The 57,671-nt window shown below is 53.5% G+C and carries 48 protein-coding genes and 2 tRNA genes; 26 read left to right on the top strand and 24 right to left on the bottom strand.

Annotation, left to right across the window (positions count from 1 at the left end; genetic code table 11):
• The first annotated feature begins 271 nt into the window (after nucleotides 1-271).
• The 3 genes from mutL to Q4G72_RS14000 are packed head-to-tail and all read left to right on the top strand — an operon-like array spanning nucleotide 272 to nucleotide 3,988.
• Complete coding sequence (gene mutL / locus Q4G72_RS14010; RefSeq protein ID WP_303312052.1) at nucleotides 272-2,248, top strand: DNA mismatch repair endonuclease MutL; 1,977 nt, start codon at nucleotides 272-274, stop codon at nucleotides 2,246-2,248.
• 29 nt (nucleotides 2,249-2,277) lie between these two features.
• Nucleotides 2,278-3,063, top strand: a complete 786-nt coding sequence (locus tag Q4G72_RS14005) for a rhomboid family intramembrane serine protease (RefSeq protein WP_303312051.1) — start codon at nucleotides 2,278-2,280, stop codon at nucleotides 3,061-3,063.
• Between the two features lie 25 nt (nucleotides 3,064-3,088).
• Entirely contained in the window at nucleotides 3,089-3,988 is a 900-nt protein-coding gene (locus Q4G72_RS14000) for a rhomboid family intramembrane serine protease (RefSeq protein WP_303312050.1), read from the top strand.
• A gap of 107 nt (nucleotides 3,989-4,095) precedes the next feature.
• On the opposite strand, the gene mdh is transcribed toward Q4G72_RS14000, so the two are convergent.
• Complete coding sequence (gene mdh / locus Q4G72_RS13995) at nucleotides 4,096-5,037, bottom strand: malate dehydrogenase (RefSeq protein ID WP_303312049.1); 942 nt, start codon at nucleotides 5,035-5,037, stop codon at nucleotides 4,096-4,098.
• Nucleotides 5,038-5,130: 93 nt separating this feature from the next.
• Entirely contained in the window at nucleotides 5,131-6,462 is a 1,332-nt protein-coding gene (gene tilS, locus Q4G72_RS13990) for a tRNA lysidine(34) synthetase TilS (protein WP_303312048.1), read from the bottom strand.
• Nucleotides 6,463-6,554: 92 nt separating this feature from the next.
• Here tilS and Q4G72_RS13985 point away from each other — a divergent pair, with 92 nt between their 5' ends.
• The 8 genes from Q4G72_RS13985 to Q4G72_RS13950 all read left to right on the top strand — a co-directional run bounded on the left by Q4G72_RS13985 (nucleotide 6,555) and on the right by Q4G72_RS13950 (nucleotide 14,575).
• Nucleotides 6,555-8,345, top strand: coding sequence for an OstA-like protein (locus Q4G72_RS13985; protein ID WP_303312047.1), 1,791 nt, complete (start codon nucleotides 6,555-6,557; stop codon nucleotides 8,343-8,345).
• A gap of 56 nt (nucleotides 8,346-8,401) precedes the next feature.
• Nucleotides 8,402-9,229, top strand: a complete 828-nt coding sequence (locus tag Q4G72_RS13980; RefSeq protein ID WP_303312046.1) for an outer membrane protein assembly factor BamD — start codon at nucleotides 8,402-8,404, stop codon at nucleotides 9,227-9,229.
• A 70-nt stretch (nucleotides 9,230-9,299) separates the two neighbouring features.
• The gene (locus Q4G72_RS13975; RefSeq protein WP_044512384.1) at nucleotides 9,300-9,629 is read left to right on the top strand and encodes a DNA-directed RNA polymerase subunit omega; all 330 of its coding nucleotides are present in this window, start codon (nucleotides 9,300-9,302) and stop codon (nucleotides 9,627-9,629) included.
• 25 nt (nucleotides 9,630-9,654) lie between these two features.
• A complete protein-coding gene (locus Q4G72_RS13970) occupies nucleotides 9,655-10,209 on the top strand; it encodes a flavoprotein (protein ID WP_502213684.1) in 555 nt (184 codons plus the stop codon).
• Between the two features lie 106 nt (nucleotides 10,210-10,315).
• Complete coding sequence (locus Q4G72_RS13965; RefSeq protein ID WP_303312045.1) at nucleotides 10,316-10,966, top strand: phosphopantothenoylcysteine decarboxylase domain-containing protein; 651 nt, start codon at nucleotides 10,316-10,318, stop codon at nucleotides 10,964-10,966.
• Entirely contained in the window at nucleotides 10,959-11,870 is a 912-nt protein-coding gene (gene porD / locus Q4G72_RS13960) for a type IX secretion system protein PorD (protein WP_303312044.1), read from the top strand. The genes Q4G72_RS13965 and porD overlap by 8 nt, the downstream gene beginning before the upstream one ends.
• Nucleotides 11,871-11,993: 123 nt before the next feature.
• Entirely contained in the window at nucleotides 11,994-13,667 is a 1,674-nt protein-coding gene (gene recN / locus Q4G72_RS13955) for a DNA repair protein RecN (protein ID WP_303312043.1), read from the top strand.
• 86 nt (nucleotides 13,668-13,753) lie between these two features.
• Complete coding sequence (locus tag Q4G72_RS13950; RefSeq protein WP_303312042.1) at nucleotides 13,754-14,575, top strand: enoyl-ACP reductase FabI; 822 nt, start codon at nucleotides 13,754-13,756, stop codon at nucleotides 14,573-14,575.
• 134 nt (nucleotides 14,576-14,709) lie between these two features.
• Here the strand turns inward: Q4G72_RS13950 and Q4G72_RS13945 are convergent, their stop codons facing one another.
• Both Q4G72_RS13945 and Q4G72_RS13940 read right to left on the bottom strand, forming a co-directional pair.
• Nucleotides 14,710-15,219 carry a GNAT family N-acetyltransferase gene (locus Q4G72_RS13945; RefSeq protein WP_303312041.1) on the bottom strand — a complete coding sequence of 170 codons (510 nt, stop codon included), beginning with the start codon at nucleotides 15,217-15,219 and terminating at the stop codon, nucleotides 14,710-14,712.
• Between the two features lie 39 nt (nucleotides 15,220-15,258).
• A complete protein-coding gene (locus tag Q4G72_RS13940) occupies nucleotides 15,259-15,549 on the bottom strand; it encodes a hypothetical protein (RefSeq protein WP_303312040.1) in 291 nt (96 codons plus the stop codon).
• Nucleotides 15,550-15,794: 245 nt separating this feature from the next.
• Between Q4G72_RS13940 and Q4G72_RS13935 the strand changes: the two genes are divergently transcribed.
• Nucleotides 15,795-17,861, top strand: coding sequence for a tetratricopeptide repeat-containing sensor histidine kinase (locus Q4G72_RS13935; RefSeq protein ID WP_303312039.1), 2,067 nt, complete (start codon nucleotides 15,795-15,797; stop codon nucleotides 17,859-17,861).
• A 64-nt stretch (nucleotides 17,862-17,925) separates the two neighbouring features.
• On the opposite strand, the gene Q4G72_RS13930 is transcribed toward Q4G72_RS13935, so the two are convergent.
• From Q4G72_RS13930 to Q4G72_RS13895, 8 genes are all read right to left on the bottom strand, one after another.
• Nucleotides 17,926-18,651: a hypothetical protein gene (locus tag Q4G72_RS13930; RefSeq protein ID WP_303312038.1), complete on the bottom strand. Its 726-nt coding sequence runs from the start codon at nucleotides 18,649-18,651 to the stop codon at nucleotides 17,926-17,928.
• Between the two features lie 154 nt (nucleotides 18,652-18,805).
• Entirely contained in the window at nucleotides 18,806-20,617 is a 1,812-nt protein-coding gene (locus Q4G72_RS13925) for an ABC transporter ATP-binding protein (protein WP_303312037.1), read from the bottom strand.
• A 241-nt stretch (nucleotides 20,618-20,858) separates the two neighbouring features.
• Nucleotides 20,859-22,256 carry a RagB/SusD family nutrient uptake outer membrane protein gene (locus Q4G72_RS13920; protein ID WP_303312036.1) on the bottom strand — a complete coding sequence of 466 codons (1,398 nt, stop codon included), beginning with the start codon at nucleotides 22,254-22,256 and terminating at the stop codon, nucleotides 20,859-20,861.
• A 25-nt stretch (nucleotides 22,257-22,281) separates the two neighbouring features.
• On the bottom strand, nucleotides 22,282-25,491 hold the full coding sequence (locus Q4G72_RS13915) for a SusC/RagA family TonB-linked outer membrane protein (protein ID WP_303312035.1): 3,210 nt from the start codon (nucleotides 25,489-25,491) through the stop codon (nucleotides 22,282-22,284).
• Nucleotides 25,492-26,148: 657 nt separating this feature from the next.
• On the bottom strand, nucleotides 26,149-26,766 hold the full coding sequence (locus Q4G72_RS13910; RefSeq protein WP_303312034.1) for a hypothetical protein: 618 nt from the start codon (nucleotides 26,764-26,766) through the stop codon (nucleotides 26,149-26,151).
• A gap of 18 nt (nucleotides 26,767-26,784) precedes the next feature.
• Entirely contained in the window at nucleotides 26,785-27,648 is an 864-nt protein-coding gene (locus Q4G72_RS13905) for a dienelactone hydrolase family protein (RefSeq protein ID WP_303312033.1), read from the bottom strand.
• Nucleotides 27,649-27,693: 45 nt separating this feature from the next.
• Complete coding sequence (locus tag Q4G72_RS13900) at nucleotides 27,694-28,065, bottom strand: cupin domain-containing protein (RefSeq protein WP_303312032.1); 372 nt, start codon at nucleotides 28,063-28,065, stop codon at nucleotides 27,694-27,696.
• 11 nt (nucleotides 28,066-28,076) lie between these two features.
• A complete protein-coding gene (locus Q4G72_RS13895) occupies nucleotides 28,077-28,319 on the bottom strand; it encodes a Kazal-type serine protease inhibitor family protein (RefSeq protein WP_303312031.1) in 243 nt (80 codons plus the stop codon).
• A 238-nt stretch (nucleotides 28,320-28,557) separates the two neighbouring features.
• On the opposite strand from Q4G72_RS13895, the gene Q4G72_RS17910 reads away from it, so the two are divergent.
• A complete protein-coding gene (locus Q4G72_RS17910; protein ID WP_368409004.1) occupies nucleotides 28,558-28,992 on the top strand; it encodes a YtxH domain-containing protein in 435 nt (144 codons plus the stop codon).
• Nucleotides 28,993-29,153: 161 nt separating this feature from the next.
• Nucleotides 29,154-29,504, top strand: a complete 351-nt coding sequence (locus tag Q4G72_RS13880; RefSeq protein WP_303312030.1) for a YtxH domain-containing protein — start codon at nucleotides 29,154-29,156, stop codon at nucleotides 29,502-29,504.
• Between the two features lie 567 nt (nucleotides 29,505-30,071).
• On the opposite strand, the gene lysS is transcribed toward Q4G72_RS13880, so the two are convergent.
• From lysS to Q4G72_RS13850, 6 genes are all read right to left on the bottom strand, one after another.
• Complete coding sequence (gene lysS, locus Q4G72_RS13875) at nucleotides 30,072-31,631, bottom strand: lysine--tRNA ligase (protein ID WP_303312029.1); 1,560 nt, start codon at nucleotides 31,629-31,631, stop codon at nucleotides 30,072-30,074.
• Nucleotides 31,632-31,839: 208 nt separating this feature from the next.
• Entirely contained in the window at nucleotides 31,840-32,880 is a 1,041-nt protein-coding gene (locus tag Q4G72_RS13870; protein ID WP_303312028.1) for a hypothetical protein, read from the bottom strand.
• Between the two features lie 230 nt (nucleotides 32,881-33,110).
• Nucleotides 33,111-35,225, bottom strand: a complete 2,115-nt coding sequence (locus tag Q4G72_RS13865) for a carboxy terminal-processing peptidase (protein ID WP_303312027.1) — start codon at nucleotides 35,223-35,225, stop codon at nucleotides 33,111-33,113.
• Nucleotides 35,226-35,475: 250 nt separating this feature from the next.
• On the bottom strand, nucleotides 35,476-36,282 hold the full coding sequence (locus Q4G72_RS17950; protein ID WP_502213683.1) for a hypothetical protein: 807 nt from the start codon (nucleotides 36,280-36,282) through the stop codon (nucleotides 35,476-35,478).
• 173 nt (nucleotides 36,283-36,455) lie between these two features.
• On the bottom strand, nucleotides 36,456-36,824 hold the full coding sequence (locus tag Q4G72_RS13855) for a hypothetical protein (protein ID WP_303312026.1): 369 nt from the start codon (nucleotides 36,822-36,824) through the stop codon (nucleotides 36,456-36,458).
• Nucleotides 36,825-36,936: 112 nt separating this feature from the next.
• Nucleotides 36,937-38,130, bottom strand: a complete 1,194-nt coding sequence (locus Q4G72_RS13850; RefSeq protein WP_303312025.1) for a proline dehydrogenase family protein — start codon at nucleotides 38,128-38,130, stop codon at nucleotides 36,937-36,939.
• A 166-nt stretch (nucleotides 38,131-38,296) separates the two neighbouring features.
• Between Q4G72_RS13850 and Q4G72_RS13845 the strand changes: the two genes are divergently transcribed.
• The 3 genes from Q4G72_RS13845 (at nucleotide 38,297) to Q4G72_RS13835 (ending at nucleotide 41,748) form a co-directional block, all read left to right on the top strand.
• Nucleotides 38,297-39,394 (top strand): chorismate mutase, encoded by a 1,098-nt coding sequence (locus Q4G72_RS13845; RefSeq protein ID WP_303312024.1) that lies wholly within the window; start codon nucleotides 38,297-38,299, stop codon nucleotides 39,392-39,394.
• 69 nt (nucleotides 39,395-39,463) lie between these two features.
• Nucleotides 39,464-40,507 carry a 3-dehydroquinate synthase gene (gene aroB, locus Q4G72_RS13840; RefSeq protein ID WP_303312023.1) on the top strand — a complete coding sequence of 348 codons (1,044 nt, stop codon included), beginning with the start codon at nucleotides 39,464-39,466 and terminating at the stop codon, nucleotides 40,505-40,507.
• Nucleotides 40,504-41,748, top strand: a complete 1,245-nt coding sequence (locus Q4G72_RS13835; protein ID WP_303312022.1) for a 3-phosphoshikimate 1-carboxyvinyltransferase — start codon at nucleotides 40,504-40,506, stop codon at nucleotides 41,746-41,748. The genes aroB and Q4G72_RS13835 overlap by 4 nt, the downstream gene beginning before the upstream one ends.
• 23 nt (nucleotides 41,749-41,771) lie before the next feature.
• Here the strand turns inward: Q4G72_RS13835 and Q4G72_RS13830 are convergent, their stop codons facing one another.
• From Q4G72_RS13830 to Q4G72_RS13810, 5 genes are all read right to left on the bottom strand, one after another.
• Nucleotides 41,772-42,578, bottom strand: coding sequence for a helical backbone metal receptor (locus Q4G72_RS13830; protein ID WP_303312021.1), 807 nt, complete (start codon nucleotides 42,576-42,578; stop codon nucleotides 41,772-41,774).
• A 124-nt stretch (nucleotides 42,579-42,702) separates the two neighbouring features.
• Nucleotides 42,703-43,773, bottom strand: a complete 1,071-nt coding sequence (locus Q4G72_RS13825) for a M42 family metallopeptidase (RefSeq protein ID WP_303312020.1) — start codon at nucleotides 43,771-43,773, stop codon at nucleotides 42,703-42,705.
• A gap of 72 nt (nucleotides 43,774-43,845) precedes the next feature.
• Entirely contained in the window at nucleotides 43,846-45,411 is a 1,566-nt protein-coding gene (locus Q4G72_RS13820; protein ID WP_303312019.1) for an acyl-CoA carboxylase subunit beta, read from the bottom strand.
• Nucleotides 45,412-45,559: 148 nt separating this feature from the next.
• Nucleotides 45,560-48,160 (bottom strand): ATP-dependent Clp protease ATP-binding subunit, encoded by a 2,601-nt coding sequence (locus Q4G72_RS13815; protein WP_303312018.1) that lies wholly within the window; start codon nucleotides 48,158-48,160, stop codon nucleotides 45,560-45,562.
• 129 nt (nucleotides 48,161-48,289) lie between these two features.
• Nucleotides 48,290-48,910 carry a WbqC family protein gene (locus Q4G72_RS13810; protein WP_303312017.1) on the bottom strand — a complete coding sequence of 207 codons (621 nt, stop codon included), beginning with the start codon at nucleotides 48,908-48,910 and terminating at the stop codon, nucleotides 48,290-48,292.
• A gap of 107 nt (nucleotides 48,911-49,017) precedes the next feature.
• Here Q4G72_RS13810 and Q4G72_RS13805 point away from each other — a divergent pair, with 107 nt between their 5' ends.
• Together Q4G72_RS13805 and Q4G72_RS13800 are read left to right on the top strand one after the other, a co-directional pair.
• Complete coding sequence (locus tag Q4G72_RS13805; RefSeq protein WP_303312016.1) at nucleotides 49,018-49,890, top strand: hypothetical protein; 873 nt, start codon at nucleotides 49,018-49,020, stop codon at nucleotides 49,888-49,890.
• Nucleotides 49,887-50,795, top strand: a complete 909-nt coding sequence (locus Q4G72_RS13800; protein ID WP_303312015.1) for a lysophospholipid acyltransferase family protein — start codon at nucleotides 49,887-49,889, stop codon at nucleotides 50,793-50,795. Before Q4G72_RS13805 ends, Q4G72_RS13800 begins: the two co-directional genes overlap by 4 nt.
• Nucleotides 50,796-50,888: 93 nt before the next feature.
• On the opposite strand, the gene Q4G72_RS13795 is transcribed toward Q4G72_RS13800, so the two are convergent.
• Nucleotides 50,889-51,518: an L-threonylcarbamoyladenylate synthase gene (locus tag Q4G72_RS13795; RefSeq protein WP_303312014.1), complete on the bottom strand. Its 630-nt coding sequence runs from the start codon at nucleotides 51,516-51,518 to the stop codon at nucleotides 50,889-50,891.
• 295 nt (nucleotides 51,519-51,813) lie between these two features.
• On the opposite strand from Q4G72_RS13795, the gene mltG reads away from it, so the two are divergent.
• The 7 genes from mltG to Q4G72_RS13760 all read left to right on the top strand — a co-directional run bounded on the left by mltG (nucleotide 51,814) and on the right by Q4G72_RS13760 (nucleotide 56,875).
• Nucleotides 51,814-52,890 (top strand): endolytic transglycosylase MltG, encoded by a 1,077-nt coding sequence (gene mltG / locus Q4G72_RS13790; protein WP_303312013.1) that lies wholly within the window; start codon nucleotides 51,814-51,816, stop codon nucleotides 52,888-52,890.
• A gap of 53 nt (nucleotides 52,891-52,943) precedes the next feature.
• Entirely contained in the window at nucleotides 52,944-53,465 is a 522-nt protein-coding gene (locus Q4G72_RS13785; protein WP_303312012.1) for an acyl-CoA thioesterase, read from the top strand.
• A gap of 52 nt (nucleotides 53,466-53,517) precedes the next feature.
• Nucleotides 53,518-54,480: a YihY/virulence factor BrkB family protein gene (locus Q4G72_RS13780; protein WP_303312011.1), complete on the top strand. Its 963-nt coding sequence runs from the start codon at nucleotides 53,518-53,520 to the stop codon at nucleotides 54,478-54,480.
• Nucleotides 54,481-54,580: 100 nt separating this feature from the next.
• Nucleotides 54,581-54,670 (top strand) — tRNA-Ser (locus Q4G72_RS13775).
• A gap of 52 nt (nucleotides 54,671-54,722) precedes the next feature.
• Nucleotides 54,723-54,807, top strand: a tRNA-Ser gene (locus tag Q4G72_RS13770).
• Between the two features lie 1,368 nt (nucleotides 54,808-56,175).
• The gene (locus tag Q4G72_RS13765; protein ID WP_303312010.1) at nucleotides 56,176-56,511 is read left to right on the top strand and encodes a hypothetical protein; all 336 of its coding nucleotides are present in this window, start codon (nucleotides 56,176-56,178) and stop codon (nucleotides 56,509-56,511) included.
• Between the two features lie 109 nt (nucleotides 56,512-56,620).
• A complete protein-coding gene (locus tag Q4G72_RS13760) occupies nucleotides 56,621-56,875 on the top strand; it encodes a hypothetical protein (protein ID WP_303312009.1) in 255 nt (84 codons plus the stop codon).
• Nucleotides 56,876-57,671: the final 796 nt, after the last annotated feature.

The following is a 57,671-nucleotide window of genomic DNA, read 5'->3' as shown; positions in this document are numbered from 1 at the left end:
GCGTAAAATTGAATCCGAGCGGAAATAGCCCTACTTTTGCCAGCTCTGAAAAGTTCCGTGGGGGCGAGCTGTTGCCGCATTACACGCCTGAATGCAGGCCCCTTTCCACTCACTTCTCAATGCACCGATGCGGGCATCCGACCGATGCCCCACGGGCAATTGCTGACCACAAACTTACGGATTATTTCCCGAGGCTGGACGTGTAGAATATCGTGCCAGTTGAATTTTTTTCGGATAACCCGCTCATTATCAAGTCTAGCTTTTTCCTGTTATGGCCGATATCATCCAGTTGCTGCCCGAATATTTGGCCAACCAGATAGCCGCCGGTGAGGTAGTACAGCGCCCGGCGTCCGTAGTAAAAGAACTGCTGGAAAATGCCGTGGATGCCAACGCCTCCCAAGTGCAGCTTATTGTAAAGGAAGCCGGTAAACAGCTGGTGCAGGTAGTGGATAATGGCACGGGCATGTCGGCTACGGATGCGCGCATGAGCCTGGAGCGGCACGCCACCAGCAAGATTCGCACTACCGATGATCTGTTCCGCATCCGCACCCTTGGTTTTCGGGGGGAAGCGCTGGCCTCTATTGCCGCCGTGGCCCAGGTAGAGCTGCGCACCAAGCAGCGGGAGCAGGACACTGGCACGCTGCTCCTGATTGAAGGTTCGCAGATAACCAGCCAGCAGCCCGTGGCCTGCCCCGATGGGACCAGCATCAGCGTAAAGAACCTGTTTTTTAACGTGCCGGCCCGCCGCAACTTCCTGAAGAGCAATGCGGTAGAAATGCGGCATATCCTGGATGAGTTCCAGCACGTGGCCCTGGCTAACCCGCACATTGGCTTCTCGCTTTACCAAAACGACCTGGAGGTTTTTAACCTGCCGGCCGGCAAGCTCAGCCAGCGCATTGTGGCTTTGCTGGGCAATGGCTACAAGGAGCAGCTGGCGCAGGTAGAGGAAGTAACCCCGTTTCTGGCCGTAAAGGGCTACATCGGCAAGCCGGAATCGGCTAAGAAAAGCCGGGGCGACCAGTTCTTCTTCGTCAATAACCGCTTTATCCGCTCGGCCTACCTCAACCACGCCGTGCTGACGGCCTATGAGGGTTTATTGCCCAAAGACACGCACCCGTTTTACGTGCTGTTCCTGGAGCTGGACCCCAAGGCCATTGACATTAACGTGCACCCCACCAAAACGGAAATCAAGTTTGAGGACGAGAAAACCGTGTACGCCATTGTGCGGGCGGCCGTCAAGCAAAGCCTGGGTCTGCACAACATGGCACCGTCCCTGGATTTTGATGGCAACGTGAACTTCGCGCCCATTCAGCCTTTGCGCCTGTCGCCGGACGCGAAAAATCCCTTCGATTCCAACAACGACTTCCAGCCCGACGCCCTGGCCAACGCTGCTTCGCGCGCTGCGGCACCTGGTTCCCCGGGAACTGGTCGTACCAGCAGCCAGGAGGCAACCGATGCTTACGCCCGCCAGCTGCCGCCCCGGCCTACCGAGCAGGCCAAGCGGGAGTTGGAGCAGTTTTATAAGTCATTGGGGCAAATTAGTGTGCCCGATGTAGAGCATGAGGCCACAGCTGTAGGGGTTCCGGTACCATCGGCCGCGGCTTTAGTGGAAAGCCAGCCCGAGCTATTGCCCGAGCCCTCCCCAGCACTACCGCTACCCGAACCGCCCGTTAATCCGGGAAACAAGGTGATACAGCTGCATCAGCAATACTTGCTGGTACCCGTGAAGTCGGGAATAATGCTGATTGACCAGATAGCGGCGCGGGAGCGGATTTTGTTTGAGCAGTATGCCCAGCAGCTGGAGCGCGAAAACGCCACCTCGCAAACCTTGCTCTTCCCGCGTACCATTACCTTCTCGCCCCAGGATTTTGCCGTGCTCAGCGAGCTGACGGAGGAACTGCAGGCCCTGGGTTTCCGCTATTCTGAGTTTGGCCGCTACACCATTGCGGTGGAAGGCATTCCGGCGGATGTGCCGGCCAGCGACGAGAAAGAGTTGCTGGAAGGAATTATTGAGCAGTTTCGCACCCACTCCGGCACAGTACGGCTGGACCAGCGCGAGCAGATGGCCCGCGCCATGGCTCGCCGCGTAGCCGCCAAAGCCAGCAATGCCCGCCTCTCAGAAGTGGAAATGAATGCGCTGGTTGACCGGCTCTTTGCCTGCCAGGTGCCTAACTACACGCCTGATGGCCGCCACACGCTGGTGCTGCTGGAACTTGGCCAACTCCAGGACCTTTTCCGTAAAGCCTGACATTTCACTACTCCGCTACTGCTGCGCTCATGCTCAACCTGACCCCTACGGTTCGTACGCTGCTTTTTATCAACATCGGTGTCTTCATCTTGCAGACTCAGCTAGCGAGTAAGATGAATTTTCTGGCGCTGTTTCCGGTGGAGTCAGTCTATTTCAAACCTTGGCAGTTTGTAACCTATATGTTTATGCACGGCGGTTTGGGCCATATATTCTCCAATATGTTCGGTCTGATTTCCTTTGGCCCCCTGTTGGAGCAGCGGTGGGGCGGTAATCGGTTCCTGACTTTCTGGCTGATCTGTGGCATTGGGGCTGGCGCCCTGTATTCAGGGGTACGGTATTACGAACTGAATGACATGCGGCAAGGAATTGAGCTGTTTAAGGCCGAGCCTACGGATGTGCATTTGCAGGATTTTGTGCAGAAAAACATGAAAGAGTACGAGGATGCGTTTGCGCCCGTAGTGCGGCAACTGCATGCTACTCCCAGTGACCAGCAACTGATTCAAAGCGCTACCACTTCCATGGAGAACTGGTATGACCGGGGCGTAAACTCACCCATGCTGGGCGCTTCCGGCGCATTATTCGGGATACTTTTTGCGTTTGCTTATCTGTTCCCCAACACGGAACTGATGCTGCTTTTCTTTCCTTTTCCCATCAAAGCCAAATACTTTGTCTTTTTGTATGGGTTGTATGAGCTATATAGCGGCGTATACCGCACCCCCGGCGACAACGTAGCCCATTTTGCCCACTTAGGTGGTATGCTCATCGGCTTTGTTCTGCTGATGATCTGGCAGCGCAGTCGTACCAAAATGTATTGATACCGATTCCGATTCCCACCCGTCCATGAGTATTATTCACGACATCCGAACAGCCTTTAGCCGCCGCGATAATGCGCTGAATCAGCTGTTGTTAATAAACGTGCTGGTCTTTGCGGTGCTGGTAGTGCTGGGCGCTATTCTGCACCTGAGCAGCGGCGATGCGCTGTACGCTCGCCTGGTGCGGCTGGTGGAAATTCCCTCCGACCTGCCTTCTCTGGCCTGGCGCCCCTGGACCATTATTACCTATGCTTTTGCGCACGTAGGCTTTCTACATATTCTCTTCAATATGCTTAACCTGTACTGGTTTGGTTCTCTGGTGCGCGAGTACCTTGGCGACCGAAAGCTGGTGAGCATTTATATCCTGGGTGCTCTAGCCGGGGCCCTGCTCTTTTTGCTAAGCTTTAACCTGGTGCCCGTATTGCGCGAGCAGCTGGGGATTCCTATGCTGGGTGCTTCGGCTGCCGTTACGGCCATCATTGTGGCTGCTGCTACGTTGCTACCTGATTACACCTTCAATCTGATTCTGCTGGGCCCTGTCCGCATCAAATACATTGCGGCCGTAGTGGTCCTGATTTCCCTGGCCGGCATCAACAGCAACAACCCCGGCGGCGAAATTGCCCACATTGGCGGCGCTATCCTCGGCTATCTGTACATCAAGCAGCTGCAGCGCGGCCGCGACCTGGGCCGCCCCGTGCAAGCCGTAGGCGACTGGCTGGGCAGCCTGCTCAGCGGCCGGCCCCGCCTGCGCGTGACGCACCGCAACCGCGCCGAAGAAGCTGCCACGGTAGTCGCCACCAAAAAGGCCGGGCCCCGCAAACCCGAGCAGGACGAAATAGACATCATTCTGGACAAGATTTCGCGCTCCGGCTATGAGAGCCTATCCAAGGATGAAAAGCAGAAGCTGTTCCGGGCTAGCCAGAAATAAGAATTCCAGATTTAGCTCCGGCAAAGAAAAGAATAGTTTACAGGAGCCCACAAAAGAGCCCCGCCAGAAAACTGGCGGGGCTCTTTTATTTATGGCGTTAAGCCTGCTTAAGCAGTAGCCTTGCTCATGTTGTCCAAGGCGTCCATTACCTCTTTCACGTGGCCGCGTGAGGTTTCCAGCATGGCTTTTTCTTCGTCGTTGAGCTGCAGCTCAATAACTCTCTCGATGCCGTTTTTGCCCAGGATAACCGGAGCGCCCAGGTATACACCGTTGATTCCGTATTCGCCCTGCAACTCGATGCACACGGGGAATACACGGCGCTGGTCGCGCACAATGGCTTCTACCATTTGGGCAGCTGCCGCACCAGGAGCATACCAGGCAGAAGTGCCCATCAGTTTCACCAGCTCACCGCCACCTACGGCCGTGCGCTGTACAATGGCGTCTAGCTCTTCCTTGCTGATAAGCTCGGTTACAGGGATACCGCCCACCGTGGTGTAGCGGGGCAGGGGCACCATGGTGTCGCCGTGGCCACCCATGAGGACGGCCTGAATGTCTTTGGGGCTTACGTTGAGGGCCTCAGCCAGGAACGCGCGGTAGCGTGCGGTATCCAGGATGCCGGCCATGCCAAACACCTTCTCGCGGGGCAGGCCCGAAGTGAGGTGTGCCTGGTAGGTCATCACGTCCAGCGGGTTGGAAACCACAATGATGATGGCATTGGGCGAGTATTTCACTACCTGCTCGGTTACCGTTTTCACGATGCCGGCGTTGGTCGAAATCAGGTCGTCGCGGCTCATGCCGGGCTTGCGGGGCAGGCCGGAGGTAATAACCACCACGTCGGAGTTGGCGGTGCGGCTGTAGTCGTTAGTGACGCCTACGGTGCGGGAATCGTACCCGATGATGGGCGCTTTCTGCCAGATGTCGAGGGCTTTACCTTCAGCGAAGCCTTCTTTAATGTCAACCAGAACAATTTCGTTGGCAATTTCGCGGGTGGCAAGAACATCGGCGCAGGTTGCGCCCACGTTGCCAGCCCCAACTACGGTAACTTTCATCGGGTGATGGGTTGGGTGTGAGAATTTATTCGCGGCCGTAAAGCTAAGCGAAAACGGGTTTCGGGCGGCGGGTTTTTGCGAAAGTTCGCTTGGCTACATTCGCTTCACTATTAGCACCCGCTCAGTTTCCTCGGTCACCTTAAACCGGTCATCGGGCCGGAAGCCAATAACCCAGGCAATTTTCCCGTCGCCGGAAACCAGTACCTGCACGTTGTCTTTCAGGTTGAGGGGCACTTTCTGGTCAATCAGAAAGTCGGAGAGCTTCTTCTTGCCTTTCATGCCGATGGGCATAAACCAGTCTCCTTCCTGCCAGGTACGCACAATGAGCGGAAAGTGCAGCTTGTCGGCATCCAGCGCGGCCACGGCTTTGCCCTTCGGAATCTCGAAGCCTTCCGGTACCTCCAGCATCTCCAGCCGCAGGTGCAGGCCGTCTATCTTAAGAACCTCCTGCCCGGCGGCAATCTGGTGGGTGCCAAACTTCGACAGGTTTTTGGGCGTGATAACCAGCTGTTCCCGGTCCTTCACCAGCCGGTGCGACGGAGACTCAAAGCGGCGGCCGGGCTCAGCGTTAAATGCCGCTACAATTTCCTTCACCACGGGGTAGGTAAAGCCGAAGGGGCGCAGCAGCTCCTGCAGCACCAGCGCCGTGGCGGCCGTCTTTTGCAAGGTGGCAATGTTGAGGTAAGTAGCTTCGGGCTCGGTGCGCTGGGCGTGGTGGGCAGTTTCTTCCACATAGCGCCGCAGAATTTCCTCAGCCCCGCCCACGCGCTCGGCGGTAAACTGTAGGGTTTGGTCGAGGTTGGGGTTGATGTCGCGCAGTACGGGCAGCACCTCATGGCGGAGGCGGTTGCGCTGGTACACGGGGCTGTCGTTGGAGGCGTCTTCGCGCCAGATCAGGCGCTGCTCCACCAGGTAATCGAACAGCTCCTCTTTGCCAATGGCCAGGAGCGGCCGCACGAGGTAGCCGTTTTTGGGCCGGATACCGTGCAGGCCTGCCAAGCCGGTGCCGTGCGTGAGGTTCAGGAGCATGGTTTCGGCGGCGTCGCGCTGGTGGTGGGCGGTGGCAATGTACTGGAAGCCCTGGGTCTGGCGGATCTGCTCAAACCAGGCGTAGCGCAGAGCCCGGGCGGCCATTTGGGTGGAAATACCTTCCTGCTGAGCAAACGCCTTCGTCTGGAAGAACTCCACGAAGTAGGGCACCTCGTACTTCTTGGCCAGCTTGCGCACAAACTGCTCGTCGGCGTCGGCCTCGTCGCCGCGCAGGCCGAAGTGGCAGTGCGCAATGGCGAATTGTACGCCCAGGCGGTGCAGCACATCGGCCAGCACCACGGAGTCCTGGCCGCCGCTCACAGCTACCAGCAGCTGGTCGGTAATGGGGGAGAAGAGGTTATTTTCTTCGATATACTGAAGGATGCGGTCGAGCATGGGAGGGTACTTTTACCTTTGGGAAGGCATAAATTGTATCAGAACTACAAAGATGGCCGTTAGCAGCGGGGCTTCTGTACCTTTGCGCCGAAATGTCGTCTCTAAAGCACTTTTTTCTCTTCTGCTGCCTGTTGCTCCCGGCTATTGGCTGGGCACAGCAAACGCCTGCCCGCAAACCCGCTACACCGGCCAAAGGCCAGCGCATTGAGCTGCTGCCCGGCACCCAGGAATTGATTGGGGGCGAGTTTAACGGGGTGGAAATCCGCAAGCTGATTGGCAACGTGAGCTTTAAGCAGGGCGACACGTTTATGTACTGCGACTCGGCCTACCAGTACACCGACCGCAACTCCATTGAGGCGTTCAGCAACGTGCGCATTGTGCAGAACGACACGCTCACCATTACCGGCGACCGGGCCACCTACGACGGCGACGCCCGCAAGGCGCGCATGACCGGCAACGTGGTGATGCGCGACCCGCGCATGACGCTAACGGCACCTGTGCTGGACTATGACCTGAACAGCAAGCTGGCCTACTACAGCGGCGGCGGCCACCTCACCGACCCTGAAAATACGCTGGACAGTCGCCGCGGCTACTACAATACTCAAACCAAGGTATTCAGCTTTAAGAGCAGCGTACAGGTTAAAACCAAAGATTACACCATTAACAGCGATACGCTGCAGTACAACACGGTTTCTAAAATCGTGTACTTCTTCAGCCCCACGCGCATCAAAGGGCAGCAAGGCTCGCTGTACGCGGAAAACGGCTACTATAACACTGCCACGCGGGTGTCAAACTTTAAGAGCAACGCCAAAATTGAAACCCGGGACTATCTGCTGGGCGGCGATAATCTGTATTACGATGAAAGCCAGCAGTACGGGCTGGCCACAGGCCGGGTATCCATGGTCTCGAAGAAGGACAACATCACCATTCGCGGCGACGTGGGCCGGTACTGGCGTGCGCTGGGCCGGGCCAAGGTGTACGGCAATGCCGTGATGCGCAACATTGCCGACCGGGACACGCTGTACCTGGCCGCCGATACGCTCATGAGTGTGGACAGCCGAAACCCCGCCAAGCCCGGCGGCGTGGTGTATGCCTACAAAAAGGTGCGCATTTTCCGGCCCGACCTGCAGGGGCGCTGCGACTCGCTCACCTATGACCGGGCCGATTCGGTTATTTACCTCAACCGCACCCCCGTATTGTGGAGCGGCACCAACCAGCTCACCGCCGACAGCATGGAGCTGCGTCTGCGCCGCCAGAAAATAGACCAGATGCGCCTGTATGCCAACTCGTTTATTGCCGGCAAAGACACGCTGCTGAACTACAACCAGGTGAAGGGCCGCAACATGGTGGGCTACTTCCAGGGAAATAAATTAAAAAAAGTTGATGTGCTTGGCAACGCGGAGAGCCTCTACTTTGCTCTTGAGGGTGATACCAGCCTAACGGGCATGAACAAAGCGGTAAGTGCTAACATGGCCCTGCGCTTTTCCCCTGACAATAAATTACAGACCATCAGCTTTCTTACGAACCCCGATGCCAGCTTTATTCCGCCGCATGAGCTGAAAGATGAGGACAGGCAACTGGCAGGGTTCAAATGGCGGGAAAAAGAGCGGCCCACCCGCCGCGGCACTTTGGGTAAGCATTTCGCGCCGCCCGTGAAAGCAAAGCCCAAACCCAAACGAAAAACCACTACCTCCGCAAAAACCCGAACAACTACCAAGGCAAAAGCCAAGCCTGCGGCGGCTCCTAAAAAGGCTACTTCGTCCCCAGCCAAGCCTGTCAAGAAAGCCATGACACCTCAGCCAAAACCTTCCACCGTAGCGCCTGCACCTAAGAAAGCATTAGTGCGGCCGGTGGATATCCTGCGCCGGAAGCCGCTGAAATAGCTCCCGAGGGCCATATCTTTGATTCGGCTCCGTAATCCGTTACCTTTGCGCCCCTTATGCTCTTGATTCGTCCCCTTGTATTTGTTCTATTGTTCGGCAGCTTGCTGCTCGGCTCGTGTACCGGCTATCAAAAGCTGCTCAAGAGCGACGATGTGAACAAAAAATATAATGCCGCTCTGCAGTATTACGACAAGGGCGACTATGCCCGGGCCGGTACGCTGCTGGAAGAGCTTTTACCCCTGTTGAAAGGCCGCCCAGAGTCAGAAAAAGCGGAGTATTACTTTGCTAATACTAACTTCCAGGAACGCAACTACGTGCTCAGCGCGTACTACTTCAAGCAGTTCTACGAAACGTACCCTACCTCGGCCCTGGCAGAGGAAGCTACGTTTATGTACGCCAAGTCCCTGTTCCGCGACTCGCCGGAATACGAGCTGGACCAGACCAATACCTACACGGCCATTGAGTCCTTGCAGGATTTTCTGAACCAGTATCCGGAAAGCAAGTTTCGGCCCGACGCCGAAAACATGTCGAAGGAGCTGCAGACTAAACTGGAAACCAAATCCTTTGCCGGTGCTAAACTGTATTATCAGCTGCGCTACAACCAGGCAGCCGTTATTGCCTTTACTACGTTTCAACAGCAATTTCCTGCTTCTGCCTACAATGAGGAAGCGGCTTATCTAAAAGTGGCTGCCCAGTATGAGTTTGCCAAGGAAAGCGTAGAAGAAAAGCAGCGGGAACGGTATCTGGAGGTTATTGCGTTCTACCAGAATCTGCTGGACACCTATCCGCAAAGCAAAAACCTGAAGGCGGCCGAAACCATGTACAATGACTCCCGCGAGCAGCTGGCTAAGTTGAAACCAGAAGACGCCGCCGCTTCGAAATAATTTTTTTGTTGGCTGATCTGCCTATTTTGCCAGGGCGTAGCCTACCATTTGTAACACAGCTTCTCATTATATGAAAACTCCGAACAGCGTATCTGCCTCTATCGTGACCCGCAACATGTCGGATCTGGCCGCAGACACCGGCAACGTATACGAGTCTCTTGCCATCATCTCGAAGCGTGCCAACCAGATTTCCGTGAAGCTGAAAGAAGAGCTGAACAGCAAGCTGGCTGAGTTTGCTACCACGGTGGATAACCTGGAAGAAGTATTCGAAAACCGCGAGCAAATCGAAATTTCGAAGCACTACGAGCGTTTGCCCAAACCTACCAACCTGGCTATTGAAGAGTTCCTGGAAGGTAAGATTCACTACCGCACGCCAAGCGCTGAGGAAAGCGGCGAGTAATTCATTCTTCTGCTGATACCCGCTGATGTCGCTGCAAGGTCGTCGTATTCTGTTGGGTGTGTGTGGAAGTATTGCTGCGTATAAAGCTGCTGCTTTAGTGCGGCTCCTGGTAAAGGCCGGGGCTGAGGTGCAAGTCATTCTGACTCCCTCGGCCTCGGCCTTTGTTACGCCCCTTACGCTCAGCACACTCTCCAAAAAGCCGGTGCTCACGGGCTTCCTGAAAAACGAAGCCACCGGCGAGTGGCACAACCACGTGGCCCTGGGTCTGTGGGCTGATGCTTACCTCATAGCACCCGCCAGCGCCAACACGCTGGCACAATTGGCGCACGGCCATTGCCCTACCCTGCTGGCCGCCGTGTACCTCTCGGCCCGCTGCCCGGTGTTCCTCGCCCCGGCCATGGACCTGGATATGTATCAGCACCCGGCCACGCAGGAGAACCTGGTTCGTCTGCGCTCCTTCGGCAACCATATTTTCGACTCCCCAGCCGGCGAACTGGCCAGCGGGCTGGAAGGCCCTGGCCGCATGCTGGAGCCGGAGGAGATTGTGCGGGAATTGGAGGAATCCCTTAATCCATCATAACGTGTCATGCTGAGCTTGTCGAAGCATCTCGCCCGCTTCGTTGCAGTGGTATACCACACTAGCGAGATGCTTCGACTGCGCTCAGCATGACAGCCTTTTTCATTTGATGCGCGTCCTCATCACCGCCGGCCCTACCTACGAGCCCCTCGACCCGGTCCGGTTTATCGGCAACCATAGCACCGGCAAAATGGGCTACGCCCTAGCCGAAGCCTTTGCCGCCGAAGGCGCGGACGTTACGCTTATCAGCGGCCCCACCAACCTGCCCGACCCCGGCCACGCGCGCATCCACACCCAACGTGTAGAAACCGCCGACCAGATGTACGCCGCCGCCGCGGCTGAAGCGCCTACGGCCGATATATGGGTATTTGCCGCTGCCGTAGCCGACTACAAGCCGCGCCACGTGGCTGAAAATAAAATCAAGAAAGCCGGCGACACGCTCACGCTGGAGCTGGTTAAGAATATTGACATTGCTGCCACGCTGGGCAAGACCAAGCGGCCCGAACAATTTTCAGTAGGTTTTGCGTTAGAAACCAACAACGAGGAAGACAACGCCCGCGACAAGCTGCGCCGCAAGAACTTTGATATGGTGGTGCTGAACTCCCTGCGCGATGCCGGGGCTGGTTTCCGGCACGATACCAACAAAGTGACGCTGCTAACAGCTGATGGGCAAATGTCTATCTTTGAATTGAAGCCCAAAGCGGCTGTAGCCCACGATATTGTGGCTGCCGTTCTTGCCCGTATTCCGCGCCATGCCTAAATCTCTGCTGCTTTTCCTGTTGATGTGGTGCTGCACTGCTATGGTAGCTACAGCGCAGGAGCTCAATTGCGAAGTGCGCGTTAGTACAGAAAACGTCACTATTGCCGACCGGCAGCTGGTGTCGCAGATGGAGAAGGACATCAGCCAGTTCCTGAACAAGCGGCGCTGGACCAATGACACGTACCGGCCAGAGGAGCGCATCAACTGTAAGCTCTTCATTGGAATTCAGGCCATTCCGCAAACAGGCACTTACCAGGCCACGGCTCGCATTGTCAGTTCGCGGCCGGTATATGGCACGGGCTATGAAACCAACCTGCTGACCTTTGCGGACAAAGGCTGGGTGTTTACCTATTCCCCACAGAACCCGCTGGACTACTCAGAAACGTCCTTTGTTTCCAACCTCTCGTCGCTGCTGAGCTTTTATGCCTATATCATCATTGGTATGGACCACGACAGCTTCGCCCGTATGGGTGGCTCGCCTTATTATGACGTAGCCCGGCAGATTATGGCCAATGCGGCTGCTCAAACTCTGGAAAACGACAAAGGCTGGAAAGACGGAGAGTCGCGCAACCGCTACTGGCTGTTGAACAACCTGCAGGACCCACAGCTGGAAGCCTGTCGTACGGCCCTGTATGCCTACTACCGGCAGGGGTTGGATGTATTTATTGAGAAGCCGAAAGAAGCCCGCATCAGTATGGTAAGTGCCTTGCAGGGCATCCAGCAGGCCGCCCAGCGCCGTCCTGGTACATTGCTTATCCGGGCTTTCTTTGATGCCAAGGCCGATGAAATTGCCAACGTTTTCCGCACCAGCCAGGAGCAGGAACAGAAGGCAACAGTGGTAACGATGCTGACCGAAGTTGATCCGACCAACTCAGCCAAGTATCAGTCGATTCTACAGCGGTAGAATAAAAAATTTAGCAACTAACTAATTGAGTTAGTAGATTTGTGGTTAGCAGGCTACACTCTGACGAGTGCTGGCGGATTGGAAAGTGCTAACCACGGGTCAGGAGCCCGTTTTGCGCGGATTATGCTCGTTGATCTTCGAATTCAGAATTACGCTCTTATTGAGCAATTGGAGCTGCGGCCCTCGGCCCTGCTCAACATTATTACCGGCGAAACCGGCGCGGGCAAATCTATTATGCTCGGTGCCATTGGGCTTTTGCTCGGTAACCGCGCCGACTCACGCCTGCTCTTCAACACGGAGCGTAAGTGCGTAATTGAAGGCCAGTTCGATATTTCCAGCTACCAGCTGCAGGATATTTTTGAGTCCGAAGACCTCGATTACGATACCCAGTGTATTCTGCGCCGGGAAATTAGTCCGGCCGGTAAGTCCAGGGCATTTGTAAATGATACGCCCGTAACGCTGGAAACCCTGCGGCACATTGGCGCCAACCTGATGGACATTCACTCCCAGCACGACACGCTGCTGCTAGGGGATGCCGTGTTTCAGCTAAACCTGCTGGACCTGTATGCCGGCCTGGTACCTACCCGGGCCCAATACAGCAGCGCCTACCGCCAGTACCGCAAGCTGGAAGCCGACCTTAAGGACCTGGAAAGCCAGGTGGCGCAGGCCAACAAAGAGCTGGACTACCATAGCTTTTTGCTGAACGAGCTGGAAGAGGCCCGCCTCGATAACGAAGACCAGGAAGCCCAAGAGCAGGAAATCAAGCAGCTGGAGCACGCCGAGGAAATCAAGGTGAAGCTCAGCCATGCCTACCAGTCCCTATCAGAAAGCGAGTATTGCGCCACTGGCAGCATGAAAGAAGCGGCTACGCTGCTGGGCCAGATTGCCGGCTACGCCGATGCCTTCAAAGAGCTAAAGCAGCGCCTCGACAGCTGCCTGATTGAGCTGCACGATATTGCCGATGAGGTAGAAGCCGCCGAGCGCCGCACCGAAGCCGACCCCAAGCGCCTCGATGAGCTGCAGGGCCGCCTCACGGTGCTCTATAACCTGCAGCGCAAGCATCAGGTTCGTGATATGGAAGGCTTGCTGGAAGTGCGGGAAGAGCTACGCCAGAAGGTAAGCTCCGTGCTTAATTTGGACAAAGAAATTTCCCGCCTGCGTAAGGATACCGATGGCGCGCTGGCCACAGTCACGCGCCAGGCCACGCGGCTTTCCGATGCCCGGCAAAAGGCATTCCCGCTGTTTGAGCTGGAGCTGTCTGCCCTGCTGGCGGACCTGGGGATGCCGCACGCGCGTATTGTAGTGCAGCACCACACTGGCCAGCCCGGTCCCAGCGGTACCGATGTGGTGAGCATACTATTCACGGCCAACAAAGGTGCCCAGCCCCAAACCCTGAGCAAAGCGGCTTCGGGTGGGGAATTCTCGCGCCTGATGCTGTGCATCAAATATATGCTGGCCGATAAAACTGCGCTGCCCACGATAGTATTCGATGAAATTGACACGGGTATTTCCGGGGAAATAGCGGTGAAAGTGGGCCGAATGATGCAGCAAATGGCGCAGAAGCACCAACTGGTGGCTATTTCGCATCTGCCGCAAATGGCCGCCGCCGGCGATAGGCACTACTTTGTGTACAAAGAAGACCGCGCCGACCGCACCGTGAGCCGCATACGCCAGCTGAACACGGAGGAACGCATCCGCGAAATTGCACAGATGATTTCGGGGGCTAACCCCAGTGAGCATGCCTTCCAGAGTGCCCGCGAATTGCTGGCCATGCGCGGCGAAGTCATGATGGGATAGGGAAGGGAATGGTTGAATTGCTAAATTGCCCTGTCGTTGCGTTTGTAGCAAGGACGGTTGCTTAGCCACTCCCTCATTTCAATAGCATGTCCAATAACCTACTCGCTGGTAAGGTCGGCATCATTTCGGGTGCCCTGAACGAAGAATCAATTGCCTGGAAAGTAGCCCTGAAGGCCCACGCCGAAGGTGCCCGCTTTGTGCTGACTAACGCCCCGCTGGCTATGCGCATGGGCGAAATCAACAAGCTTTCCGAGCAGTGCAACGCGCCCATCATTCCGGCCGATGCCACTTCCATGGAAGACCTGGAAAAGCTGTTCACCGGCACCCAGGAACACTTCGGTGGTAAGATTGACTTTGTGCTGCACAGCATTGGCATGAGCGCCAATATTCGCAAAGGCAAGCACTACGGTGAGTTGAACTACGAGTGGTTCCAGAAGACGCTGGACGTATCGGCCCTGTCGCTGCACAAAATGCTGGCGGTAGCTGAAAAGCAGGATGCCTTCAATGAGTGGGGCTCCGTGGTAGCGCTGTCTTACATTGCGGCCCAGCGCGCTTTCCTCGATTACACGGATATGTCGCAGGCGAAAGCGGTGCTGGAAAGCATTGCCCGCAGCTACGGCCAGCGCCTGGGTAAGCTCAAAAAGGTGCGTGTGAACACCGTTTCACAGTCGCCCACCAAGACCACGGCCGGCACCGGCATCAGCGGTTTTGATGCCTTCTATGAGTACGCCAACAAAATGGCTCCGCTGGGCAACGCTCCGGCCGAAGCCTGCGCCGACTACTGCATCAGCCTGTTCTCGGACCTGACGCGCTACGTAACCATGCAGAACCTCATGCACGACGGCGGCTTCAGCACCACCGGCATTTCTGAAGAAATTGTAGAGGCTATTATGGCTTCGAAGTCGTAATTCGACTTTCCTAACCCGAAAACGAAAAAGCCCCAGCCGATAATGGCCGGGGCTTTTTTATGTGCATCTACAAATAATTTTCTGCCAAAACCATAAGTATAGTCTGAATATCAATGCCGCATTCTTACTGCAAACTACCCTGGCTTAGCGGTAGTAAAAAGTAACAAATCTTCGTCTGCAAGATGAATAGACTGCTCAAAATGTAACCCGATTTTTTCCAATAGACGTATGGAGCGCTCATTTTCCGGCTCTGTTATAGCAAGCAGAAGAGGTAATCGTAGAGAATTCAGGGCAAAATGGGCTACGGCAGTTGCGGCTTCGAAGGCATAGCCTTGTCCCATATAAGCCGGTAGAAACGCAAAGCCAATATCTGTTTCCGATAACATGGCGCGCTTTACCAGACCACAAATGCCAATAGGGGTGCCCGTAGATTTAAGTCGGGTGCTATAGAAACCAAAGCCATGTTGCTCGTAGCTGGGTATCAGCACCGTTTCCAGGTAGTGACGTGCATCGGCCAGGGAGCGAATGTTCCGGTCGCCAATGAACTGAAGCCAGCCAGGGGTATTCATCAGCTCCAGGAGGAAGGCAGCATTCCCGGTGGAAAACTCATGCAGCGTTAGACGCTCCGTTTCGAGAATAAGCATAATGAAAAGGGGCGTAGGAAGGGAAAGGATTGGTCCGCGCTAACGAATGATATTCAGTGTAATAAGTGAAATTGTAGCGAAAATAATCAGCAGCCCGCCCAGGAAAATCAGATCAGCCAGCCGCTCAAAGGTACTGGTCCGGCCACTGCCCCGCATCGATAAAAACGATAGGATACAGCTCGTAATAAAAAAGAGTGTGGCTACGGACGTCAGCTCATCAATAATAGAAGCATCGGAAAGCTTATTGACTTTCAGCGAGGTGAGCACGATGAAACACAGGCCCATCAGGTTGGCTGAAGTATTCAGGATGTGCGGTGAGTTATTTTTCATAGGGCGCTCTAAACCAGGTTAATTACCGATTAAGCTTCGGAATAAGATTATATAGCTCAGCAGGAAGGAGGAAAGTAATGGAGTAGCTTTTTTTTGCTTTTTATTGATACATTAGCCGGTAAGATTAAAATGATATAAGTAAAAGAATATATTTATAGCTGCTTGCCTTGTTCCGGTCATGTTGCTACTGCCTATATAAGAATAGATTTAAGACATATGGTCCGATTCTCGGGTAAGTTGTGGGTATGAAACAGGCCTTGGTGGGCTTTGCCTTGCTGCTGTTGCTCGCGCTGCCAGGCCGGGCACAAAGCCCGGAAACGGCAGCAATAAAGAAAGCTCTTAGTCAAGCCACCACCGATACCAGCCGGGTCTTACTTCTGGCTGATTTAAGCGCAACGTACCGGTACTCGCACTTCGATTCAGTATTGAGATATGCGCGGGACGGTTTACAACTGGCGCAACGCATTGGCTACCTCAAAGGTGAAGGCCGCTGCCTTTCGCGCATTGGTATTATTCTGAGTGAGCGGGGCAACCTGCCGCAGGCCCTGCGCACCAACTTAGATGCCCTGCGCCTGGCAGAAAAAAGCCACGACCGGGAAGCTATTGCCCGTATCCTGAATCAGACCGGGCTGCTTTACCAGGCCCTCGATGACTTCCGGCCTGCCTTACAGTACTACTTTCAGTCCCGGGCTATTTACGAGGGACAGCAGGTAGGGGGGTATTCGCAACGAATTAGTGTGCTCACCAATATTGGCTCTACCTATGTTGGCACCGGCCAGCTCGATTCGGCAGCCTATTTCCTGCAGCAAGCATATGCGCTTACCCTGCAGTCTCAAAACAAGGGATACAATTGTTGGGGGAATCCATTGCCCTACGTGCTGCGGGAAATGGGTTTGCTGGAGGCCGCCCGCAAGCACCCCGACAAGGCGTTGGCCTTTTACCGACGCAGTGCGCATGCTTCCATCCCCGAAAATGACCTGCGCAGCCTTTCCCGGGCCTATCAGTATATAGCAGAGCTGTATGCTATGCAGCATCAGGCAGATTCCAGTGTGTATTATGCCCGGAAAGCCCTGAAAGTTGGGTTGACATTGCCGTTTGTTATTGGCATTGTGCGGAACAGCGGACTGCTATCCAAGGCCTTCCAGGCGCGTCAGCAGACTGACAGCGCCCTGAAATATATGCGCATCATGGTAACAGCTGAGGACAGCCTGTACAACCCACAGCGGATTAAACGGCTGGATGCCATTGGGTTTGCCGAGCAGCGGCGGCTGCGTCAGCTAGAGGCTGAGCGTACACAATTTGAAGCCCGTACCCGCCTATATGCCCTGATGGCCGGCTTAGCCGTGCTTATTTTAATTGTGCTGCTGCAGTGGAGGAGCAATTATTTACAGCGCCAAGCCAACAGCCGGCTGCATCGGCTGCACGCCCAGGTAACCCGGCAAAAAGAGGAGCTGACAACCCAGCGCGACCTGCTGGCCAATATGCTGCAAGAACTTAAAACGACGCAAAGTCAATTGGTACTGCGGGAGAAAATGGCCTCACTAGGCGAGCTGATGGCAGGCGTGGCCCACGAAATTCAGCAACCTGCCAAGATTATTAAGGACCTGGCGGGTGTCAGCGTGGGGTTGTGTCAGGAAATGCGCGTAGAACTGCCCGAAGGCATTTACATTACCGCCGAGCAGGAGATGCTGGATGAAATGCTGCTGAACCTGAGTCAATATCAAAACAAAATAGCCGAGCACAGTCAGCGGGTAGAATCTATTGTGCGGGTGATGCTGGAGTATTCCAGCAATACGCCCGGGCCGCGCCAACCCACGGAGCTAAATACCTTGGCGCACGATTATCTGCGCCTGGCTTACCAGGATCTACGCGCCAAAAACCGGCAGTTTGATGCTGAGCTGCTAGCCCAGCTGGACCCCGCTGTGGGTAGCCTGGAAGTAGTGCGGCATGATCTGGGCCGGGCACTTATTTGCCTGTTTTCCAATGCCCTGTACGCCGTGCAGCAACGCCAGCAACTGGAAGGGCCAGGGTACACCCCACAAGTGAAGCTGAGCACGCGCCGTACGGTTAGCGGTGTAGAAATCTGCGTGTGGGATAATGGCCTGGGCATTCCGGCTGCTGACCGGGCCAACATATTTGAGCAGTTCTTCACTACCAAGCCCATCGGAGAGGGAACAGGCCTGGGGCTATCGTTCTGCCACGATATTATCACACGCGGCCACGGGGGCACACTCCGGGTAGAAACGCAGGAAGGAGAGTTTACAGAGTTTATTATCACCCTGCCACTGGCCGTCGCCTTGCCTGTTTCCTAGAAGAGAAAAGTGAAATTGCTACAGCCTTGGGTAGAGATTCACAAGGCTGTAGCTAGTACCGTATCTAATGCTGAGTATCTGCACTGCCTTCTGACTCAGCGTCTGCTGCTGCCTCCTCCGCTTGAGTAGCCGCCTCGTAGGTATCGGCATATTTGAAGTCATCCAGCCAGTAGGCGGAGCTAACGATATCAAAGACAATATCATTTTTTCCCTTTTCTACCGTGCTAAGCTGCCAGATAATGTCCTGAGCCTCGGAGAAGCTGGTGCCAGCCAGTTGCTCACTAAAGAGCCGTTTTAAGAGCGTATTATTGGGCATGCCAGCGGCCAGCAGGCGCAGCAGGGGAGCTTCCGGCTGGCTATTAAATATTGCCAGGCCTTCCTCATCTTCGGCTGTAATCCGCACTTGAAACTGTACTGCTTCGGTACGCGGAAATTTACCGTTGTAGGCTTCGTATAGTAGCTGTGTGGCTTTAAAAAAGCCTTTATGCTGTGCCAACTCCGGGTTTTCTTCCCACAGCTTCTCCGTCAGCATCTGATGGGCCAGGTTTTCTATCTGGCCGGCATTGAGCTCATCCGCAAACAAGTAGCTTAATACCAACTGCGCGGCTTCCGTGGGTTCCAGATCTGTCAGCGACATCTGGCACATGGCTTTCAGCTCCGCCGGCTCTATTTCCTCAGGGTTATCATAATTCATTTTGAGCAGCAGCTCTTTGTAATCCTGATTTTGCCAGGAGTCTGGCAACTCACTAAGGGTAGCGAAAGTGAGGCGTTCTATGGTGAATTTGTGCATGAAAGAGGTATTGCTGCTGAAGGCCAAAAATGGCCTGCTAAAAGGCGGTGAATTCGCACTTCGCTTAGTGGTTTACGGCAATACCCGGTAAATACTCATTAAGTATTCAGGTAATATGAAAAATTGCCGCTGAGGCCTTCTAAACGCGGTTTCCTTATGCCGCCGTATCACTTATATCATCCCCATCATCTACCATTACCCGGGCCAGTTTCTCAATATTGAGGCTGCGGGCTGAAGCATCAAAAATCTCGCGGTAGGTACCACGTAGTTCGTAGAGCTGCTCGTGGGTGCCGCTTTCCACCATGCGGCCCTGCTTCATCACGTAAATGCAGTCAGCATCTACGATCTGAGCGAGGCTGTGGGAAATAATGACTACTGTGCGGCCTTGCTTAATGGCATCTAAGGAGTTCTTAATTTGCTCCGTAGCAATAGCGTCCAAAGAGGCTGTGGGCTCATCGAGGAAGATGATAGGCGGGTTTTTGAGAAACAGCCGCGCAATGGCAATACGTTGCTGCTGCCCACCTGAGAGTTGTTGGGCATCACTCTGGTACTGCTTGGGTAGTTGCATTACCTGCTCGTGCAGGTAGGCCTGCTTGCCGGCCGCCATTACCTGCTCAAAAGAAGCGTGCATATTGCCGTAGCGGATGTTCTCCTCAATAGTGCCCTTAAAAATGTGGTTTTTCTGTAGCACCAGCCCAATTTTCTGGCGCAAGGCGTGGGTATCATAGTCAGCCAGCTGGCGCCCATCCAGCAACATTTTGCCTTGGTCAGGCTCATAAAATTTACAGAGCAGGTTGATAATAGTGCTCTTTCCGGCACCAGAGAGGCCAACCAAGGCAGTGGTTTTCCCTGCCTCCACCGTCAGGCATACATCGTGCAGCGCCTGCGTACCGCTGGGATAGGTGAAATCGACATTACAGATTTCAAATGTGCCCTGTAAATGGTCGGGCGGCAGTTTTCCGGTCTTTTCCGTAGCATCCTCCGCATCCAGAATATCAAAGAATCCCTCCGAGTAGGTGAGGGCATCATTCATCTCATCATAAATGCGGTGCAACTGCCGGATAGGGGCCGATACGTTGTTGAACAGCAGAATATGAAACATGATGGCCCCAATGGATATCTGCCGGTCCAGCACCAGGTAGGCGGTTAGAATGATGATGAGGACCACGCCTACCTGCTCAGTGAAGGTTTTGAGGCCATCGTAGCGAAAGTTGGTTTTGCGGGTTTCCAGCTGCGCAGCCTGCAGGTTCTCCTGCAACTGGTTCTGCTTCTGCTCCTCATAGTCTTCCCGCACAAAGCTTTTGATGACTACTGCTGAGTCAATGATATTTACCAGTCCCTGGCTTTTCTGCTCACGCAGGCTGCGCAGGGCGCGGCGGGTGCCATTCAGCCGGTCGGCCTGCCGGTAGCTGATCCAGAAGTACACCGGCATCACCGCTACCGCCACCAGCCCCACGTACAGGTTCGCCATAAACATGACGACCAGCGCTACAATGGCGTTGGCGAACAGGGGCAGTATGTCAATAAAGAAGTTTTGCACCAGCTTCATCAGGCTCTCCACGCCCCGGTCGATGCGGGTTTGGAGCTTGCCGGTCTGATTGCCGCTGTCGGAGTAGAAGCCGAGCTGGTAGGAGAGAATCTTGCGCACCGCATCCTGAGACAGGGTGCTGGATACATTAATGCGGATTTTCTCGCCGTAATACTTCTGCCCGAACTGAATAAACGTGTTTACCACTTCCTTGCCCAGCAAAAGGGCACTCACCAGCAGCAGCATGTCAGCCCCCTGAGCCAGGCCGAGTCCTTGGTTAAGCAGGCCCTGTACGGTATCAACTGTATACCGCAATACAAAGGGGTTTACCTGCGCCGCCAAAGAGCCTACCAGCGTCAATAGCAAGGTGCCGATGACTAAAGGCCGGTAGGGGAGAACGTATGGGTAAAGGCGTTTTATAATTTCCCAGAGACTCATGCCGAAGACAGTGTAAGACTTGGTAGCAACAAGTGGGTTAGACGCGGGAGGTAGGAGTGGGGTTATTAGAAAGACAAAACGCCCGGCATTGTTGCCGGGTGTTTTGATGAAGAAGCGCGACTTGCCTGGTTAAAGAATATGATTAACTAGTTGAGCTTGGGAGCAACATCAACCCAGTTGCTAAGGGCACAAAAAAAGCCTCCCCGAGATGGAGGAGGCTTTTCAAATCAACTACTATATTCTAGTAACCAGGGTTCTGAGTTATTATACCATTACTGATCAGTATTTCGCGCTGTGGAATAGGCCACAGGGTGCGGAAATCCTGCGTGATGGCAGGCAGGGTAGCCAGTACCAAGCCGGTGCGACGCAGATCAAACCACCGGAAGCCTTCATTGGCAAGCTCAACGCGGCGCTCTTTCAAAATAGCCGTTACCAGCTTTGCCTGGTCTGCAGTTACATCAGCAGCAAGGGCAGCAAGGCCAGCACGGGCACGGATGATATTTACCAACTCAGCAGCTTGTTCCAATTGGCCCTGTTGAGCCAAAGCTTCGGCCCAGGTAAGTACTACTTCACCACCGCGAACCAGAATCACATTGTCATCACTAGTAGCAATTCGGGAATACTTCCGCGTAGTGCCGCTCGGAGAGGTAGATACATTCACGCTACGCCGCAGGTCACCGGCCTCGTGGGCTGGCCCTAAGCCTGTAGCAGGGTCAACCTCATTACGTCCACCGTAAGCAGCCGGAAACCAGAAGAAGGCCAGCTGGTTAGCATCAACTGCGTCAAAAGGCAATTCCCAGATAGATTCTGACGAATTCTTTTGTGAGAATAGAGTGCCATAGTCTGCATTAATAGAAATGCCCCACTCCGTGTCTACTTTTTCAGCATAAGCCGATGCCGCCGCATAGTTGCGCAAACGGAGTTCTAAACGAGCTCTAAGAGCCAGTACACCTCCCAGGTTGAGGCCACCAGCGCCAACCGAACTGCTAGTCAGGTTCTGCTCCGCAAAATCCAGATCAGCACGAATCGCCTCAACAACCTCTGCTTCTGTGTTGCGGGCTTTAGGCTTAATTTCTTCCCCGGTAATAGAAGTAGTTGGCGTCAGGCGCAAGGGCACACCTAAACCATCAGGGTAGCCATAACCTTGGGCTGAACCACCCCAGTAAGCCAGCAAGTTCATGTAGTGGAAAGCACGCAGGGCGCGGGCTTCCGCAATGGCACCGTTCTTATCAAAGCTCGGATCATTCAGCTTTTCAGCCTCCTGAATCACATAGTTTACCCGGTTGATAGCCATGTAAATGGTGTTCCACATGGCCGTTACCTCGGTATTATCAGGCAGAATACCGCCTTTGGCAATATCACCAAAGCTGGGGAACGTACCAGTGTGGCGGGCGTTATCAGCTGCCAGATCTGCAAACAGCTGGTAGCGTAAGCCATAGTAGTTTACACTCTGCACAGCATCGTAAGCGCCCCGAAGGCCGGCCATCAGATCGGCAGGAGTTTTAAGGCCAGTGGAAGAGTCGAGGCTGGCCTTGGGTTCTACATCCAGGATTTTCTCGCAGGAAGTAATGCCGAAACCCAAGGTGAGGGCTAGCGCTGCGGGAAGCAGGCGCCGGCTAAATGAACGAATATGTACCATTATGAAATGTCGGATTTAAGCTGATTTAGAAGCCCAGGCTGATACCACCGGTGATGGTGCGGGCCTGCGGGAAGGTGAGGAAGTCGGTGCCCAGCGCGGTGTTCGAGCCGCTAAAGGTGTTTACTTCCGGATCAAGTCCTGAGTAGTCGGTAGCCGTGAACAGGTTCTGGCCCTGTACATACACGCGCACGGTGCTGAGGTGGGCCCGCTGCGAGAGAGTTTTGGGCAGCGAGTAACCCAGCGTCAGGTTCTTGAGACGGGCATAAGAGCCATCCTCAATGAAGCGGTCCGATACACGACGGTTGCTGTTGGGGTCGCCGTAAACAGCACGGGGGATATCCGTGTTCGTGTTGGTAGGCGTCCAGCGGTTCAGTACAGCAGCATCCTGGCCGAACACACTGTTCATGCCTTGGGCAAACGAGATGTTGTTATTGTAAATCTTGTTGCCGTAGCTGTACTGGATAAAGGCGCTTAGGTCGAAGCCTTTGAAACGTACGGTGTTAGTAAGGCCACCGAAAAACTTCGGCTGAGCATTACCCATAATTTCCTGGTCGGCGCCGGTAATACGGCCGTCACCATTCAAGTCACGGAACTTCACGTCGCCGGGGCGCGTGAGCGAAGACTGGTAACGAGCTGTAGCAATACCGGTTTTTTGCTGCGCAATAGCGTCCAACGCGTTAATTTCTTCCTGCGCCTGGAATAGACCATCAGTACGATAGCCACGGAAAGCCCCAATGGGTTGCCCTACTTCCAGCCAGCTTGCAAAGCCTACCGGAGTGCCTTTATCTCCATCAACCAGCTTGGTTACTTCGTTGCGGTTGAAGGCAATGTTGAAGTTAGTTTCCCAGTTGAAGCCACCATCACCTTCAGCACGTACGTTCACCGTATTTAAGGCCAATTCTACCCCGCGGTTGTTCATGTTGCCAATATTCTCTTGGTAAGACAGGTAGCCGGAGCTGCCTACTACCTGGCGGGCGAGCAGAAGGTCGCGGGTATCCCGGTTGTACGCGTCTATGGCAAGGTACAGGCGGTTGTCCAGGAGGCCGATATCGGCACCAATATTCGCGGTAATTGTCCGCTCCCATTTCAGGTTGGGGTTTTCCAGCTGACCAATGGCCAAGCCACCTACCTGATCAAAGTTGGCGCCTGTATTGATCAGACCGCGTGAAGCGAAGTTGGCAATTGCCTGGTTACCCGTTTCGCCATAGCTGGCACGCAGCTTAATGTCAGAAACAATAGCATTATCCTGCAGGAAGGCTTCTTCCGAAATGCGCCAGCCCACCGAGGCGGCCGGGAAGTAGCCGTAGCGGTTGTTGCGGCCAAAGCGCGAAGAACCATCACGACGCAGAGTAGCACCAAACAGGTACTTGTCTTTGAAGTTGTAGTTTACACGGGCCAGTGTACCAAACAGGCGGTTCTGAGTTTCACTTGAAAATGCTTCGGTTTTCAAAGCCGCAGCCGACAACTGACGAACCGTGTTACCGGGGAAGCCCGTACCTTCCGCAATTAGTGAGTTATATGTACTCTGCTGGTAATCCAGTACCAACTGACCGCTCAGCGAATGGTCACCAAACGTTTTGTTGTAAAGCAGGGAGCTAATGTGGTTGAAGTTGGCATCCGTGCCAATGGACATAGCAGCAGCGCCATTTGTACCCTGTCCAGAGTTGGTCGTAGTTGGATCGAAGGTTTCGTCCTTGAACTGAATATAGTCCAGGCCGAAGGTAGCACGGTATTTTAGGTTCTTGATGAACTCGAACTCCGTGTACTGCGTGCCAATGAGACGGGAGCTAATGCCTTTATTATACGGCTCACGGGCAGCAGCAATAGGGTTTTCAGTAGACGATGCCGGATCTTTGGCATAGGTACCGTCTGCTTTGTACTTCGGAATATCGCTGGCTACCAGAATGGCCGTGCTCAGTACTCCGTAAATGTTGTTATCGTTCTGGATACGGGTGTTTACCGAGCGGTTCAGGCCCAGATTTACACCCATCCGGATGTGGTCCGACAGCTTGTTGTCGAGTACAACCCGGCCGCTGGCGCGGTTGAAGCCCGAGCCCAGGATAATACCTTGCTGATCGAAGTAGCTGCCGCTCACACGGTAGCTGGACTTCTCCGTGCCACCGCTGATGCTCAACTCGTGGTTAGTGATAGGCGCCGTACGCAGAATCTCGTCAGCCCAGTTGGTGTTAGGGGCCTTGCTTGGGTCTTGGAATTGCGCCAGGTCCCGAATGCCGTCACCGTTGTCTTCGATGATGTACTTTCCATTATCATCTACATTCAGATCAGCGTCGCTGAACAGATAACCCGTCAGGTCAGCATAGCTGCGCCAGTTTACACCGAAAGCCGAAATATTGCCTGCGGCATTCACTGGGTAGCGGTTCTGGGCCATTTCCAGGAACAGTTCCGTTTGCTGCTGGCCTGTGAGAGCGTGCGGCTTTTTCCAAGCTGTTTGGGCACCGCGGTAGTAATCCAGCGACACCTTAGTACGACCTGCCCGACCGCGCTTGGTGGTAATTAATACCACACCGTTTGAGCCACGTGAGCCGTAAATAGCCGCCGCCGCCGCGTCTTTCAGAATCTCCATTGACTCAATGTCGTTGGGGTTCAGATCAGACAGGGCGTTGGTTTGCTGGTTCCCCACACCAATATTGCTGTAACTGCCCGTGTTAATTGGCAAGCCATCAATAACATACAGTGGCTCGTTGCCGGCGCCAATAGAGGCGCTACCACGGACGCGCACGGCAATACCCGAACCGGGCGTACCCGAGTTCTGGGTCACCTGCACACCGGCGGCCCGGCCCTGCAGGGCCTGGTCTACACCTACAATAGGCTGGTTTTCAAAATCACGGGCCTTCACAGTAGCAATAGACCCTGTAAGTTCTTTACGCTCTTGAGCAATGCCGAAACCAGTTACGATAACCTCGCTAAGCTGGCGGTTATCCTGTGCCAGAGCTACATCGATACGGCTTTCACCCGTTACAACCCGCTCAGTAGCGGTGTAACCAATAAATGAAAAGGACAAAGTGCCGCCTGTAGCGGGCACGGATAACGAGTAGCTACCATCACTGCTGGAGGATACCCCAACGGAAGTGCCCTTCAAAAGAACCGTAACACCGGGCAAGCCATCATTGGTGCTTGCGTCAGTTACCCGTCCGGAAATGGTGCGGTCCTGCGCAACGGCTGCATGCAGGATGCCCACTATGAACAGGAAACTCATGAGTAAGAGTTTTCTCATAATAGAGAGATGTGAAATTAAAAGGTTTTAATAGGAGTGAGGTGGCGCTCTGATTTCCGTCAGAGGATTACAATTATACACCTCAATTGATATAATGGCAATAATGGCTCAGTTCAGTTGAAAGTATTCACTGATTTCACGCTAATTGTTATAAATTATTACAGTGTCTCTATTGGAGTATTAATTATATTATTTTAATATTTAGTATCTATCAAAGATTGGTATAAACTCTCTGTTTTGACAGCTTGCTATCTAATTATTCTTTTAACCATTTGATATGTACAGGTTTACCAGTAAAACTAGCACGAACCTCTATGTAGGATGCTTTGGAGAGGATATAGGTCGCCTTAAGTAGAAAAATATTTTTCTACCCTTGCAACTTTCTGCTGGTTTTGCTCATCTATTGCTCCCTTTGAGTAGGGCATCAGAGAAAATTGCCCGGCAGAAGGCAGGATGTACTCTGCTTTAACTCATGGTTCGTTGAGGTTCTAATGAGCCATATTAGCCTTCCGGCCGTTGTAGAAAATAGCATAAGAAGCAACATTGGCTCCATAGCCTAGAAGGATATACTAGGGAGGTATAAAAGCCCAGCTGTCGTACTAAATGCCTGGGCATTTAGTACGACAGCTGGGCTTAGGCTATCATCGTAGGCTTTATTTAACAGGGCATCCAGTAATCTATTCGGATTAATCGGCCATTCTCAAAAAAGAGCAGCCAGGCATCCTCAGTAGCTTGGGCCTTAGTGGCAATGCTTACTGTGGTTATGTTTCCCATGCCGGCCATATTGGTGGTAGACTGTGCTTTTACGGACTCAGGGAATACCATAGCAAGGTCCGCTAAGGTGGTTTTGTGAGAGAGCCGGAAGGTAGCCGTGCGCAACTCCAGCTTTGGATACTGGCGCAAATCAAGTGACCGTATGGCAGCGGTGTCGCGGTATACTTCTACCAGAGAATTATTAAAGTAGGCGTATCGGAAAGGCTTATCGTAATAGGAATTGCATACATCATTCTTATCAGGCTCTACCAGCCGGTTCATGAGGCCCAGTACCTTAAATAGCGCGGCCGTTTTCCCCAGAAAGGGTTGTTTCCCATTAATAGTGAGTGATTTTATTTCCAGATATTCCCCCGTGGTGTCTCTATGCTTGTTGATTTCGGGCTCCTGCTTTCTTAGTGAGTGACCAGTAGGTTTCGCAGAAGCTTCCGCGCTAGTTCCTAAGAGCACCCCGCAGCAAAAAGCGGTAACTAAGATGGTGCTGAAACGGGTAGATAAATTCATCAATAACTGGAAGTAGGATTAGCTTAATTTCTCCTTAAACAAACGGAGGGTCCTTTCCCAGGCCATTTTAGCCGCTTCGGCGTTGTAGCGGGCCGGCGAAGAGTCGTTGTTAAAGGCATGGTTGACACCCGGGTAAATATACTGCTCAAATGATACGCCAGCGGCTTTTAGCGCGGCTTCATAGGCGGGCATGCCGGCATTTACCCGCTCGTCTAGGCCAGCATAATGGAGCATAAGCGTGGCCTTTATTTGGGTGAGGTCGGCGGTAGGCTCCGGTTGGGTGCCGTAATAGGTTACAGCCGCGTTAAGCTGAGGGTCATGAAGAGCCAACTGGTTGGCCATAGCACCACCCCAGCAAAAGCCCACGCAGCCGGTACGGCCGTTGCTTTCCGGACGACTCCGCAGATAGCGCAGGGCAGCCAGGTAGTTATTCAAATTCTGCTGCTTGTCCAGCTTGCCAATCAGCGTGCGGCCTTCGTCCTCATTAGTAGGAGTGCCGCCAAACACTGACAAGGCATCTACCCCCAGGGCCAGATAACCGGCCTGCGCCACACGCCGCGTTACATCCTTAATATGCGGGGTAAGGCCACGGTTTTCGTGAATCACTACTACGGCCCCACGCTTTTTCTTCTTTTTCGGCTGTACAAGGTAGCCTTTCATTGTAACGCCGGCATCACCTGGCCAGGTTACTTCTTCCGCTAGGAGCTTACTTTTTTCCGTTTCCAGGGTAGCCGCCTGCGCATAGCCGGGCTCCAGCACAGCTAAAGCGGCGGCCGCCAGTGCCGTGCCGCCTGCCAGCTTTACCAAACGCTCCAGAAACTCCTTGCGGGTGAGCGGAGCGTGGGTGTACTCATCAAAGAGAGTAATAATGCGCTGATCCATAATATGCGAAGCAAAAGGAGGAAGTGGGAATAGAGGCTAGCAGCGCTAATCTTCTTCGCGGTTTACCGAGTCCATTGTGAAAGCGGGCACACAGATAGACCAGTATTCTACTTCTTCATCAAATGGATTGGAATAGCGCACGCGGGCCCCGGCTTTAATGAGCAAGGATTCGCCGGCGCCCAGTTCAATCAGGTCGCCATCTACCTCAAACTGCTTGCGACCCCGAATCACAATCGTTACCTCATCAAACTCCGGGTTCTGGTGCGGTTCGCTCCAATGGGGTGGGGCCACCATGTGGGCCACACTGTATTCTCTGGTTTGGGTACTGGCCCAGCCAATGTGCTCCTCAATGAGTTTGCCATCGGTGGTGGGGACCCGGAAGGGGTTCTGCTGGCGGAAGTAGCGCTTGTGTAGCATAGAATGGAAAATTAGTTGGTGGTAGTGCCGGGGCATTCCCCCTTGGTAAAGCTCGTGACGCCGGCATTACCCGCCTGGCAGGCATTGCCATACGTTTTACCGTCGCAGCCACATACCGGGTCATACTGCATGGTGCACATCATATCCTTGCGAATTTTGCTGGGGTCAATGCAGGGCTTGGTTTCGGCAGTAGGGGCAGCGGTGCGGTGGCAGCTGAAGGCCAGTAGCAGCGGCAAAGCCAGGAGTAGTTTCATAGAACACAAAAGCAAAGTGCTGGCGCCAAAATACGGAGCAAGTATGGGAATGGCCCGGAGATTCTGGAATATTTGCTCTTCGCTATTTTTTTGCGGGCTCCATAAAACCCAAGCCCTTACCCTGCGTATAGGCAGGCATTGATGTTTTTTACTTAGAAGAAAAGTCTAAGTATTTGGCTGCTTATCGGTCAGGCATCAACCCTAACATTAACCATTCACACTTTCTCCCTCCCTAATCATGTCATATCACGAAGAAGACAACTCAGGTAAAATCCTCCTCGCTGTTCTTGCCGGTGCCGGCGCCGGTATTATTGCCGGTATGCTGATGGCTCCTGATAAAGGCAAAGCCACCCGCGAAAAGCTGGGTACGGTAGCCACTAAATACAGCGGCCAGTTTGGCGAGCAGCTCTCCAAGTACGGAGAGGAGCTTGATTCCAAATTCAAAGGCTACATGGAGAAGCTCGAAGATATGGGCGTAACCGGTGTTGGCAGCAGCCTGAAAATGAAAGGCGACTGGAACGAGAGCAAAGGCAAGCTGCGTCAGCAGTACGCTCAGCTCACCGATGATGACCTGAACTATGTAGAAGGCCAGGAAGAAGACTTGGTAGGCCGCCTGCAGCAGAAGCTGGGCAAAGGCAAGCGCGAAATCACCAAAATGCTCAACGACCTGTAGGTCGTAGTTAACGCTACAGCATTTTGGTATAAAGAGCCTTTCTCCTCAGTGGGAAAGGCTCTTTTTTGTCAACTCTTTCTGGCCAGCCGCGTTACTTTCCAGAGGGTAACCTCTACGGTAAATGTTCTTTCCTTGTACTTCCTTTAAGCTTTCTACACGCTATGAAAAACGACAGCGGTAAAGTCATTCTCTCATTGTTGGCCGGTGCAACGGCCGGTATTGTAACCGGGCTGCTTCTGGCCCCCGAAACCGGCGAGGAAACCCGCACCGCCCTGCGGAAATCGGCAGGCCGCTTTTCCGAAGACCTCAGCAAGCTGCTTCAGGAAGGTATTAGCCGCCTCAACGACCTGAAAACCGGCGGTGTCACGGGTGAGCATAACCAGGCCCGCTCCGCGGCTGATGATCTACTGCAGTCCATGGCATCGGGCACCGAAACCGGTAACGCCACCAATAAGCCTGCTGCCGATAGTGACACCGACGAAATGAGCGGCGACACTCGTTTAGGAGGGTAGCTACCTTCAGCTCCGTCAAAAAAAGTAATAATTGCTGGTAACCTTTTGAGGGTGAGGACGTTTAAATGACTACAATAGCTTAAAAGAAAATTGGAGAATCAAACGAAGTAAAATTGCCGACGGTTGACCTTCTGTTAAAACGTGGTTTGTTTGTTTTAATAGTAAAATCTGACCAGTTCACCGCAAGTTTCTTCGCCTCGACCCAATTGGAAGGGTAAGCTCTTTGTTAAGGAAAGCCTCTCACGCATTTTATGTGAGAGGCTTTTCGATTTTAAGAGGGGGCGCATTTGACAAGAAAAAAATGTGGCTACTGCAACCCTTTTATCAGGGCCTCGTTAAAGAGAACATAACCGACTTATTTGAGGTACGGAGTTCGTTTACGAAAAGTAAAATTGCCGGCAGTGGAGCTTCTGTTAGGATCTGGTTTAACAGCCTCTCAGTAAAATCGTACTTGCCCATCGCACATTTCTTTTGGTAAAGCTCTGGTTATCATAGTAAGTTGCTTATAAAAGAAAAGCCTCCTGCGATTTACGCAGGAGGCTTTTCGGTTTTCAAGCCCTAAAGCATTTATGCTTTGGCTTCCGGTTTAGGCGCGTTTTCTGACTTAGTGTATTCCGGCTTCATCTGCGGGAAGAACAGCACATCCTGAATAGAGTTGGAGTTGGTCATGATCATGCTCAGGCGGTCAATGCCAATACCCAGGCCGGCCGTCGGCGGCATGCCGTACTCCAGAGCCCGCAGGAAGTCTTCATCCAGCACCATGGCCTCCGTGTCGCCGCGCTTGCCCAGCTCCAGCTGCTCCTCAAAGCGGGCGCGCTGGTCAATGGGGTCGTTCAGCTCAGAGAAGGCATTGCAGATTTCCTTGCCATTGCAGATTGCCTCGAAACGCTCCACCAAGCCCGGCTTGCTACGGTGCTTCTTGGCCAGCGGCGACATTTCCACCGGATAGTCGGTAATGAACGTGGGCTGAATCAGCTTCGGCTCCACATGCTCCCCAAAGATTTCGTCAATGATTTTAGCTTTGCCCATGCTGGGCTCCAGCGGCACATGCAGCTGCTTGGCTGCCGCGCGCAACGCCTCCTCATCCATTTCCGAAATATCCACACCGGTAAAGTGCTGGATGGATTCGGCCATGGTGTAGCGCTTCCAGGGGCGCTGGAAGTTGATGAGGTTCTCGCCTACCTGCACTTCGGTTTTGCCGTGCAGCGCCATGGCTACGCGCTCTACCATTTCTTCCACCAGATCCATCATCCAGTAGTAGTCTTTGTAGGCTACGTACAACTCCATCTGGGTGAACTCCGGGTTGTGGAACCGGCTCATGCCCTCGTTGCGGAAGTCCTTGGAGAATTCGTACACCCCATCAAAGCCACCCACAATCAGGCGCTTCAGGTACAGCTCGTTGGCAATGCGCAGATACAACGTCATGTCCAGCGTGTTGTGGTGCGTCTTGAAGGGGCGAGCAGCGGCACCACCGTACAAGGGCTGCAGAATGGGGGTTTCCACCTCCAGGTAACCTTTGTCGTTGAGGTAGTTGCGCATGGCTTGCACCAGTTGCGTCCGCTTGATGAAGGTCTCGCGCACTTTCGGGTTCACCACCAGGTCCACGTACCGCTGGCGGTAGCGCTGCTCGGAGTCGGTGAAGGCATCGTAGGTTACTTTGTTGCCTTGCTCATCTACGGCTTCCTTCACCACTGGCAGGGGGCGCAGGCTCTTGCTCAGCAGGGTAAGGCCCGTTACGTGGATGGAGGTTTCGCCCACCTGCGTTTTAAACACATGGCCTTTCACCCCTACAAAGTCGCCCAGATCAATGAGCTTCTTGAAAACGATATTGTATAGGTCCTTGTTTTCGCCGGGGCAGATTTCGTCGCGGTTCACATACAGCTGTATGCGACCGGTGGTGTCCATCAGTTCGGCAAAAGAGGCTTTACCCATCACGCGTACCGACATCACGCGGCCGGCCAGGCTTACATCCTGAAAGTTGTTGAGCTCGGGATGGTAGTTGTCGTGGATTTCCTGAGCATAGAAATTCACATCGAACAACTCCGAAGGATAAGGCTCAATACCGAGCTTGTGGAGTTCGTCCAGCTTATGGCGGCGCAGTTGCTCCTGTTCGCTGAGGTGCTGCATGGGGGAGGAGGCTTAAACATAAGGCCCACACGGGCCCCGAAAAATCAAGCTGCAAAAATAAGCCGCATATTCCGAATCCCGGCTGTCGAAACAGAATTAGCCGCTGCTGCTTCGACCTGCCAGCCCGTAACGGCCATAAAAACAAAAAACGTCGCCCCAAAGGAGCGACGCTTACGATATATGGAGTAGTGTTTAAAAGAGGCGAAGCTTAGGCAGCCATTTCCATATGAGTGGTTGGGCTGATGCCCGTAATGGCTGGTACCACCTGCTTGCGTAAGCGCTCCTGCACAAAGCTGTGCTGCAAGTGCTTCGGCAGCTCGGCTACCAACTGCTCATAACGCTCCAGGCCCATGGCTTTGGCTACGTAGCTCTCATGAATACCATTGAGGTAGCTCACAATATTAAGCAGCGACTGATGGAACAGCTTAAAGTCAATGTCAGCCTCCACGAATCGCTCAATCTCCCGGCTGGTCTGCGAAATGCGCAGGCGGCCCAGCAGGTCGAAGATAGTAGTGTAGCCCAGGCGCCAGGTAATCTGCTGCCAGTGCGAAGCCGTCCATTTATCCAGCACCTTGCCTGTTTTCTGACTACGAATAGCCGTGTTGGGGTTAGCCTGCACCTGTAGGCGGGTAGCCTGGGCTTTGATCTTGCGAGTAGTGCGTAGGAATTGCCCAATCTGAGCCTGAGCCTCTATTTCCTTGCCCGCAATGTGCAGCCCTGGCTTATAGCCTGCCAGTGGCAGCCGATGAATACTGAAGTCGCCATAAGCGCCTGCTGCATAGAAGGAAACCGGGCGTGGATATGCATTCCGCACAACCAGACGGCCCACTTCCCGCCGAATCAGGGACGGATTGTTGCTACGCACCCCCGCCGTATACAGGAAAGCCTGCAGGCCGGAAAGAATGGCATGATACGCCTGCGGGAACGTCCAGTGCAGGGCATTGCGCAGGTAATCTTCATCACCTAGCTCAGCCGTGGCACGCAGGGCATATTCCGTGCTCCAGGAAGCATGCAGCAGTTTCGTAACGGCCAGAATATCTTCTTCCGTCAGTTCCGCCTGATGCGCCCGGAAATAGGGCAGGTGCTGTACGCCACCAGCAGTATCGTCATACTCCTGAATATGATAGTTAATGGCAAAAAAGTAGTTAAGGAAAACCTGGGCTGGAATGGATTTGCGCCACGTTTCCTCCGCTTGTTTCTGCTCGTCCGTAACGAGCGGAATGATGTTGTTTTCCAGTGTCGTTGTCATGATTAGTAAACAGCATGATTCTAAAATGAGTTGCATATTTGCTAAAAAAAATAGCTTATTATTTCAGCCCTTTAATATGCTTTAAAGAGGGTTTATTGACTGTTTTAAGCCGTGAAATACATGCGCTTTTTTGGAGTCGATTTGCTAAGCATATTGTCATGTAAAATGTGGGCATAAAAAAGCCTCCTGTCTTACTTAGACAGGAGGCTTTGCTTAGTATTCCACCGGGCTTAGATCTGGTCTTTGATAACCGCCACGGCTTCCGTCAGGTCAATGTCCTTTTTCAGGTTCTTAGTGAAGCGCGAAGCACGATTCACCTTCACGGTGTCGCCACCCAAGGCCTGCACATCAGCTGCCAGCGGCGCAATGGCCAGAGTAGGGGCCGCCTTTTTAATCTCTTCGTAGCGGTTTGACTCTACTTTGGCCTTCTCCTGCTCGGTGCGGAAAGCAGCCAGCTTCAGAGATACAACCGTTTCATCTTTCCGCTTGCGCATGCGCTGTACCATTTCGTTTACCATTTTAAACGATGGGTTGGTAGCCACACGTGCCTGGCTTTTCACTTTTACTTTGTCCAGAGGTAAGGTAGGCGAATTCCAGGTACGGTAACGGGCCGCACCAATTTCGTCCCACTTCAGCGCATAATCAGCTTCTTTCTCACCCTGGTCCAGGTAGCTGTAGGCATCGGGCAGTACAATATCCGGCACCACGCCTTTAAACTGGGTAGAGCCGCCATTGATACGGTAAAACTTCTGAGTAGTCAGCTTAAGGGAGCCAAAAGGCTTCAGGCTGCTGAAATCACCCAGTACATCATCCAAATCAAAGATGCGCTGCACAGTGCCTTTGCCATAAGTACTGGCCGAACCCATAATAATGCCCCGCTTGTAGTCCTGAATGGCAGCAGCCAGAATCTCAGAAGCTGAAGCGCTGTACTTATTCACCATAATAACCAGCGGACCGGAGTATTGTACGCGCGGGTCACGGTCGTTTAGTACCGTAGCGGCACCCTGGCCACCTTTTACCTGCACTACCGGGCCACTATCGATGAAGAGGCCCGCCATTTCTACAGCATCCTGCAGGGAGCCGCCGCCATTGTAGCGCAAATCAAGCACTACGCCTTCTACATGCTCCTTTTGCAGCTTCTCCAACTCTTTACGCACGTCAGCAGCGCTGCTACGGCCGCCGTTGTCATTAAAGTCGGCGTAGAACGTAGGCAAGCGCAGGTAACCGATTTTCTTGCCGTTTTCGTTGATGGTAGCCGACTGCGCGAAGGTTTCTTCAATTACTACCACGTCCCGGATAATCGGAATGACTTTGATAGCGCCATCCGGCTTCTTCACTGTGAGGCGAACCTCGGTGCCTTTTTTACCCCGAATCAGGGCAATAGCCTTATCCAAGCGCCAGCCTTCAACTGATACAGGCTCCTCTGTTGCCTGAGCTACGCGCAGAATAATATCACCAGCCTTTAATTCGCCCTGGCGGTAAGAAGCACTGCCGGGGATGATTTCGGATACTTTAATCTGCCCTTCTTTCTCGCCCAGTGAAGCACCAATGCCTTCAAAGCGGCCAGTCATAGCAATATCGAACGATTCTTTGTCGCGGGGGGCAAAGTATTCGGTATGCGGGTCGTAGGTATTGGCAATAGTGTTAGCATACAGAGCTAACCGGTCATTGGCATCGTTCTGCAGCAGGTCGCTGAACTTGTCGTCGTAGTTCTTCAGTACCCGTTTGCGGGCTTCTGCTTCCATTTCAGCCGGCGTACGGTTGGGCTCCGCAGAAGCTACCTTGGGGTCCTTTTTGGCCTGAGCGTCCATCATTTCCGAAATACGAACCATGGTTTCGTATTTCAGGAATTTGCGCCATTGCTCGCGCTGAGCTGCCTTATCAGCCGCAAAAGTCGATTTGTCAGAATCAGTTTCTACTGATTCTTCGGTTGTAAAGTCAAAAGGTTTGGAGAGAATATCCCGGTAGAGGGCCTGTGTATCCTTTACCCGCTGATCCATAATCTGGGTAGTCAGGTCCAGGAATTCATGGCTGCCTACGCGCACCTGGTCATCAATTGATGCCTGGAACTTGCGCAGTTGTGCCACATCAGACTGCAACAGAAACATCTTATTGTAGTCCACGCGCTTCAGGTACAGATCGAAGACGCGCTTGGAAAAGGCGTCATCAATCTTCTCCGGCTGGTAATGAGCTGCACTCAGGCCCTGCAGCATGGCCTTTATCAATACCTCATCCTTCTGTGGCGCCCGACTGGTGGTACGGTGATACAGTTTGTAAGATGCCAGCACGAAAACGGCTGACACCAAAAAGGCATACAAGCCTACTTTTAAACGCAGAGATGACATGAAACCGATGCTAAAATGGTCGTAAACAAATATACGCAAAAGCGTATGCAAAAGCCGGTCCTAACTCTACGAGCCTGCCGGGGTGTCTGGTTGGGCTATAACGTGCAGCGGCGTAAAATAAGTGCCCCCGTACTTTACCATAGGTGCCAGCAACGGGCAGAAGGTTGCACCTTTTTCAAGAAGTTCCAAAAAGAAAAAGTCCCTCTCCAAAACCGGAGAGGGACTTTTTAATAACTAAGGCCAAAAGGGCTTAGCTATAGATACGGTCACCGTTGTGACGACGGAACTCCGACTCGAAATACTTAGCATCTTCTTCGCTGCGGGGCTTCACGCCCATCACGATACCGCCATTCTTAATGTCGGATTCGTACTCAGCAGCACGATCCTCAGGAATACCTGAGCCTACCAGCGCACCTACCAGGCCGCCTGTCAGGCCACCTGCACCAGCACCTGCCAGCGCGGCAGCAACTGGACCAGCAATTACCAGACCCAAGCCTGGCAGAGCTATTGAAGTACCAATGGCAGCAATAGCACCAATGACAGCACCAGCAGTACCACCAATGGCCGAACCTACACCAGCACCTTCCATGGCCTTATCACCCAGGTCGGTATCAGCCGTGTGGTCACCAAAGTGACGCTTACGCGTTTCGTCCGACATGAGCAGGTTTACATCATCTTTAGAATAACCGCGCGACGACAGCGAGCTATAAGCACGCTCAGCGCTGTCACGGTCACGGAAAGTAGAAGTCAGCATGCGGGGACCAGACGTATTCTGGTATGGCTGGCCGGTTACGGCATGTGCTGCTTCGTCAGCAGCATTTTGTACGGCATCAACGCCGCGGCCTACTACAGCACCGGCAGTACCTGCTGCGGCAGCGCCTTTGGCTGTTGCACTGTAATCATCACCTGAAGCACCGGAACCAGTGCTGGAATTACCCATATTGCCGCTCGAAGTAGAGCCAGTTGAGCCATAACCGGAGCCGGCAGAGCCGCTACCATAGTTTGCGCCCGAGCCAGTGCCAGTATTCGAGGGATTGTTTGATTCGTTGGTATTCATTGGATGTGGGAGTTAAGAGTACAAGAAAACATAGAGTGCCAGTTGAAAAAACCGGCGAATCTCACTGTGGGATTCTGGTAGCTTAACGGCCCACCTTCCTGGGAGGTTACAGATTAGAAGGGAAAATGCCTAAATTCTATTAGAATGTGAATAGTTGAATTATGCTATATTAATCAAGCAAACTGCTTGTAATTCACGTCGTTCTGCCAAAAGTCGCGACATTCCTGGCGGAGTCTAGGAAGAAACTCCTCGTCCTGCTTCAGGGTGCGCCATTCGCCTAAGCCCAGCCGTTCGCAGAGCTTAAAGAACTGGTCGCCCTGGCCCTTGGAGCCTTTTACTTTAATAAGGGAGCTTAAAATTGGGCGGCCCGCCCGATACTCATGCTCAGAAATTTCCGCCAATATTTCGTTCAGGCGGGATTTTTCGTGCGAAATATCCAGGTTCAGGCCCAACTCAGCTTCCTGCACTAAGTTGATATAGCTAGTGGTGCCTATCTGGGTGCGGGAAAAACGAATTAAATGGTTGCGTACTCGGCCGTTCATGGAGGGAAGCAGGTGGTAAGGACTGCGGAAATTACAAAAAAACCGCTGCCCGGCATAAGTGCCAGGGCAGCGGCAAATTGCTAATAAATGGCTGATAAATAGCCATACAATCTTAACGGGCTGATTTCCGACGATTCAACTCTTTTTGAATCAGCAAAAACTCGCGGCTGCTTTGGCCAGAAATGGCCGTGTTTTCATCAGCGCGGCGCAGTAAATAGGGCATGACAGCCTCCACAGGGCCATATGGCACGTACTTGGCTGTGTTATAGCCGGCATGAGCCAGGTTATAGCTGAGGTTGTCGCTCATGCCATACAACTGGGCAAACCAGATGCGGGGGTCGCCGGGCTGCAGGTTGTGCTGCTGCATGAGCTGGGTAAGCAGAAGAGAACTGTCCTCATTGTGAGTGCCGGCGCAAATGCTGATGCGGTCAGCATGCTCCACGCAGAAGCGTAAGGCCTGGTTATACAGCTCGTCGGTGGCGGCTTTGCTGGAGTTGATGGGGTTAGGGTTGCCGCGCTGAGCAGCTACCCGGGTTTCTTTCTCCATATAAGCACCCCGCACTAATTTGCCACCCAGGAAATAATTGCCTTGCTCTGCTGCCGTGCAGGCCTGCTGAATGGCTTCCAGTCGGTCATGACGGTAGAGTTGGTAGGTATTCCATACAATAGCCGACTCTTTGTTGTACTTGGCCATCATCTCATAAGAGAGCTGGTCAATGGTTTCCTGAAACCAGCTTTCCTCGGCATCAATAAACACCCGAACGCCATAGCGGTGCGCCTGGGCACAAATAGCATCAATGCGGGCGTGGGCTCTGTCGTAGCTGGCTTGCTCGGTTGGGGTGAGCGGCTTTTTATCCTGTATTTTTTCCAGCAGGGCAGCATCGGCCACGCCGGTTACTTTAAATACCGAAAATGGAATGTGGCGCGAGCGGTGGGCCATATCAATGGTGCCCAAAATTTCGTTCCGGGTGTGGTCAAAGCTTTTCTCGCTGCCTTCACCTTCCACGGAGTAGTCGAGGATGGTGCCAATATTGTAGCGACCTAATTCCTCAATCACAGGCAAACACTCCTCAATCGTCTCACCACCGCAGAACTGCTCAAAAATGCTGTGCTTAATCAGAAACTTGGTTCCGGGAATGTGCCATTTCAAGGCTGTTTTCATCATTCCACCGCCTAATTTCACCAGGCCATTGTTGTTCATGGCCGCAAACAGGGCGTACATTTTCCGCAACTCGGCATTCGATTTAGAAACGAAGGCAATGGCGGTATCTTCAAAAGAAACGGGAAGAGCTTGGGTGGGGGGCATGCAGGTGGTAGTTTTGAGCGGTGCCTACTGATAGCACATTCGCGCCACGAAGATAGCCGGTAAACATCGTTTTGGCTGTGTTAGTTAGTATAGCATCTGGTACTATTTCCCGACAGATGCCTGGGCCAACAAAACAGACCCGGCTGCCCGTATTCAATTGCCCTCCATGGAAGTGACACCCCTCACCGATACATTTTTTACCCGCCGGCTGGCGGCCAAAGGTCAACCCTTACTCATTGCCGGCCCCTGCAGCGCCGAAACCGAAGAGCAGGTAATGACCACGGCACGCGGCCTGCAGGCGCTGGGCAATATTGATTTGTTCCGTGCTGGTATCTGGAAGCCCCGCACCCGGCCGGGCTCTTTTGAAGGCATGGGCAAGGCCGCCCTGCCGTGGCTGCAGCGCGTACAGCAGGAAATAGGCATTCCCGTAGCCATAGAAGTAGCCACGCCCCACCACGTAGAGCAGGCCCTGGCCCATGGTATGGATGTGCTCTGGATTGGGGCCCGTACCACAGTAAACCCCTTTGCCGTGCAGGAGCTGGCCGATGCCCTGGCCGGTACGGGTGTACCGGTAATGGTGAAAAACCCCGTGAACCCCGATGTGGCCCTATGGGCCGGGGCGCTGGAGCGGCTGGAGCGAGCCGGTATTACAGATCTGGCTGCCATTCACCGCGGCTTCAGCACATTTGCGCCCTCACGCTACCGCAATGCCCCTACCTGGGCATTGCCTATTGAGCTGAAAACCCGCTTTTCGCACATTCCGCTTATCTGCGACCCCAGCCACATTGGGGGCCGCCGCGACCTGCTGCTGCCTATTGCTCAAAAAGCTCTCGACCTGGATTATGATGGGCTGATGATTGAAACTCATCCTGATCCTGACCACGCCCTTTCCGATGCGGAGCAGCAGGTAACACCCCAGCGCCTGGGCGAAATCCTGGCCGAGCTGAAGTACCGTTACCGCTCTTCTGACAATGCTGAATACCTCAATAAGGCGGAGGAACTGCGCCATAAGATGGACGTAGCTGACCGGGAAATCATTGAGGCCCTGGCCCGGCGCATGTCCTTGGTAGAGGAGTTGGCTGCCTATAAAAAGGAAAACAACGTGAAGATTCTGCAGCTGGACCGTTGGCAGGAAATTTTTGCCTCGCGCTCTGAATGGGCCGGCCGGGTAGGTGTAAATGAGAAGTTTGTGGAGGAGCTCTACAAGCTCATTCACATTGAAAGCATCCGTAAGCAAACCCAGATTTTGAACCGGCCGGAGTAATCTGCTTTGCGTACGTGGAGCTAGCCTACCGCTATTTTTATCCCTGGATTTCCTGCAACTCCTGCCATTGTGACTCAAAACGCCCCCATTATTGGTCCCGAAGCTTTACCTGCGTTGGCGGAGCTGCTGCGGCGGCCGGCCATCAGCCAGGTTTTTGTGCTGACGGATGCCAACACCAGCCGCCTGTGCTATAATCAGTTGCTGCCCTATCTGCCCGAAGGCCATCAACTGCTGGAAATTCCGGCAGGGGAGGAGTACAAAACGCTGGCTTCCTGCGAGACAGTGTGGAGCGCGCTAACCGAGCAGCGCGCCGACCGTTTTGCGGTGTTGGTTAATCTGGGCGGCGGTGTTATTACCGATCTGGGCGGCTTTTGCGCTGCCATCTATAAGCGCGGTATTCTCTTTGTACAGGTGCCTACTACGCTGCTGGCGCAGGTAGACGCTAGTGTCGGCGGCAAAACCGGTATCGATTATTTGGGCTACAAGAACCAACTGGGCGTGTTCCAGGAGCCCACTGGCGTATTCATCAACCCCCAATTCCTGACTACGCTGGACCCCCGGCAATTAAAATCGGGCTACGCGGAAATGGTGAAGCATTGGCTGATTGCCGATGCCCCGGCATTTGATGCCTACCGCCGGGAGGGAATCTTTGTAGAAGACTGGACGCCACTCATTCAGCATTCCGTGGCCATTAAGCGGCAGATTGTAGCGCAGGACCCGCTGGAAACCGGGCTGCGCAAGGTGCTCAACTTTGGCCACACCGTAGGCCACGCGCTGGAAAGCTACCTGCTCACGCAACCCGGCCGCGAAATCCTGCACGGAGAAGCCATTGCGGCCGGTATGATCTGTGAAAGCTGGCTGTCCGTGCAGAAAGGCTTACTCAGCGCGGAAGAATTGGATAAGATTGAAACCTTCCTGTTCACAGTATTCGAGAAGATACATTTTGTGACCCTGGAAACCGACGCCATTGCTGACTATGCCCGGCAGGATAAGAAAAATGCCGGCTCTACCATCAACTGCACACTGCTCCAGGGCATAGGTCAGGCCCTGTACAACCAGCCGGTAACCCTGCTGGAACTAGCCGATTCGCTTCGTTATTACCATCATCTGTGAGTTCAACTTCCCTCTCCTTGCGCTGGACAGGCAGCCCCCTCAGTGGCACGGCTCAATTACCGGCCTCCAAAAGCGAAAGCAACCGGGTTCTGGTTCTGCAGGCCCTGGCTGGCGGCGGAAACCTGGCAAATCTGTCAGATGCTAACGATACGCAGCTGATGCAGCGCCTGCTGGCAGTACCCGATGCAGCCGTAGTGGACGCGGAAGATGCCGGCACTGTCATGCGTTTTCTCATCGCTTATCTGGCCGTGACCAACCGTCATGCGCTACTCACGGGTACGGCCCGCATGTGCCAGCGACCCATTGGCGTTTTGGTAGATGCGTTGCGTCAGTTAGGAGCCCGCATCAGCTATGCCGAGCAGGAAGGCTACCCGCCCCTGAATTTGCAGGGGTGGAGCCCAGGGCCAACCGAAGAAATGCCCGAACTCATGGTGCGCGGCGACATCAGCAGCCAGTACATCTCAGCGCTGCTGATGATTGCGCCCATGCTACCAGCTGGCCTGCGTATCCGGCTTACCGGCACCGTGGGCTCGCGGCCTTATATTCGGATGACCCAGGCGCTGATGCAGCATTTTGGCGCCAGTGCCCGCGACCTGGGCAGCGTGCTGGAAGTGCGCCCACAACCCTATCAGCCCGCCGATTATACCGTGGAAAGTGACTGGTCGGCCGCCAGCTATTGGTACGCTATGGTGGCTTTGGGCCCGGCTGGCTCCGAAATTACGCTGCCCGGGCTACGTCTCCATTCCCTGCAGGGCGACCAGGCCATCGTAGCCATTATGGAGCAGTTGGGGGTGGCCACGGAATACGTGGCTGATGGAGTGCGCCTGACGCAAGTCCCGGCCAGTCAGGCCGTGGCGCAAGACTTCACGCATTGCCCTGATCTGGCTCAAACGGTGGCAGTAGTGGCCGCCGCCCTGGAAATTCCGCTGGACATGACTGGCCTGGAAAGTTTGCGCATCAAGGAAACGGACCGTATTGCTGCCCTGCAAACGGAACTGGCCAAGTTTGGGGCTGCACTCGCTGACTTAGGCCAGGGGCGCTTCCGGGTTACTGCCACTAACTTCCATGTGCAGAATCAGACCATAGAAACCTACCACGACCACCGCATGGCTATGGCCTTTGCGCCGCTGGCTCTGCGGGGCGCACTCACCATTGCTGCGCCACAGGTTGTGCGCAAATCTTACCCGCAGTTCTGGAAAGAGCTGGAAAAGGCCGGGTTCGAAATATACCCTGAGCTGTAACGTGCAGCTGCACCGCCCCCGCGCTACGTGTGCAGCTGCCGAAAATAGGCGGCTGACTGTAGAAGCCGGCTGCCGTACCAGCTGAACAACTCCCCATCCACGATGCGTATCTTTGCCGTAGGGCAAATAGCCTGAAATTCGGCCAGGTGCTTGTGACTGAAAGGATAGGGCTCTGAGGAAAGCAGAATCTGCTGTGGGCGGGCTGCGGCCAGCTGTTCCGCACTGATTTCTGGGTAACGGGAGAGAGAATGAAATACATTGCGGAAGCCGGCTAAACGCAGCATTTCATCAATAAATGTTCCGCTGGCAGCCACCATATAAGGCTTGCGCCAGATGAAGTAAGCCGCCGGAACCTGCTCATTAGAAAGCGGATTCAGGCCGTGAAAAGACCCATCAATGGCCTTTGCTAAGGCTTCAGCCGGCTCTTTTCTGCCTGTGATGAAACCCACGCGCCGTATCATATCCAGGGCTTCCGCCAGGGTAATGATGTCGCTCATCCAGACAGGGTATTGGGTTGCCAGGTGCGCAATGCCTTCCTGGTAGTTTTCCTCTTTGTTACCGATAATCAGATCGGGCTGGAGCGCAGCAATTCTGTCAAAATGGAAATCTTTAGTGCCTCCTATAATGGTGGCCTGCTGCCGGGCCTGGGCCGGATGCAGGCAGAATTTAGTAACGCCCACTACCTGCTCGCCTAAACCCAGTTCAAACAACAGCTCCGTTTGCGAAGGAACCAGGGATATGATGCGCCGGGGCGGAAACGACACGGTCACTCGCCGCTTCATTTGGTCGGTTACGGTGAGTGGCAGATGGGGAAGGGCAGGAAGCTCCATATGGTTAAAGGTGTCATCCTGAGCAATGCAAAGGACCTTCTCCCATCAAAACGAGTCGTTGTTACACGAGTCGCTAAGCTGGAAGAAGGCCCTTCACGTTGCTCAGAATGACAAAGGGGACTGGCTATTTAAAATATCGAAAGTCGTGGCCGTTTTCAATGCGCAGCAGCGACTCATAGATGAGCTTGGTGACGTTTTCTACGTCGTCTTTGTGCACTGTTTCCACCGTGGTGTGCATGTACTTCAGCGGCAGGGAAATTAAGGCTGAAGCTACCCCGGCGCTAGAATAGGCAAATGCGTCGGTGTCGGTGCCGGTGGCGCGGGTAGCGGCAGCGCGCTGGAAGGGAATTTCAGCCTTTTGAGCAGTTTCAATGATCAGGTCGCGCAGGTTATTCTGCACCGCCGGACCATAGGTAATAACCGGACCTTTGCCACAGAACAGGTCACCAGATGTCTTTTTTTCGTACATCGGCGACTGGGTGTCATGCGTCACATCCGTAATAATGGCAACATCGGGCTGAATGCGGTGGGCAATCATTTCAGCCCCGCGCAGTCCAATTTCCTCCTGCACAGCATTCACAATATACAGGCCGTAAGGCAGCTTTTTCTTATTCTCTTTCAGCATGCGGGCTACTTCGGCAATCATGAAGCCACCAATGCGGTTGTCCAATGCCCGGCCTACATAAAACTTCTCGTTCAGCACCATGAACTCGTCCTCGAAGGTGACAACGGAGCCCACATGAATGCCCATTTCCTCTACTTCCTCCTTGCTGGAAGCACCGCAGTCCAGGTATACGGTTTCAATAGTAGGGGCCTTGTCCTGCTCTACTTTGCGCACATGAATAGCTGGCCAACCAAAAACCGCCTTTACAATGCCTTTTGCCGTGTGAATGTTCACGCGCTTGCTGGGAGCTACCAAAGGGTCGGAGCCGCCATTGCGGCGTAGGTACAGGTAGCCTTCCTTGGTTATATAGTTAACGAAGTAGCTGATTTCGTCCGCGTGGGCCTCAATAACAACTTTGTACTTGGCTTCGGGATTAATAACACCTACCACCGTGCCATAAGTATCGACAAAGTATTCATCGATATACGGTTTAATGTACTCCAGCCACAGTTTCTGGCCTTCTTTTTCAAAGCCGGTGGGAGAAGCGTTGTTCAGGTATTTCTGAAGAAAATCGAAGCTTTCCTGTCGCATAAAAAACTACAAGCGAAAATTAAGAAGTAAGTGTCTTGATTAGCTTAACGCTAAAAAGTACAGCCAGGATAATTACAGCGGGATATTGCCGTGTTTCTTACGTGGCAGCGTATCCACTTTGTTTTCCAGCATCTTGAAGGCTCGGATCAGCTTCTGACGCGTCTGCGAGGGCAGAATTACCTCGTCCACGAAACCGCGGTGGGCGGCGCGGTAAGGCGTAGCAAATTTCTGCTGGTACTCATCTACCTTCTCCTGCAGCTTGGCTTCGGGGTTTTCGGCCTGGGCAATTTCCCGCTTGAAGATGATTTCTGCAGCACCTTTGGCACCCATTACTGCAATTTCGGCCGTAGGCCAGGCGTAGTTCATATCGGCCCCAATGTGCTTGGAGTTCATTACATCATACGCCCCGCCATAGGCTTTGCGCGTAATCACAGTGATGCGCGGCACGGTGGCCTCGCAGAAAGCGTAGAGCAGCTTGGCACCGTTGGTAATGATACCACGCCATTCCTGGTCGGTGCCGGGCAGGAAGCCGGGCACGTCTTCCAGCACCAGCAGGGGAATGTTAAACGAATCGCAGAACCGTACGAAACGGGCCGCTTTGGTAGAAGCATTAATATCGAGCACGCCTGCCAGCACCGATGGCTGATTACCCACAATGCCGATGCTGCGGCCGCCCAAACGGGCAAAACCGACTACAATGTTCTCGGCAAAGTTCTGGTGTACCTCCAGGAAGGAGCTAGCATCAATAATGCCCTCAATCACCTCCCGAATGTCGTAGGGTTGGTTGGGGTTTTCGGGAATGATGGTGTCCAGCACCGGGCGGCTTTCATCCGCCGCCTCGTAGGGCAGGGCCGGAGCGGTTTCCTCGCAGTTCTGCGGCATGTAGCTCAGGAGCTGCTTAAGGTGGTTGATACAGGATACCTCGTTAGCACAGGAAAAATGCGTTACCCCGCTCTTGGCCGAGTGGGTGCTGGCACCGCCTAGCTCTTCGCTGGTCACGTTTTCGTGCGTTACAGTCTTCACCACGTTGGGGCCGGTCACGAACATGTAGCTCGTGTCTTCCACCATCAGAATGAAGTCAGTAATGGCGGGCGAGTACACGGCTCCACCAGCGCACGGGCCCATAATGGCCGATAACTGAGGTACTACACCGGATGCCAGAGTATTCTTGTAGAAGATATCGGCGTAGCCGCCCAGGCTTACTACACCTTCCTGAATGCGGGCCCCGCCAGAGTCATTGAGGCCAATAACCGGCGCCCCGTTCTTCATGGCCAGGTCCATAATCTTCACAATTTTCTCGGCGTGGGTTTCGCTCAGAGAGCCGCCGAAAACCGTGAAATCCTGGGAGAAAACATAGACCAAACGGCCGTTTACAGTGCCGTAACCTGTCACTACACCGTCACCCAGATAATACTCCTTGTCAAGGCCGAAATCCTTGGAGCGGTGCATCACAAACTTGCCGATTTCCTCAAACGAGCCTTCGTCCATCAGCAGGTCTACCCGTTCGCGGGCCGTGAGCTTGCCTTTTTTGTGTTGGGCCTCGATGCGGGCTTGACCTCCACCTAGCAGGGCTTCGGCGTTTTTACGGGCCAGAATTTCGGTTTTGCTCAGTTGGGCTTCAGCGTGTGGGTCAGACATTGGGTGGGGATAGGGTAATCGGAAAAGCAACCGGAAAGAAGATCAAAGGTAACCAACAGGCGAAAAGATTGGCGCCCGATTTTTTGCACGGCATAAACAAAAAGGGCTGACCATATTTGGTCAGCCCTTTCCGTATTTCACTTGGCAGTTATTTGCCCTTCTCAGCATCCGGCGCGTCGGGTTCCGGAGTTTCCTCCGGCCGTTCGTCGCTGGCGAGTTTGGGGGTTTCCCCGCTCTTGCTTACGGCAAACGTCAGTTCCTCGGCACCTTCTTTAAAGTCGGCCGTGATAACGTCGCCCTGGGCAATCTGCGCCTTCAGGATTTCCTCCGCAATCGGGTCTTCAATGTATTTCTGAATAGCCCGGTTGAGCGGACGAGCACCGAATTTAGGGTCGTAGCCTTTCTCGGCCACGAAGTCCTTGGCGGCTTCCGTCAGTTCTACGCGGTAGCCCAGTGCCTGCACCCGCGAGAGGAGCTTGGCCAGCGAGATGTCAATGATTTTGTGAATGTCTTTCTTCTCCAGGGAGTTGAAGACGATTACATCGTCCAAGCGGTTCAGGAACTCCGGCGAGAAGGTTTTGCGCAGCGCGTTGGTGATGGTGCTCTTCGTCAGCTCATCCATATTCTCGTTGCGGGCCTTCGTGCCGAAGCCGATGCCTGCTCCGAAGTCCGCCAGGTCGCGGGCTCCGATGTTGGAGGTCATGATGATGATGGTGTTGCGGAAGTCCACCTTGCGGCCAAGGCCGTCGGTCAGAATACCATCGTCCAGCACCTGCAGGAGCAGGTTATACACGTCCGGGTGCGCCTTCTCAATTTCGTCCAGCAGGATAACCGAGTACGGCTTGCGGCGGATTTTCTCCGTCAGCTGACCGCCCTCTTCATAGCCCACATAGCCGGGAGGCGCGCCCACAAGGCGCGATACGCTGAATTTCTCCATGTACTCCGACATATCAATCCGCACGAGCGAATCTTCCTTGTCGAAGAGGTACGTAGCCAGCACTTTGGCCAACTCCGTTTTACCCACACCGGTGGGGCCGAGGAACACGAACGAGCCAATCGGCTTTTTCGGGTCTTTCAGGCCTACGCGGGTACGCTGGATGGCCTTCACCAATTGCTTGATGGCCTTTTCCTGCCCAATTACTTTACCCTGCAACTCCTCACCCATGTTGAGCAGCTTCTGGCTTTCGTTCTGGGCCACGCGGCTCACCGGAATGCCGGTCATCATGGCAATAACTTCTGCCACGTTTTCCTCCTTCACGGTGTAACGCTTCTTCTTGGTCTCGTCTTCCCAGTTCTTTTTGGCCTGTTCCAACTGCTCCAGAAGCTTTTTCTCCTTATCACGGAGTTGTGCGGCTTCCTCGTATTTCTGCGACTTCACCACGCGGTTTTTCTCCGTCTTGATGTTCTCAATGCTCTCTTCGAGCTTCAAGATATCCTCGGGAACCACAATGTTGTTGATGTGCACGCGGGCACCGGCCTCATCGAGAATGTCGATGGCCTTGTCTGGCAGGAACCGGTCGCTCATGTAGCGGTCCGACAGCTTTACGCAGGCCTCAATAGCCTTGTCGGTGTACACCACATGGTGGTGGTCCTGGTACTTGTCCTTGATGTTGTGCAGGATTTCGATAGTCTCCTCGGGCGTGGTGGGGTCCACCATGACCATTTGGAAACGACGGGCCAAAGCGCCGTCTTTCTCGATGTACTGCCGATACTCATCCAGGGTGGTAGCGCCAATGCATTGAATCTCGCCACGGGCCAGGGCAGGCTTGAACATATTGGAGGCATCCAGCGAGCCGGAAGCCCCACCAGCGCCCACAATAGTGTGCAGCTCATCAATGAACAGGATTACGTCCGGAGACTTTTCCAGCTCGTTCATCACGGCCTTCATGCGCTCCTCAAACTGGCCGCGGTACTTGGTGCCGGCCACCAGAGAGGCCAGATCCAGCGTTACCACGCGCTTGTTGAACAGCACACGGGATACTTTCTTCTGCACAATGCGCAGGGCCAGGCCTTCGGCAATAGCCGTTTTACCTACACCCGGCTCACCAATGAGAATAGGGTTGTTCTTCTTGCGGCGCGAGAGAATCTGAGCTACACGCTCAATTTCCTTTTCGCGGCCCACAATGGGGTCTAGCTTGTCGTCCTCGGCCAGCTTGGTCAGGTCACGACCGAAGTTATCGAGCACGGGTGTGCGCGACTTTTCGCCCGGTTTCTTGGCCGTAGAGCTGCTGCCTGATTTGGAAGAGCTGCCAAACAGTTTGTCGTTATCGTCGTCGTCGGTATCGGAAGGACCGGCGGAAGGCCCCGGCGTGTTGCCGTGGTAGTCTAAGGAGTCGCGCACTGCTTCGTAGTTAACGTTGAACTTAGCCAGAATCTGGGAAGAGATATTGTCTTCATCGCGCAGAATCGAGAGCAGCAGGTGCTCCGTGCCGATGATTTCGCTCTTGAAGATTTTGGCTTCCAGGTACGTAATCTTGAGAACTTTTTCCGTCTGTTTCGTCAGCGGAATTGAGCCGGTAATACTGGTGCCTTGCGTAGCCGTATTGCGGGTGGCCTGCTCTAAGGCATACTTCAGCTCGTCCACGGAAACACCCAGTTTTTTGAGTAGTCCAATGGCCGTGCCTTCGCCCTCGCGAATCATGCCTAGCAACAGATGTTCGGTACCAATATAATCGTGACCGAGCCGGATGGCTTCTTCCCGGCTCAGGGAGATGACCTCCTTGACTCGATTTGAGAATTTAGCTTCCATGCAGATAAGGTAGTGAAGAAAAACGGAACCCTGCAAGCGTATAAAACATGTTTTAAGGCAGGGGAGGCCGTAGTTACCTGAAAACAGGTGGGTACGGACTAAGGTTCGGAAATAGAAGCGGCAAAGGCCCTACACGAGAAAACTGCCGGCGGCTGGCCCCTGCATAAACAGCAGGTCCAGGATGCTCAGACCAGGTACAAATTGTACGCCAAAGGTTTGCGCGTACGGGCGTACCGACGTCCTGTCAGGTTCCGGGGCAATAGGATCTTTGGGTGACAGCCAATCGCGCCGGTCGCGCATGGTGTCGGAGTCATACATAGGATGATATTCGGAGGTGAATTCCACAGGAATTCGCAGCCGCAGGCAGCGCAGGTAAAAAGAAAGCAGCGCCAGATTCAGGTCGAATAGCAGCGCCGGTTTCTGTACGTAAATGTCGTGCAGATAGTCGGCATAATACTCAAAATACGGGCTACCCCCATAGGCGGTTTGCAAGGTGCGCCAATGCTGGTGCACCCAGTTCTGCCGATAGTCGATTTCCAACGCGGTAATGAGCACTTTTTCGCTCCGGTTGCCATCTACTACCGGGATGGTAAGGGGCTTTACGCCCTGTGCGGTTAGTATCAGGCAACGGTTGCGGTAGGTTTGCTTTCGGTAATGCTCCTGGCTCTCCAGCCAGAGAGAATCTTGGCCTGCCAACTCAGCAAAAAATGCCGCTGGAGGGTTATATTGAGTTTCAAATAAAACAGGCATGATGCTAGCTTAGGGAGGACAGGCAACCGGCCAGCCGCGCCCAAGTTACAAGTTGCTGCTCCGGTCTGTACTATTGCTTTGCCGTACCTTTAGCCCGTCAACCTGTCATGAAAAGACTTCTGTTCGCCTTTCTGGGTGTTTTTCTGAGCTTTGCGGCGCTGGCCGGGGCACCCAAGCTTACGCTGGATGTAGCAGCTTTTCGCAACGACGACCGGGGACGGAACGGTGGCGTACTGGATATGTATGCTACCGTAGATGGCAACTCACTGGCCTACAAGCGCCGCGCCCCCCGAATTTTTCAGGCGGCGGCGTCCCTAACCTTAGAAGTCCTGGCCCAGGATGGCAAAATCGTGTATAGCGAAGTAGTGAAGCTCCGGCCACCGGTACTGAATGATACTACGCAGGCACTGAAAAACCCCATGAGCTTTCAGAAGCGCATTATGTTACCCGATGGTGTATATACGGTGCGGGGGCAGGTAACGGACCAATACCGGGCCGGAGGAAACCGCATTGTGGAGGTGCCCATTACGCTGGAATTTGATAAGCCCGGCCTGCGCCTGAGCGACGTGGTGGTGCTGGCTAAGCCTGCATCCCGCTCTTCGGCGCAAACCAACTTCAACCGGGGCGGCTATATGCTGGTGCGCACCCCTGGCGGCCTGTATGGCCGTGGTGCCGATAAGCTATACCTGTATGCCGAGCTGTATAATGCCCCGCAGGAGCAAACCCTCACAACTAAATATCGTCTGCGTCCGGTAGGGGCCACTCGTGACGTGGCCACCCTGGCTGGTACAGCCAAGCCCGTGGCCGGAGCCCCCCATTTGCTGATTGCAACCATGGATATTGCCAAGTTGCCGGCCGGGGATTACGATTTAATTGTGGAAGTTCGCGGGGCCAAAAGCAAGCTGGTGGCCAGTAAAACCACGCGGGTGCAGCGCCAGCCCGACACGTACGCCCCGGCCGGGGCCGTTATTAATCCATGAGTTCACCTATTGCCCAACCCACGTATCCGTGGTATTATCGTCCGCTCGACTGGTTTTTACGGGGGCTGGCTTCCTTGCCGCTCACCGTTTTGTACGGGCTGGCCGAAGTGCTTTACTTTTTAATGGCTTACGTGTTTCGCTACCGGGAAAAGGTGGTGTTGGAAAATCTGCGTAACTCCTTTCCGGAAAAAACTGAGGCCGAGCATCGGCAGCTGGCCCGTCGGTTTTACCGGCACTTTGCGCAGCTGATAGTAGAGATTCTATGGTTGCGGCAGGCTACACCGGCCCAACTGTCCAGGCGCGTTTCGTTTCCTAATAAGCACATCATCACGGATAAGCTGGCCCAGGGACGTTCTATGCTGGCAGTAGGCTCTCATGCCGGTAACTGGGAATGGATTCTGACCTCGGGCGTCTTGCAGATAAACGCACCGGCCGTAGGTGTGTACCAGCCCCTGAATAGCCCATTTTTTGATGATTTCATGTACAAGCTGCGCACCCGCACGGGGGCTGAGCTGGTTACTATGCGCGAAACGATTCGCTATATGGTTGCCAGTTCAGACCGGCAGCAGCTACTGTGCATGCTCAGCGACCAAAGCCCCAGTAACCCCAAAAACCGCTACTGGACCCAACTGCTGCACCAAGAAACCGGTTTTTATACTGGTGCCGACCGCCTGGTGGCACAGTTTCAGCTACCAGTAGTGTATGTGAGCATCCGACGCCTGCGGCGCGGACACTATGAAGCGTTTCTCACTGAGCTGTTCGATGGCAATACGCCCCTGGACCCAGAAAAACATCAGATAACAGAAGCCTTTGCGCGGGCCATGGAAAAAGATATTCAGGCTGCCCCGGCAGATTACCTCTGGTCGCACCGCCGCTGGAAGCACCAGCGCCCGGCCGGGGAGTAACATTCACAGGTTATCCAGCCTATTATAAGGCAGAAATCCCCAGGTAGTTTTGCAACTGCCTGGGGATTTCTACTGAAGGAACGGACTGGTTTTCTACAGATACTGCTCAATGTCGCCGGCACCCTGGCGCACAATATTGAAATCCTCATCGGTGCAGTCTACCACGGTGCTGGCAATGTTGTTACCAAAGCCGCCGTCGATTACTAGGTCTACCAGGGGCCGGTATTTCTCGAAGATGAGGTCAGGGTCGGTGCTATATTCCAGAATTTCGTCTTCATCCCGAATGGAGGTGCTCACAATGGGGTTGCCCAGCTCGCGCACCAGTGCCAGGCAAATGTTATGGTCAGGTATGCGGATACCCACCGTCTTGCGCTTTACGCCACCATATTTCGGGGCTTTGGTGCTGGCTTCAAAAATGAATGTGAACGGCCCCGGTAGCGCTTTTTTCAGCACTTTATAGATGGGAGTGGTAATGCCGTTGGCGTAGTCGGTGATGTGCGAAAGGTCGGAGCAGATAAAGGACAGATTGGCTTTATCTGGTTTGATGCCTTTGATGCGGCAAAGCTTCTCCACGGCTTTGGAATTGGTAATGTCGCAACCCAGCCCATAAATCGTATCAGTTGGATAAATGATGACACCGCCGTTACGCAGGATGTCCACCGCTTGCTGAATGCGGTTTAGCGGTGGGTTATCGGGGTGAATGCGAAGCAGCGTGGCAGACATAGGGGAGGAGCTAAGATGGAAACAATAAAAACCAGGTAGGCCGCCTTACAGCAAGGCAGGCGCGACCGGGGCAATGTACTAAGCCGAAAAGATAACTTTCACTAGTTCGGTGTTTTCCCCGCTGGGGTTGCGCTTGGGCTGCTAATTCTGCTTAAGACTGGCATGTAGAGGCTAGGTTGGCAAAAGATGAAGCGCAGAAGCGTACTTTTGCGAGTCGAAGCGGTAACAACCCGGACGCTACCGGTCTGGCATCGACTTTCTTCTTTTCTATCTCTACTTTTCGTCCTGCCTTCGCATGGCCACAACACCCCGCATCGACTACAAAGCCCGCGCTATTCGCCGCCGCAACCGGTTTGCCGCCATTACGGCCATTTTGGGACTACTGTTCGTCACGTTTTCCTATTATTTCTACCAGGTTTTCTTCACGGCCAACGTAGAAACCAAAGGCCGGCCCACCTATGTGCTGGTGCGCCGCGGCGAAACGGCCAAAGCCGTACTGGACTCCATTGATGCCACTGGCGTGATTGTGGACAAGCTCAGCCTGCACTTTGTAGCTCGCCTGATGAAGTATGATAAGCTGGTGAAGCCTGGTCGTTACGAGTTGAAGGATGGTTATACCAACCGTCAGCTGATTTCCGACCTGCGCGCCGGCCGGCAGTCGCCGCTTAAGCTCACCTTTCAGAACATCCGGCTGCGCGAGGACCTGGCCCGCAAGCTCAGCACGGCCATCGACTCGCGCCCTGGTCAGTTCGATTCGCTGTTGAGTAGCCCCAGCTACACCAAAGGCCTGGGTTTCGACACGACGAGCATCCTGACGATGTTCATTCCCAATACCTACGAGCTGTATTGGAACTCCTCGCCCGATAATCTCATGCAGCGCATGAAAAAGGAATACGAGAAGTTTTGGACGCCCGCCCGCGACGCCAAGCGCAAGGCCCTGAACCTCAGCCGGGCGCAGGTAAGCACACTGGCCAGCATTGTGGAAGCCGAGCAGCAGCAACACGCCGATGAGCGCCCCCGCGTGGCCGGCGTGTACCTCAACCGCCTGAAGCGCGGCATGAAACTGCAGGCCGACCCCACGGTGGTGTACGCCAACCAGGATTTCACCATCAAGCGGGTGCTTAACGTACACTTGCTGAAAGACTCGCCCTACAACACCTATAAATATGCAGGCTTGCCCCCAGGCCCTATCAACCTGCCCAGCATTGCCAGCATTGATGCCGTGTTAAACCCCGAAAGCCACCAGTACCTGTATTTCTGTGCCAAGGAAGATTTCAGCGGTTACCATGCCTTTGCCCGTAATGAGCAGGAGCATCTGGTAAACGCCCGCCGGTATCAGGCTGCCCTGAGCCGGGCCGGAATTATGAAATAAATCGGTTTCCAGTGAATAGTTGGCCTTTAGCGGGCCACTTATCCAAGGGAACTATGAACACGCAACTGACTATGTATAGCCACGACACTGCCATCCGCGTCCGCTACGCCGAAACCGACCAGATGGGCTATGTGTACCACGGTAACTACGCGGCGTACTTTGAAGTAGCCCGCACGGAAGCTTTCCGGCAGCTGGGCATCCGCTACAAAGACCTGGAGGCCGATGGTGTAGGCATGCCGGTAGGGGAGATACGCACCCGCTTCCGCCGCCCGGCCCGCTACGATGACCTGCTCATGGTGCGCCTACTGTTAAAGCAGCCGGCCGAAGGCTCACGCATTTTGTTTGAGTACGAAATTTATAATGAGGCTCAGGAACTGCTTACGGAAGGCCACACACTGATGGTATTCGTGAGTACTGCCAATGGCCGCCCGGTACCTATTCCACAGGATATTCAGGCCAAGCTGGCGCCCTTTTTTAGTGAAGACGAACTTACGAGCCCCCTCACGCCGCCCAAGCAAAAGCTGCCTTCGGAAGCGCCTGCCCCGGCTGCTTTCCTGAAGGGAAATGAAAGCTAAGTTTCCCGATACTCCAACTTTCATCACTCAGAATGCAGATATGTTAATGCGTATGCCCCGCCGGTATCAGGTTTCCAACATGCGCCAGCAGCGCACGTACCGGAAGCTTATTGTCTGGCTGAAGCGGCTGCGTTTTAATAGGGGCAAGGCTTCCGTTTATGATGTGGTAGACCACATGATTCAGGAACTAAAGCTGGATAGTGTGACGAAGCGGGCCAGCTACATGGCCTTCAACTTCACAGTTTCCATCTTTCCCACCATTATCTTTCTGTTCACGCTCATTCCTTACATCCAGATTCCTAACCTGAACCTGGATATTCTACAGTTTCTCTCCGATTTCATTCCGCGGGAGATGTACGTAGTCATTGCCGATACCATTGAGGACATTGTGAACATTCCGCACGGGGGCTTGCTCTCTTTCGGTTTTGGGGCGGCGCTGGTACTTAGCTCCAATGGCATTATGGCTCTGCTGGATGCCTTCGATAAAAAGTACCACACCTTTAAACGGCGTACTTACCTGCGGAAGCGCGTCATAGCTACCCTGCTGACGGTGGTATTGGCCATGGTGCTGATCATCTCTATTGCCGGTATCTTCTTTGGTACTTATATCATTGACACGCTGGTGTTTTACGAAATTGTGCCCGAGCGGCTCACGGCCGTGCTTATCATGCTGCTGCGTTATGGCTCCGTAGTAGGGCTATTCCTGCTCACTACCTGCCTTATTTATTACTACGTGCCAGCCGTGCAGGACCGATGGCCCTTTTTCTCCGCCGGCGCGGTAGTGGCCACGCTGCTCATTTTCCTGGTTTCGTCTTTATTCATCCTTTACATCAAAATCTTCGATTCCTACAACCACTTCTATGGCTCTATTGGGGCGCTGGTGGGCTTTATGGTGTGGCTTGATTTTGTGTGTATGACGCTTATTGTGGGATTTGAAGTAAATGTGAGCATTGATGCCGTAACCGGAAGGTTGAAACGGTATGTGATTCGTAATGAGGAGTTAGCCAATCATTAAGAGTCATTCCAGGAAAAAAAACAAAAAAATAGGAACGCAAGCTTGCGCCAGGCAGGGCAGAAAGCTACTTTTGTCGTCCCAATCCACTCAATTGGGCCTTAGAGAGGTGGCAGAGTGGTCGAATGCGACGGATTCGAAATCCGTTATACCTGCAAGGGTATCGGGGGTTCGAATCCCCCCCTCTCTGCCAGCAGCTTTTTCTTTCGCGGGAAAAGTTGTTTGTTTACTACCGCGGAACCTTTAGAGGAGTGGCAGAGTGGTCGATTGCGGCGGTCTTGAAAACCGTTGAGGGTTAAACCTCCGGGGGTTCGAATCCCTCCTCCTCTGCAGAAAAAGCCCCGTTTCCAGTTTGGAAACGGGGCTTTTGTATTCCCGGGTACACGTTAGTGTATATGTTTATGTTGAGTATATCAGTCCTATTGTAGAAAGCTCATATTTCTAACAACGGACTATCTAAGTCGAAGCTCAACAAATTGTAGTTGTTAAGTCAAAGGCAAAGACTAGCAAATTTCGCCTTTAAATAAGGTCCAATGCCTGAGATTTATTGAAACTCAATATTGAGCTTGTCCCATTACTTAAACCACCGTTTGTAAAATGTGACAAGCTGTTAAGAACCGCCAGCGCAGATTTACTGGACCTTATGGCACCAGAACTTCACATCGAAGCGGCCCTTAGTGCCTTTACCTCCTTGCTACTGGGCAAACTCAATACCGGCCGGACTCCACTCACACCCCGAGGTCAACTAGGCCAGCAGAACTAGGGTATTTATTTCAATTAGTGCAAGACACTGTTATAATACGATTTCTCCAAACCCATAATTGTATTCCTAACTCTTCACATTCATACACAGTTTGATATTTGCCATTTTTATTCATTCCAGGCACATAATATGTGCCACTGGGTATGATAGTTATTTTAAATAGATGTTGAAATTCAACTAAAGGCATTCTGATTAATTCGAATCCTTTATATATGCATGAATATCTGCACGTTATGGAGCTTATTTTTTTCTTGTCATCTACATAAACGGACAAAGGGGGATTTTTGAGGATGTATAGATCTTCCAAGAAATCATCGCCTGCTTGAAAGAACTCATATTCATCAGGGAGGCATTCTTTAATGGGTTCGTTAAAGAATATGCCAGCAACACCTCTTTGGGGATTTAATATCACTTCTTTGTATTTCATCTTTTTATTCCTCTACGGCATTTAAGCCCTGCCCTTTCTGCCTGGTCTGTTTGCTTGCCAATAATAGTAGTTGATTTGCGTAAGCTATCCTGAAAAATTACTCTTTAAGGAAGCTGCCTCGATATAACCTAAAACTGCTCCTTTTCCGAGGACTGCCCTGGAACTAATTATATGTTAAGGGACGAAAATAAGTTATACGGTGAACTGCTTATGCTTCAGCACTTCCCTAAAATCCTGTTTCTCAATCTTGCAGAAACTGGCTTATAGTGCAGACATAGTGGCGGGGCGGATTTTACTCAGCAATAGCGGAACCAGCTCGTCCACATCGGGCAGGCCTGGCTGCCGCCACAACTCCACACCTTGTGCACCAGAACTAAGGCGGGTAACTCACTAGGTTGAAAGCTATGGACTACTGCCGGGTACCTGACAACACCAATCCGCTGAACGTGCGGGTGGGCAACCGGAGTTTATTCACTCGCTTTCCGCCACCTATATTCAGTTTAATGCGGTGAATAACCGCAGCGTGTATGCCCTGCTGCGTGGCAACTCCGTGCAGGATCGGATTGTCTCGTCCACGGCATTTACCCCATCCGGCGTGCAGATTATCCGCCCGGTGAATGCCGATGGCTATACCACCTTAAACGGCTTCTTATCCCTGGGGCAGCGGCTGGCCTGGCACAAGCTGAACGTGAATCTTTTCACCAACGGCAACCTGACGCGTAGCACTAACCTGGTAAGCGCGCAGCCCGAACATGCCCACAACTGGAGCCTGGGACAAGGAGTGAGCATCAATTCGGCCTTTAATGATCAGCTCGAATTCAGTTTAAGCGGTAATCTCACCTAAGAGCGGGCCACCTACTCCCTGCTGCCCCAGCAAACACTTCTTTCCTCACCCAAACCCTCTCGGGGGATTATACTACCAACTGCCGTGCCGCTGGGTTTTCACCAGCTAGGTGTGGGTAAATCGGTATACCGGCCGGGGCGAGGGCTACAACCAGCAAGTGGTGCTTTGGAATGCCAGTGTGGCGCGGCAGTTCTTTGTCAACCGGCAGGGAGAGTTAAAGCTGCAGGCCTATGTCCTGCTGCGGCAAAATCGGAGCGTGGTGCGCAACGTAACCGATACCTATCTGGAAGATGTGCGCAGCCGCGTGCTCACGCAGTATTTCCTGCTAAGCTTTAATTACAACCTGCGTAGCTTCGGCAAGTAGGTGGCAAGGACAAGTTTTAGGGCAGCTGCCAGACAAGTAGGAGCTTATAACATTAAATGAATCAACGCTCGTTGGAATGAAGTGAATGCCACAGAACAGGTTCCGATAAACTTTATTGAGCATAAGCTAAAAGGAGTAAGCGCAATGGAACCCGGTGGCTCCCGGAGTTTTGGTGCCGCGAAGTTTAGTGCTGTTGGTATTGCCTTATGCTGACAGCACCATTGTTTGGATGTGGAGGCGGCTCCAATTACGGCATAAAAAGCTTGCGGCTTTATCTGGCCAGACAAGCAGGGTAATACGCCCTTTTCCAATCTTAATACAAAGCAATAGTATAAAATATTTTATATTTACTATGATATATTTTTACTGTAAATTAAGATAGAGCTGATAGACGCCTTTCAGGTAGAGGGGTAGTGAGGGAGATGATTACGGTGCTGCTTGCCTATACTGGACTATATACATTACGGCCCCGTCCATAGGAAAAAGTTAACATAAAAGGCTTTGCTCATTTTGGGCCAGCCATGCTTCTATAAAATAGAGGCCTGAGAAAAAGTAGGCATTCCGGATTTGGAATGGACCGATAGCAAGCTGAGTAAGAGCTTCACCACACCGTTGTGGCAGGGGAGGGTTGAGGATGTATTGCAAGGCATTAAAAGGAGCAGACGATGAAAAACTGTTTCTTCCTTCTTTTCTTTCTGAGTGTCTTAATCGGTAGCCACCCCTTGCGCGGTCAGGCGCCGGTGACGGGGTTTACGTCGACGACCTTGTCGACGGGCTGGGATGAGGCCGTGGGGCT

The sequence above is a fragment of the Hymenobacter sp. BT730 genome (assembly GCF_030542105.1).
Taxonomy (GTDB): Bacteria; Bacteroidota; Bacteroidia; order Cytophagales; family Hymenobacteraceae; genus Hymenobacter.
Note: the sequence above shows the minus strand (reverse complement) of the source record. Positions and strands in the feature narration are given on the sequence as shown.

Excerpts from the sequence above, each read along its gene's own strand:
- mutL (WP_303312052.1), top strand. The coding sequence starts at position 272 with ATGGCCGATATCATCCAGTTGCTGCCCGAATATTTGGCCAACCAGATA.
- Q4G72_RS14005 (WP_303312051.1), top strand. The coding sequence starts at position 2,278 with ATGCTCAACCTGACCCCTACGGTTCGTACGCTGCTTTTTATCAACATC.
- Q4G72_RS14000 (WP_303312050.1), top strand. The coding sequence starts at position 3,089 with ATGAGTATTATTCACGACATCCGAACAGCCTTTAGCCGCCGCGATAAT.
- mdh (WP_303312049.1), bottom strand. The coding sequence starts at position 5,037 with ATGAAAGTTACCGTAGTTGGGGCTGGCAACGTGGGCGCAACCTGCGCC.
- tilS (WP_303312048.1), bottom strand. The coding sequence starts at position 6,462 with ATGCTCGACCGCATCCTTCAGTATATCGAAGAAAATAACCTCTTCTCC.
- Q4G72_RS13985 (WP_303312047.1), top strand. The coding sequence starts at position 6,555 with ATGTCGTCTCTAAAGCACTTTTTTCTCTTCTGCTGCCTGTTGCTCCCG.
- Q4G72_RS13980 (WP_303312046.1), top strand. The coding sequence starts at position 8,402 with ATGCTCTTGATTCGTCCCCTTGTATTTGTTCTATTGTTCGGCAGCTTG.
- Q4G72_RS13975 (WP_044512384.1), top strand. The coding sequence starts at position 9,300 with ATGAAAACTCCGAACAGCGTATCTGCCTCTATCGTGACCCGCAACATG.
- Q4G72_RS13970 (WP_502213684.1), top strand. The coding sequence starts at position 9,655 with ATGTCGCTGCAAGGTCGTCGTATTCTGTTGGGTGTGTGTGGAAGTATT.
- Q4G72_RS13965 (WP_303312045.1), top strand. The coding sequence starts at position 10,316 with ATGCGCGTCCTCATCACCGCCGGCCCTACCTACGAGCCCCTCGACCCG.
- porD (WP_303312044.1), top strand. The coding sequence starts at position 10,959 with ATGCCTAAATCTCTGCTGCTTTTCCTGTTGATGTGGTGCTGCACTGCT.
- recN (WP_303312043.1), top strand. The coding sequence starts at position 11,994 with ATGCTCGTTGATCTTCGAATTCAGAATTACGCTCTTATTGAGCAATTG.
- Q4G72_RS13950 (WP_303312042.1), top strand. The coding sequence starts at position 13,754 with ATGTCCAATAACCTACTCGCTGGTAAGGTCGGCATCATTTCGGGTGCC.
- Q4G72_RS13945 (WP_303312041.1), bottom strand. The coding sequence starts at position 15,219 with ATGCTTATTCTCGAAACGGAGCGTCTAACGCTGCATGAGTTTTCCACC.
- Q4G72_RS13940 (WP_303312040.1), bottom strand. The coding sequence starts at position 15,549 with ATGAAAAATAACTCACCGCACATCCTGAATACTTCAGCCAACCTGATG.
- Q4G72_RS13935 (WP_303312039.1), top strand. The coding sequence starts at position 15,795 with ATGAAACAGGCCTTGGTGGGCTTTGCCTTGCTGCTGTTGCTCGCGCTG.
- Q4G72_RS13930 (WP_303312038.1), bottom strand. The coding sequence starts at position 18,651 with ATGCACAAATTCACCATAGAACGCCTCACTTTCGCTACCCTTAGTGAG.
- Q4G72_RS13925 (WP_303312037.1), bottom strand. The coding sequence starts at position 20,617 with ATGAGTCTCTGGGAAATTATAAAACGCCTTTACCCATACGTTCTCCCC.
- Q4G72_RS13920 (WP_303312036.1), bottom strand. The coding sequence starts at position 22,256 with ATGGTACATATTCGTTCATTTAGCCGGCGCCTGCTTCCCGCAGCGCTA.
- Q4G72_RS13915 (WP_303312035.1), bottom strand. The coding sequence starts at position 25,491 with ATGAGAAAACTCTTACTCATGAGTTTCCTGTTCATAGTGGGCATCCTG.
- Q4G72_RS13910 (WP_303312034.1), bottom strand. The coding sequence starts at position 26,766 with ATGAATTTATCTACCCGTTTCAGCACCATCTTAGTTACCGCTTTTTGC.
- Q4G72_RS13905 (WP_303312033.1), bottom strand. The coding sequence starts at position 27,648 with ATGGATCAGCGCATTATTACTCTCTTTGATGAGTACACCCACGCTCCG.
- Q4G72_RS13900 (WP_303312032.1), bottom strand. The coding sequence starts at position 28,065 with ATGCTACACAAGCGCTACTTCCGCCAGCAGAACCCCTTCCGGGTCCCC.
- Q4G72_RS13895 (WP_303312031.1), bottom strand. The coding sequence starts at position 28,319 with ATGAAACTACTCCTGGCTTTGCCGCTGCTACTGGCCTTCAGCTGCCAC.
- Q4G72_RS17910 (WP_368409004.1), top strand. The coding sequence starts at position 28,558 with ATGTCATATCACGAAGAAGACAACTCAGGTAAAATCCTCCTCGCTGTT.
- Q4G72_RS13880 (WP_303312030.1), top strand. The coding sequence starts at position 29,154 with ATGAAAAACGACAGCGGTAAAGTCATTCTCTCATTGTTGGCCGGTGCA.
- lysS (WP_303312029.1), bottom strand. The coding sequence starts at position 31,631 with ATGCAGCACCTCAGCGAACAGGAGCAACTGCGCCGCCATAAGCTGGAC.
- Q4G72_RS13870 (WP_303312028.1), bottom strand. The coding sequence starts at position 32,880 with ATGACAACGACACTGGAAAACAACATCATTCCGCTCGTTACGGACGAG.
- Q4G72_RS13865 (WP_303312027.1), bottom strand. The coding sequence starts at position 35,225 with ATGTCATCTCTGCGTTTAAAAGTAGGCTTGTATGCCTTTTTGGTGTCA.
- Q4G72_RS17950 (WP_502213683.1), bottom strand. The coding sequence starts at position 36,282 with ATGAATACCAACGAATCAAACAATCCCTCGAATACTGGCACTGGCTCG.
- Q4G72_RS13855 (WP_303312026.1), bottom strand. The coding sequence starts at position 36,824 with ATGAACGGCCGAGTACGCAACCATTTAATTCGTTTTTCCCGCACCCAG.
- Q4G72_RS13850 (WP_303312025.1), bottom strand. The coding sequence starts at position 38,130 with ATGCCCCCCACCCAAGCTCTTCCCGTTTCTTTTGAAGATACCGCCATT.
- Q4G72_RS13845 (WP_303312024.1), top strand. The coding sequence starts at position 38,297 with ATGGAAGTGACACCCCTCACCGATACATTTTTTACCCGCCGGCTGGCG.
- Q4G72_RS13830 (WP_303312021.1), bottom strand. The coding sequence starts at position 42,578 with ATGGAGCTTCCTGCCCTTCCCCATCTGCCACTCACCGTAACCGACCAA.
- Q4G72_RS13825 (WP_303312020.1), bottom strand. The coding sequence starts at position 43,773 with ATGCGACAGGAAAGCTTCGATTTTCTTCAGAAATACCTGAACAACGCT.
- Q4G72_RS13820 (WP_303312019.1), bottom strand. The coding sequence starts at position 45,411 with ATGTCTGACCCACACGCTGAAGCCCAACTGAGCAAAACCGAAATTCTG.
- Q4G72_RS13815 (WP_303312018.1), bottom strand. The coding sequence starts at position 48,160 with ATGGAAGCTAAATTCTCAAATCGAGTCAAGGAGGTCATCTCCCTGAGC.
- Q4G72_RS13810 (WP_303312017.1), bottom strand. The coding sequence starts at position 48,910 with ATGCCTGTTTTATTTGAAACTCAATATAACCCTCCAGCGGCATTTTTT.
- Q4G72_RS13805 (WP_303312016.1), top strand. The coding sequence starts at position 49,018 with ATGAAAAGACTTCTGTTCGCCTTTCTGGGTGTTTTTCTGAGCTTTGCG.
- Q4G72_RS13800 (WP_303312015.1), top strand. The coding sequence starts at position 49,887 with ATGAGTTCACCTATTGCCCAACCCACGTATCCGTGGTATTATCGTCCG.
- Q4G72_RS13795 (WP_303312014.1), bottom strand. The coding sequence starts at position 51,518 with ATGTCTGCCACGCTGCTTCGCATTCACCCCGATAACCCACCGCTAAAC.
- mltG (WP_303312013.1), top strand. The coding sequence starts at position 51,814 with ATGGCCACAACACCCCGCATCGACTACAAAGCCCGCGCTATTCGCCGC.
- Q4G72_RS13785 (WP_303312012.1), top strand. The coding sequence starts at position 52,944 with ATGAACACGCAACTGACTATGTATAGCCACGACACTGCCATCCGCGTC.
- Q4G72_RS13780 (WP_303312011.1), top strand. The coding sequence starts at position 53,518 with ATGCCCCGCCGGTATCAGGTTTCCAACATGCGCCAGCAGCGCACGTAC.